At 46.1% G+C, this 57,671-nt stretch carries 55 protein-coding genes (1 of these 55 running past the window's edge); 14 read left to right on the top strand and 41 right to left on the bottom strand.

Features of this window, described 5'->3' with window-relative positions:
• The 8 genes from cobJ to ACQ4M5_RS14685 form a co-directional block, all read right to left on the bottom strand.
• Positions 1-292, bottom strand: the beginning of a protein-coding gene (gene cobJ, locus ACQ4M5_RS14720; protein WP_430676389.1) for a precorrin-3B C(17)-methyltransferase. 1,097 nt of this gene lie to the left of the window's left edge; only the first 292 of its 1,389 coding nucleotides appear in the window; the start codon lies at positions 290-292; its stop codon lies off the left edge, out of view.
• Positions 280-975: a precorrin-2 C(20)-methyltransferase gene (locus ACQ4M5_RS14715; protein ID WP_430676388.1), complete on the bottom strand. Its 696-nt coding sequence runs from the start codon at positions 973-975 to the stop codon at positions 280-282. The genes cobJ and ACQ4M5_RS14715 overlap by 13 nt, the downstream gene beginning before the upstream one ends.
• 2 nt (positions 976-977) lie before the next feature.
• Positions 978-1,607: a precorrin-8X methylmutase gene (locus ACQ4M5_RS14710; protein WP_430676387.1), complete on the bottom strand. Its 630-nt coding sequence runs from the start codon at positions 1,605-1,607 to the stop codon at positions 978-980.
• Positions 1,600-2,892 carry a precorrin-3B synthase gene (gene cobG, locus ACQ4M5_RS14705; protein WP_430676386.1) on the bottom strand — a complete coding sequence of 431 codons (1,293 nt, stop codon included), beginning with the start codon at positions 2,890-2,892 and terminating at the stop codon, positions 1,600-1,602. Before cobG ends, ACQ4M5_RS14710 begins: the two co-directional genes overlap by 8 nt.
• 186 nt (positions 2,893-3,078) lie before the next feature.
• Positions 3,079-4,485, bottom strand: a complete 1,407-nt coding sequence (locus ACQ4M5_RS14700) for an AAA family ATPase (protein ID WP_430676385.1) — start codon at positions 4,483-4,485, stop codon at positions 3,079-3,081.
• A 216-nt stretch (positions 4,486-4,701) separates the two neighbouring features.
• Positions 4,702-5,469: a sulfite exporter TauE/SafE family protein gene (locus tag ACQ4M5_RS14695; RefSeq protein WP_430676384.1), complete on the bottom strand. Its 768-nt coding sequence runs from the start codon at positions 5,467-5,469 to the stop codon at positions 4,702-4,704.
• A 40-nt stretch (positions 5,470-5,509) separates the two neighbouring features.
• Positions 5,510-5,773: a hypothetical protein gene (locus tag ACQ4M5_RS14690; RefSeq protein ID WP_430676383.1), complete on the bottom strand. Its 264-nt coding sequence runs from the start codon at positions 5,771-5,773 to the stop codon at positions 5,510-5,512.
• Between the two features lie 80 nt (positions 5,774-5,853).
• Positions 5,854-7,317 (bottom strand): leucyl aminopeptidase, encoded by a 1,464-nt coding sequence (locus tag ACQ4M5_RS14685; protein ID WP_430676382.1) that lies wholly within the window; start codon positions 7,315-7,317, stop codon positions 5,854-5,856.
• 184 nt (positions 7,318-7,501) lie between these two features.
• Here ACQ4M5_RS14685 and ACQ4M5_RS14680 point away from each other — a divergent pair, with 184 nt between their 5' ends.
• On the top strand, positions 7,502-9,718 hold the full coding sequence (locus tag ACQ4M5_RS14680) for a transglycosylase SLT domain-containing protein (RefSeq protein WP_430676381.1): 2,217 nt from the start codon (positions 7,502-7,504) through the stop codon (positions 9,716-9,718).
• 124 nt (positions 9,719-9,842) lie between these two features.
• Here the strand turns inward: ACQ4M5_RS14680 and ACQ4M5_RS14675 are convergent, their stop codons facing one another.
• Complete coding sequence (locus ACQ4M5_RS14675) at positions 9,843-10,274, bottom strand: hypothetical protein (RefSeq protein ID WP_430676380.1); 432 nt, start codon at positions 10,272-10,274, stop codon at positions 9,843-9,845.
• Positions 10,249-11,085, bottom strand: a complete 837-nt coding sequence (locus ACQ4M5_RS14670) for a PHP domain-containing protein (protein WP_430676379.1) — start codon at positions 11,083-11,085, stop codon at positions 10,249-10,251. Before ACQ4M5_RS14670 ends, ACQ4M5_RS14675 begins: the two co-directional genes overlap by 26 nt.
• A gap of 25 nt (positions 11,086-11,110) precedes the next feature.
• Here ACQ4M5_RS14670 and nei point away from each other — a divergent pair, with 25 nt between their 5' ends.
• Both nei and ACQ4M5_RS14660 read left to right on the top strand, forming a co-directional pair.
• Positions 11,111-11,944 (top strand): endonuclease VIII, encoded by an 834-nt coding sequence (nei, locus tag ACQ4M5_RS14665; RefSeq protein WP_430676378.1) that lies wholly within the window; start codon positions 11,111-11,113, stop codon positions 11,942-11,944.
• 4 nt (positions 11,945-11,948) lie between these two features.
• Positions 11,949-12,722: an Rpn family recombination-promoting nuclease/putative transposase gene (locus ACQ4M5_RS14660; protein ID WP_430676377.1), complete on the top strand. Its 774-nt coding sequence runs from the start codon at positions 11,949-11,951 to the stop codon at positions 12,720-12,722.
• A 13-nt stretch (positions 12,723-12,735) separates the two neighbouring features.
• Here ACQ4M5_RS14660 and ACQ4M5_RS14655 read toward each other — a convergent pair whose 3' ends face one another.
• Both ACQ4M5_RS14655 and ACQ4M5_RS14650 read right to left on the bottom strand, forming a co-directional pair.
• Positions 12,736-12,990: a hypothetical protein gene (locus tag ACQ4M5_RS14655; protein ID WP_430676376.1), complete on the bottom strand. Its 255-nt coding sequence runs from the start codon at positions 12,988-12,990 to the stop codon at positions 12,736-12,738.
• A gap of 135 nt (positions 12,991-13,125) precedes the next feature.
• Complete coding sequence (locus tag ACQ4M5_RS14650; protein ID WP_430676375.1) at positions 13,126-13,389, bottom strand: helix-turn-helix domain-containing protein; 264 nt, start codon at positions 13,387-13,389, stop codon at positions 13,126-13,128.
• 95 nt (positions 13,390-13,484) lie between these two features.
• Here ACQ4M5_RS14650 and ACQ4M5_RS14645 point away from each other — a divergent pair, with 95 nt between their 5' ends.
• Entirely contained in the window at positions 13,485-14,006 is a 522-nt protein-coding gene (locus ACQ4M5_RS14645) for a DUF2721 domain-containing protein (RefSeq protein ID WP_430676374.1), read from the top strand.
• On the opposite strand, the gene ACQ4M5_RS14640 is transcribed toward ACQ4M5_RS14645, so the two are convergent.
• Positions 14,003-14,278 (bottom strand): hypothetical protein, encoded by a 276-nt coding sequence (locus tag ACQ4M5_RS14640; protein ID WP_430676373.1) that lies wholly within the window; start codon positions 14,276-14,278, stop codon positions 14,003-14,005. The genes ACQ4M5_RS14645 and ACQ4M5_RS14640 overlap by 4 nt on opposite strands.
• Before the next feature lie 225 nt (positions 14,279-14,503).
• On the opposite strand from ACQ4M5_RS14640, the gene ACQ4M5_RS14635 reads away from it, so the two are divergent.
• The 3 genes from ACQ4M5_RS14635 to ACQ4M5_RS14625 are packed head-to-tail and all read left to right on the top strand — an operon-like array spanning position 14,504 to position 18,724.
• Positions 14,504-18,019 (top strand): DNA polymerase III subunit alpha, encoded by a 3,516-nt coding sequence (locus ACQ4M5_RS14635; protein ID WP_430676372.1) that lies wholly within the window; start codon positions 14,504-14,506, stop codon positions 18,017-18,019.
• 8 nt (positions 18,020-18,027) lie between these two features.
• Complete coding sequence (locus ACQ4M5_RS14630; RefSeq protein WP_430676371.1) at positions 18,028-18,327, top strand: type II toxin-antitoxin system HigB family toxin; 300 nt, start codon at positions 18,028-18,030, stop codon at positions 18,325-18,327.
• On the top strand, positions 18,311-18,724 hold the full coding sequence (locus ACQ4M5_RS14625; RefSeq protein ID WP_430676370.1) for a helix-turn-helix domain-containing protein: 414 nt from the start codon (positions 18,311-18,313) through the stop codon (positions 18,722-18,724). The genes ACQ4M5_RS14630 and ACQ4M5_RS14625 overlap by 17 nt, the downstream gene beginning before the upstream one ends.
• A gap of 150 nt (positions 18,725-18,874) precedes the next feature.
• Here the strand turns inward: ACQ4M5_RS14625 and ACQ4M5_RS14620 are convergent, their stop codons facing one another.
• Together ACQ4M5_RS14620 and ACQ4M5_RS14615 are read right to left on the bottom strand one after the other, a co-directional pair.
• The gene (locus tag ACQ4M5_RS14620; protein ID WP_430676369.1) at positions 18,875-19,714 is read right to left on the bottom strand and encodes an MBL fold metallo-hydrolase; all 840 of its coding nucleotides are present in this window, start codon (positions 19,712-19,714) and stop codon (positions 18,875-18,877) included.
• 72 nt (positions 19,715-19,786) lie between these two features.
• Complete coding sequence (locus tag ACQ4M5_RS14615) at positions 19,787-20,638, bottom strand: DNA adenine methylase (RefSeq protein ID WP_430676368.1); 852 nt, start codon at positions 20,636-20,638, stop codon at positions 19,787-19,789.
• 135 nt (positions 20,639-20,773) lie between these two features.
• Here ACQ4M5_RS14615 and ACQ4M5_RS14610 point away from each other — a divergent pair, with 135 nt between their 5' ends.
• From ACQ4M5_RS14610 to ACQ4M5_RS14595, 4 genes are all read left to right on the top strand, one after another.
• Positions 20,774-20,974, top strand: a complete 201-nt coding sequence (locus ACQ4M5_RS14610; RefSeq protein WP_430676367.1) for a DUF751 family protein — start codon at positions 20,774-20,776, stop codon at positions 20,972-20,974.
• Between the two features lie 43 nt (positions 20,975-21,017).
• Positions 21,018-21,404, top strand: a complete 387-nt coding sequence (gene rbfA, locus ACQ4M5_RS14605) for a 30S ribosome-binding factor RbfA (RefSeq protein ID WP_430676366.1) — start codon at positions 21,018-21,020, stop codon at positions 21,402-21,404.
• The gene (locus ACQ4M5_RS14600; RefSeq protein ID WP_430676365.1) at positions 21,376-23,010 is read left to right on the top strand and encodes a glycoside hydrolase family 3 protein; all 1,635 of its coding nucleotides are present in this window, start codon (positions 21,376-21,378) and stop codon (positions 23,008-23,010) included. The genes rbfA and ACQ4M5_RS14600 overlap by 29 nt, the downstream gene beginning before the upstream one ends.
• A gap of 128 nt (positions 23,011-23,138) precedes the next feature.
• Complete coding sequence (locus tag ACQ4M5_RS14595; protein ID WP_430676364.1) at positions 23,139-23,615, top strand: TspO/MBR family protein; 477 nt, start codon at positions 23,139-23,141, stop codon at positions 23,613-23,615.
• A gap of 5 nt (positions 23,616-23,620) precedes the next feature.
• On the opposite strand, the gene cpdA is transcribed toward ACQ4M5_RS14595, so the two are convergent.
• The 19 genes from cpdA to ACQ4M5_RS14500 all read right to left on the bottom strand — a co-directional run bounded on the left by cpdA (position 23,621) and on the right by ACQ4M5_RS14500 (position 47,880).
• Complete coding sequence (gene cpdA / locus ACQ4M5_RS14590; RefSeq protein ID WP_430676363.1) at positions 23,621-24,409, bottom strand: 3',5'-cyclic-AMP phosphodiesterase; 789 nt, start codon at positions 24,407-24,409, stop codon at positions 23,621-23,623.
• A gap of 103 nt (positions 24,410-24,512) precedes the next feature.
• Complete coding sequence (locus ACQ4M5_RS14585) at positions 24,513-25,805, bottom strand: O-antigen ligase family protein (protein ID WP_430676362.1); 1,293 nt, start codon at positions 25,803-25,805, stop codon at positions 24,513-24,515.
• On the bottom strand, positions 25,802-26,722 hold the full coding sequence (locus ACQ4M5_RS14580; RefSeq protein ID WP_430676361.1) for a glycosyltransferase family 2 protein: 921 nt from the start codon (positions 26,720-26,722) through the stop codon (positions 25,802-25,804). The genes ACQ4M5_RS14585 and ACQ4M5_RS14580 overlap by 4 nt, the downstream gene beginning before the upstream one ends.
• 5 nt (positions 26,723-26,727) lie before the next feature.
• Positions 26,728-28,113 (bottom strand): oligosaccharide flippase family protein, encoded by a 1,386-nt coding sequence (locus ACQ4M5_RS14575; protein ID WP_430676360.1) that lies wholly within the window; start codon positions 28,111-28,113, stop codon positions 26,728-26,730.
• A 138-nt stretch (positions 28,114-28,251) separates the two neighbouring features.
• Positions 28,252-30,447: a GumC family protein gene (locus ACQ4M5_RS14570; RefSeq protein ID WP_430676359.1), complete on the bottom strand. Its 2,196-nt coding sequence runs from the start codon at positions 30,445-30,447 to the stop codon at positions 28,252-28,254.
• Between the two features lie 293 nt (positions 30,448-30,740).
• Positions 30,741-31,970: a glycosyltransferase family 4 protein gene (locus tag ACQ4M5_RS14565; protein WP_430676358.1), complete on the bottom strand. Its 1,230-nt coding sequence runs from the start codon at positions 31,968-31,970 to the stop codon at positions 30,741-30,743.
• A gap of 2 nt (positions 31,971-31,972) precedes the next feature.
• Complete coding sequence (locus ACQ4M5_RS14560) at positions 31,973-32,635, bottom strand: sugar transferase (protein WP_430676357.1); 663 nt, start codon at positions 32,633-32,635, stop codon at positions 31,973-31,975.
• 84 nt (positions 32,636-32,719) lie between these two features.
• Entirely contained in the window at positions 32,720-32,941 is a 222-nt protein-coding gene (locus tag ACQ4M5_RS14555) for a hypothetical protein (protein ID WP_430676356.1), read from the bottom strand.
• A gap of 1,300 nt (positions 32,942-34,241) precedes the next feature.
• Positions 34,242-35,018: a WecB/TagA/CpsF family glycosyltransferase gene (locus ACQ4M5_RS14550; RefSeq protein WP_430676355.1), complete on the bottom strand. Its 777-nt coding sequence runs from the start codon at positions 35,016-35,018 to the stop codon at positions 34,242-34,244.
• A gap of 356 nt (positions 35,019-35,374) precedes the next feature.
• Positions 35,375-36,355: a polysaccharide deacetylase family protein gene (locus ACQ4M5_RS14545; protein ID WP_430676354.1), complete on the bottom strand. Its 981-nt coding sequence runs from the start codon at positions 36,353-36,355 to the stop codon at positions 35,375-35,377.
• Positions 36,356-36,586: 231 nt separating this feature from the next.
• Positions 36,587-38,500: a hypothetical protein gene (locus tag ACQ4M5_RS14540; protein WP_430676353.1), complete on the bottom strand. Its 1,914-nt coding sequence runs from the start codon at positions 38,498-38,500 to the stop codon at positions 36,587-36,589.
• An 11-nt stretch (positions 38,501-38,511) separates the two neighbouring features.
• Positions 38,512-39,549 (bottom strand): hypothetical protein, encoded by a 1,038-nt coding sequence (locus tag ACQ4M5_RS14535; RefSeq protein ID WP_430676352.1) that lies wholly within the window; start codon positions 39,547-39,549, stop codon positions 38,512-38,514.
• A 14-nt stretch (positions 39,550-39,563) separates the two neighbouring features.
• Positions 39,564-40,922 carry an NAD(P)/FAD-dependent oxidoreductase gene (locus ACQ4M5_RS14530; protein ID WP_430676351.1) on the bottom strand — a complete coding sequence of 453 codons (1,359 nt, stop codon included), beginning with the start codon at positions 40,920-40,922 and terminating at the stop codon, positions 39,564-39,566.
• A gap of 19 nt (positions 40,923-40,941) precedes the next feature.
• The gene (locus tag ACQ4M5_RS14525; RefSeq protein WP_430676350.1) at positions 40,942-41,580 is read right to left on the bottom strand and encodes an acyltransferase; all 639 of its coding nucleotides are present in this window, start codon (positions 41,578-41,580) and stop codon (positions 40,942-40,944) included.
• Between the two features lie 3 nt (positions 41,581-41,583).
• The gene (locus ACQ4M5_RS14520; protein WP_430676349.1) at positions 41,584-42,639 is read right to left on the bottom strand and encodes a Gfo/Idh/MocA family protein; all 1,056 of its coding nucleotides are present in this window, start codon (positions 42,637-42,639) and stop codon (positions 41,584-41,586) included.
• 220 nt (positions 42,640-42,859) lie between these two features.
• The gene (locus ACQ4M5_RS14515; protein ID WP_430676348.1) at positions 42,860-44,077 is read right to left on the bottom strand and encodes a DegT/DnrJ/EryC1/StrS family aminotransferase; all 1,218 of its coding nucleotides are present in this window, start codon (positions 44,075-44,077) and stop codon (positions 42,860-42,862) included.
• A gap of 176 nt (positions 44,078-44,253) precedes the next feature.
• Positions 44,254-45,372: a glycosyltransferase family 2 protein gene (locus ACQ4M5_RS14510; protein WP_430676347.1), complete on the bottom strand. Its 1,119-nt coding sequence runs from the start codon at positions 45,370-45,372 to the stop codon at positions 44,254-44,256.
• Positions 45,373-45,610: 238 nt separating this feature from the next.
• Positions 45,611-46,747: a glycoside hydrolase family 5 protein gene (locus tag ACQ4M5_RS14505; protein ID WP_430676346.1), complete on the bottom strand. Its 1,137-nt coding sequence runs from the start codon at positions 46,745-46,747 to the stop codon at positions 45,611-45,613.
• A 17-nt stretch (positions 46,748-46,764) separates the two neighbouring features.
• Complete coding sequence (locus ACQ4M5_RS14500; RefSeq protein ID WP_430676345.1) at positions 46,765-47,880, bottom strand: glycosyltransferase; 1,116 nt, start codon at positions 47,878-47,880, stop codon at positions 46,765-46,767.
• Between the two features lie 797 nt (positions 47,881-48,677).
• Between ACQ4M5_RS14500 and ACQ4M5_RS14495 the strand changes: the two genes are divergently transcribed.
• Both ACQ4M5_RS14495 and ACQ4M5_RS14490 read left to right on the top strand, forming a co-directional pair.
• A complete protein-coding gene (locus ACQ4M5_RS14495; RefSeq protein WP_430676344.1) occupies positions 48,678-49,394 on the top strand; it encodes a hypothetical protein in 717 nt (238 codons plus the stop codon).
• 25 nt (positions 49,395-49,419) lie between these two features.
• Positions 49,420-50,949 carry a TAXI family TRAP transporter solute-binding subunit gene (locus tag ACQ4M5_RS14490; protein ID WP_430676343.1) on the top strand — a complete coding sequence of 510 codons (1,530 nt, stop codon included), beginning with the start codon at positions 49,420-49,422 and terminating at the stop codon, positions 50,947-50,949.
• Between the two features lie 363 nt (positions 50,950-51,312).
• On the opposite strand, the gene ACQ4M5_RS14485 is transcribed toward ACQ4M5_RS14490, so the two are convergent.
• The 5 genes from ACQ4M5_RS14485 to ACQ4M5_RS14465 form a co-directional block, all read right to left on the bottom strand.
• A complete protein-coding gene (locus ACQ4M5_RS14485; RefSeq protein WP_430676342.1) occupies positions 51,313-52,116 on the bottom strand; it encodes a TPM domain-containing protein in 804 nt (267 codons plus the stop codon).
• 114 nt (positions 52,117-52,230) lie between these two features.
• Positions 52,231-52,803: a DUF948 domain-containing protein gene (locus ACQ4M5_RS14480; protein ID WP_430676341.1), complete on the bottom strand. Its 573-nt coding sequence runs from the start codon at positions 52,801-52,803 to the stop codon at positions 52,231-52,233.
• A 7-nt stretch (positions 52,804-52,810) separates the two neighbouring features.
• Positions 52,811-53,158: a YtxH domain-containing protein gene (locus tag ACQ4M5_RS14475; protein WP_430676340.1), complete on the bottom strand. Its 348-nt coding sequence runs from the start codon at positions 53,156-53,158 to the stop codon at positions 52,811-52,813.
• 76 nt (positions 53,159-53,234) lie between these two features.
• Complete coding sequence (locus ACQ4M5_RS14470; RefSeq protein ID WP_430676339.1) at positions 53,235-53,573, bottom strand: hypothetical protein; 339 nt, start codon at positions 53,571-53,573, stop codon at positions 53,235-53,237.
• Positions 53,574-53,612: 39 nt separating this feature from the next.
• Positions 53,613-55,187: a protein kinase domain-containing protein gene (locus tag ACQ4M5_RS14465; RefSeq protein ID WP_430676338.1), complete on the bottom strand. Its 1,575-nt coding sequence runs from the start codon at positions 55,185-55,187 to the stop codon at positions 53,613-53,615.
• A gap of 113 nt (positions 55,188-55,300) precedes the next feature.
• Between ACQ4M5_RS14465 and tadA the strand changes: the two genes are divergently transcribed.
• The gene (gene tadA, locus ACQ4M5_RS14460) at positions 55,301-55,771 is read left to right on the top strand and encodes a tRNA adenosine(34) deaminase TadA (RefSeq protein ID WP_430676337.1); all 471 of its coding nucleotides are present in this window, start codon (positions 55,301-55,303) and stop codon (positions 55,769-55,771) included.
• A gap of 294 nt (positions 55,772-56,065) precedes the next feature.
• Here tadA and ACQ4M5_RS14455 read toward each other — a convergent pair whose 3' ends face one another.
• Together ACQ4M5_RS14455 and ACQ4M5_RS14450 are read right to left on the bottom strand one after the other, a co-directional pair.
• Positions 56,066-56,575 carry a hypothetical protein gene (locus ACQ4M5_RS14455; protein ID WP_430676336.1) on the bottom strand — a complete coding sequence of 170 codons (510 nt, stop codon included), beginning with the start codon at positions 56,573-56,575 and terminating at the stop codon, positions 56,066-56,068.
• Between the two features lie 107 nt (positions 56,576-56,682).
• Positions 56,683-57,183: a hypothetical protein gene (locus ACQ4M5_RS14450; RefSeq protein ID WP_430676335.1), complete on the bottom strand. Its 501-nt coding sequence runs from the start codon at positions 57,181-57,183 to the stop codon at positions 56,683-56,685.
• Positions 57,184-57,671: the final 488 nt, after the last annotated feature.

Genomic DNA, 57,671 nt, shown 5'->3' with positions numbered 1-57,671 from the left:
CACTCCCATCTTCTGCGATCGCAATTACCGCTGGTTCTTTCCACTTGTTGTTTAACAAAGGCGCAATAGTGCGAATCAAGATTCCCGCAGCACAAATCCCGACGATCGCAGTTCCTTGACTAAACAATTCGCGAACTGTTTCCCCGAACTGAGTAAAAGAGCGATCGACTCCGGTTGTTCGATGCTCTAATCCGTACAATGTTGCATTGGGTAGAGCATCAACAATCCGACGTGCTACAGGAACACTCGCTTGACCTAAAACAATAACAGCGATCGACATTAGGGTTGCCATTGGCTCGGAATTACAATCATTGCAAAATAAGGCACTTCAGCCGGATTCACTTCGCTGATCGGAACAATTCGCTGATCGGGCATTGAAGCGCGTTCGATGTATTTTGCTCGATCGTACAATCCCAACTGTTTTAGTACACCCACTACTTTGTTAAAGTGCTTACCGAGTTTGATAATTGCTGCTGCATCTGCAACCGATAACCGAGCCTCTAACTCTTCGGCAGGAAGAATTGAAGAGACCACCATGAACACATCATTTCGATAGGTTAGAGGCGTTCCTAGAATAGCTGGACTTGCCATCACACAAGACACACCTGGAATCACTTCGGTCGGAAACTGATTAGAGAGTCGATTGTACAAATACATAAACGATCCGTAGAAGAATGGATCACCTTCGCACAAAACAACGACATCCCGTCCAGCTTCTAAATGTTCCGCCAAAGTTTCCGCTGCTTTGTCATAGTAAGGCTGTGATGATTCTTCGAGCTTAAACGGAAAATACATTGGCACTTCGATTTGCTCAGGGCGAAGATATTCCGCCACAATCGATCGAGCTAATTTTCGCCCACTATCCGACATGGGATAGGCAACCACTGGAGACGATCGCAAAACGCGAAATGCTTTCATCGTGAGCAGTTCTGGATCTCCAGGACCAATTCCAATTCCATAAAGTTTACCTGTCATGGTTATATCTCCTCTTGTTTTGCTAAAGCGTTGATTGCTGCGGCTGCGATCGCACTTCCGCCTCGTCGCCCATGCAGCGTTATAAACGGGACACCCCGACTGTTTGCCGCAAGTTCCGCTTTTGATTCTGCGGCTCCGACAAATCCAACCGGAAAACCGAGAATCAGTGCGGGTTTGGGCGCTCCTTCGTCTAACAGTTCCAACAATCGGAACAATGCAGTTGGAGCATTCCCGATCGCAACCACTGATCCGACTAACATCGGTTTCCAAAGTTCGAGTGCTGCTGCCGATCGCGTATTGTCGATCGCTTTTGCAAGCTCTGGAACAGTCGGATCATTCAGTGTACAAACCACAGAATTCTCTGCTGGCAATCGTTTTCGGGTTACACCATTCGCCACCATTTGAGCATCACAGAGAATCACAGCACCGTTTTCAAGGGCTTGTCTTCCGGCTTGGACTGCATTGGGAGAGGCTTCGATATCGTTAGCTAAATCGGTCATGCCGCAAGCGTGGATCAGGCGAACCGTGACATGAGCGAGATCCGCAGGTAAGCGATCGAGGTTTGCTTCTGCGCGAATAATCGAAAATGACTTGCGGTAAATATCGTCACCGTTACGAATGTAGTCAATCATGCAGCGTGTTGATGAGATGTGCGATCGAGGAAAGGTCACTTGCTGGAATTGGACGATCAGTTAATAAGCGATCTCCAGCAAACAAAGAATAAGCTTCAACCCCTTGTATTGTTGTTCCAAGTAGTGTGATCTCTGCGGGACTGGGTTGAGCGCATCCTTTGGAACAACCAGTCATGTGAATGTTAATAGAACGATCGAGCAAGTGCATCAATTCAAGCGCGTGAGATTGGGTGTGTGTTTCTGAAGCTGCACAGCCTGGTTTTCCGGCACAGGCAACAATGGCGGAATCGATCGGATCAGCCGAAAGGTCTAAGGATTTGATTGCGGTGAGAACAGTAGAAGTTTGTACTGTTGAAATGTTGGGAAGCAAAATAGACTGCCAAGGAGTGAGCCGAAGTTCTCCCGATCCGTAGGTTTCAGCAAGTTGGATCAATCCTTTTAATTGGTCGATCGATATCCATCCCAATTTCAATGCAATTCCAACGTATGAATGCTCTGATTGCTTCTGAGAATGAATTCCTAAATGTTGCGATTTTGCTTCCGAAACTGAAGTATTTGAGCTTTGGAATTCAAAATCAACTCGACTCAAAAAGCCTTCAATTCCCCAATCGCGCAACAAATCTCGCATTCGAGGTTTCTTCGGGTTTTGGGACTGTTGAACGTAGTTTAGATACGTTTCCGTTAGAGCTACGATCGCACTTAAACAATCCGAAGTTTCTACATTCGTTTCATAGAACTGTCGATTGCTGCCGAATGTGAGCTTGAATCGATCGCGGCTGACGGCTGAAAGTTGAATTTCATTGTATCGATGCTGCCATTTTGCTTCGGGTCTAGCCCCAATTCCGACTGATCCCCCTCCATCAATCCCGATACTAAACTTCGGAGGCAATCCTGCTAATTCTGGTGTGTTTTGGATGTAATGATCCACTCCCTGAATGATTGATCGAATATCAACCCACTCGCCTGGATCAATTCCTGCGGTGGGACTTGCCATCACATTTCGCAGATGATCCAATTCAGGCTGTTTCGCTGCCAATCCAACCGATTGCAACGTGGTATAAATTTCGGGAGAAGGAATCGATCGCACTGCTCGAAACTGAAGATTTGCCCGATTCGTCACTTGAATCATGGGAGTATTCCAGCGATCAGCAAGATCAAGAATTGCGATCGCTTGATCTCGGTTCAAAATTCCACCCGGAATCCGAATCCGAATCAATGTGCCATCTTGTGCAGAAGTCCCATAAAACAGACCAGGACAAGGATTTGATGCCGCCAACCAACTCATGAATGTGCCCCATCTCCGTGGATCGCAGAGAATTGAATAGACTCTCTAAGATTGGCATTCTGACTCGAACGATCGCCGCTCATCACAGTTGCGCCACAGTACCGGATTCTCACCGAACTTCCCCAATTCTTAGCCCATGCAGCATATCACACTCGATCGACATCCTTTTCGATCGACAAACCTTTCTTAAGAAATCGATCGTTCCGAACCTGCAAATCGGCTTCCCACTTGAGGCGGAATATCTTCGGGCAGAAGTGTTGTTAATGTTTCATCACTCAATGAATTTAGAACCGCGAGTCGATTCGCTTGGCGTTCAATAATTCGTTCAAATAAGTTCCGAACTAATCTTGCATTTCCAAAGGTTTTCTCACGTTTCACGTAGAGATCTTCAAAGACCGATCGTAATTTTTCCCGCGCTTCAGTTGAGAGTTTGAAGTGACTTTTCTCGCACATCTTCTCAAAAATTGCCAGCAATTCCTCGGGCTGATAATGATTGAAATAAAAGTAACGATTAAACCGCGATTCTAAGCCCGGATTCGACTCGATAAAGGTTGCCATTTCATCGGTATATCCTGCCACAATCACCACTAATCGCTCGCGATGATCTTCCATGCGCTTGAGTAAAACGTCGATCGCTTCTTGCCCAAAATCGCGCCCAGATTCTTCTGGAACTAACGCATAAGCTTCATCAATAAACAACACTCCATCAAGTGCAGAATTAACTAACTCATCGACTTTATTCGCAGTCTGTCCGACATATCCTGCCACCATTCCTGAGCGATCGGTTTCAATCAAATGCCCTTTATTCAGAAATTCTAATCCGTGAAAAATTCGGCTCATCAATCGCGCAACCGTTGTTTTTCCGGTTCCTGGAGGTCCACAAAATACGGCATGAAGCGAGACAGAAGTTTTGGCTAAACCGCGATCGACTCGAATCTTTTGCACTTTGAGAAAATTCGCCAGGGTTCGCACTTCTTCTTTGATATTTTCCATCCCAATCAAATCATTTAATTCAGCTAATGCTTGTTCTAAGATTTGCTCAGAATTATCGGAAGGATCGGATTTTGAAATTGCTGCGAATCCTGCTTCATAGTTTTTCAACGGTTGATACTCATGAAGTCGTTGCCAAATTTGTGAAAGCGTTTCTAAATCTTGCAAGCTCACCGTTCCATCTGCTTTTACGATCGCTTGAGCAAATTTGTAAATTGCATTCACTGTCGTACTCAGATGATTCGTCCCTTTCTCTTCATCCAATTGATTCACGATCGAAGGCAACAAAAACGCTTCAGACTGATCCTGAGTCAAATCCAAAATGATTTGCAGCGTCGTTTTTTCATGCTGACTTCGCTCTGAAGTCTCCCAAAGCTGAATTGCTACCTTGAGTTTTTCGGCATCCTGCTTCACGAGTGCATACACCACCAGAAACGCGAGCAATTCAGAAGATTGCACTTTCCCATGTCCCCGTGCACACTGCTGCACCAGTCGAGCCAAATCGCGCACAATCACGTCTGCAAATCGTCGATCGAGCGACAATAGCGGCGAGAGTGCTTTGTAAAGCGTGTTCGCTTCCTGCTTCAGAAATCTAGAATTCATTCAGAACCGTTGCGTGATTTTGTGCGTGAAAGTTTTGTCGATCGCTTCTCCTGATGAATCATAGCTAAATTAGGAGTATAGAGTACTCCATATACGCTAATCGAACGCCGCATCTATCTGGAGACAGTTTTGCATCGTCAAATTTGCCTAACCGAATAGGATCAATGGTTAGATCGTTTAACCTAAGTTAAGCTCTAATTCGGCTGCTACAAAAAATCAATTCTGTACAAAGAAATAGGCTGTCATACTCACCGCAACGAAAATGACAAATCTCCGAACCAATTGAGGATCAAGCTTTCGAGCATAATGAGCACACAAGTATCCACCGAGTGAACCCCCGATCGACATCACAATCACTTGCTGCCATGAGATCACGCCTGCAAAGAGGAAAGGAACGATCGCGATTCCGTTAATGCAGCTACCGAGGAAGGTCTTAAAGGCATTGATGCTGTGAATATTCTTGATGCCCATAAATGTCAGCGTTGCCAGCATCAGAATACCGATTCCTGCACCAAAAAAACCGCCGTAGAGTGCGATCGCGAATTGAATCAACATCAACCGAGAAAGTGGGAGAGTTTCAGAGGAAGTTTTCCCGCGCTGGAACCAAGCTTTAAGTGAGTCTCCAAACACAAAAATAACTGTTGCAAACAGCAACAGGTAAGGAATCAGCTTTTTGAAAACATCAGAGGAAGTGTAGAGCAATGCAATAGAGCCAATCATGCCTCCGATCAAGCTCACACCACATAGCAGCAAGAGTTGTTTTCTTGGAATTCCTAAATCTTTTCGGTAAGCTCCTGCACTCGACAGAGCCGCGACCCAGATTGCAGTATTGTTTGTTGCATTGGCAACCACTGGATTCATCCCAGTGAAGATCAAAGTTGGAAAAGTGATGAAGCTACCGCCACCTGCAACAGAGTTCAGCCCACCTGCAATAAAAGCAGTGCCAAACAGTAGGAAGGCATGAGTTAAAGGAGGTGAAATCACAAGGATCAGTCGTGGATTTGCTGGAAGTAAAACTGCTCAGTTACAGTAGTCCGATCGCTGGGAGTCGAACACTTTCGACCAGTCGAATCAATTCTTGTGGCAAATGTGCCATTTCAAACCACAACTGATTCGGGGTGATCCCAAACAAATACTGCAATCCAAGCACGATCGCCACGATCGTTAGAATTAGTCCTGCGGCATTGTTCAATACTTTAAGTACCAGTTTAAGCAGTAGGAAAGCGACTACAGTAGCACCGATCGCTAATACCGTTTGCGAATCTACAGAATTTAGTAAGTTGTCCATGTCAGTTTTGCCAATCCACTTGAAAAAATGAAGAAATTTGGAGGCGCTTAGATACGCCTCCGATCGCGAGGGCGTGAGCGTTATGCAAGTACCCAATTCACCAAGGTTCTCACTCCGTAACCTGTTGCGCCTGCACCGTTGTAGCCATTTTCCTTGTCCGCCCAAACTGGACCTGCTACATCTAAGTGCGCCCAAGGTGTTTCCTTCACAAATTGTTTGAGAAACAGCGCTGCCGAGATTGCGCCACCTGCACGAGCACCTGTGTTTTTCATGTCAGCAATGCCGGATTTCATACTGTCAAAGTACTTTTCTTCCATTGGCATTCGCCAGAGTTTTTCGCCTGATTGTTCACTAGCTTTGAGCAGTTGATCGGCGAGTTCATCATTCGGACTCCACAAGCCTGCAATGTTATCGCCTAGAGCAACGACACAAGCTCCAGTAAGAGTTGCGAGATCCACGATCGCATCAACTCCCAATTTTTCGGTATACACCAGCGCATCAGCGAGTGTTAATCGTCCTTCTGCATCGGTATTGTTGATCTCGATCGTTTTTCCATTCGAGGCAGTGAGAATATCGCCCGGATGAATCGCTCGACCGCTGATCATGTTCTCGGTTACAGCGCTGATGAAATGCACTTCGACATCGGGTTTTAATTGTGCGATCGCTTTCACCGCTCCAAAAGTTGCACCCGCACCACCCATATCAGTTTTCATCATTTCGATGCCGCTACCCGCACCTTTGATGTTGAGTCCACCCGAATCGAACGTCAGACCCTTGCCGATGATTGCTACTTTCTTGCGGGGAGTGCCTTGTGGTCTGTAAATGATGTGGATGAATTTGGGTGGAAGATCAGAAGCTTGGGCAACTCCTAGAAATGCTCCCATTCCGAGCTTTTCGCAGTCTTCTTTTTCGAGAATTTGAATGTCTAAACCGTATTCGTTCGCGATCGCTAATGCAGTCTCAGCCATCGTGATCGGCGTGACATAGTTTGCAGGAGCCGCGACTAATTCACGAGCAAGGAATACGCCAGAACAGATTTGACGGGCTTTTTCGATCTCAGCCTCTTGACCCGCTAAACCAAGAAGCTCGATCGATTCAATCTTCGCACTGTCATCGGGTTCTGACTTAAAGCGCAGATCTTTGTAGAGAGATAATTCGATGCCTTCGACGATCGCTTGAGTGGTTCCCGCTGGATCGTTTTGATAAACTGGAAAACTCATTCCTACAGTTTTGCAGCGTTCGCGTTTGGCTAATTTTGCCGCAGCAGCACCCGATCGACGTAACGTTTCAAGAGTGAACGCATCCGGCTTACCCAATCCTACGAGGAGAAGTTTACGAATGGGGCTGCCTGCGATCCGAGTGGATGCTGTACTGCCTGATTTTCCTTTGAATTCCGCATCTGCGATTAAATCTGCGATCGCGCCTGACAATTTTTGATCTAAATTCGTGAGATCGCCCGTTAATTCTGCACCTTCAAAGAGTGCGATCGCTAAACCATCGCCTGTCCATTCGAGGAGTGGAGTTCCCGTGACTGTTAAATTCATTCCAATCTTGCCCTTTCTTCGTGGGTTCTAACATCTGATTTCCAGTATCGATCAAAATGTCAGAAACCGTAGACGGATGTGTGGTTTGAAACTGGAATTGTATTAATGTCTCAGAATTATGAAAATTCTGCTATAACTGCTAACAGTTTGCGACAAATTGCCCCTTGTTCTGGACGTTTCTCTGATGCGAAAGCCGCTGTTTAAACAACGAAAGTTTTGGTTGACTCTCGCCGCTGGAGCGGGTGCGATCGGGTTAATCGCGGGTGCGTTATTGCCGATCGAGAAACTGCGAGAAGTGTCGCAAATGCCTTCTAATGCGGTGAATTCGCTTCAGTCGCTCAATAGTCCGCAATCGGGTGGGGTCGGAACTTCTAGCCCGGTGATTAGTCCTTTAGTGACGAAATCTGCCAATGAACGGGGAGCGGCACTCAAACAGGTGACTCAAAGCGCAACTTCGACTTTGGAGCGCGATCGAGCACGATATTTATTGGCAATGGATTTTATTGCTCAAGGTCAAGGCGACAAAGCTCTAGAGCAACTGAAAGATTTAGAGAAAAGCTATCCGGTGTTAGCGGCACAAACTGGAGTCAGACGCGCCCAAGCTTACGAAGTCGCAGGCAAGCAGAAAGAAGCCACACAGACGTTGCAAGAGGTTGTACAAAAATATCCTAAAGAGGCTGCAACTGCTGAAGCTTTGTTTATCTTAGGACGAAAAGATTCTAAGTTCTGGGATCAAGCCCTACAGCAATTTCCCTCGCATCCCCGATCGGTTGAGATTGCCACAACTCGCTTAAAGCAAAATCCGAAACAGTTACCGTTATTGCTTCTGGTTGCTCGATATGGCATGGATTCTAAAGGCTATACCGAACTGCTCGATCGATTAGTTTCACAGTTCGGCAATCAGTTAAAACCGGACGATTGGGAAGCGATCGCATTTGGCTATTGGGAAAATCAAGTCTATGACAAGGGCGCGATCGCATATTCTCGCGCTCCTCAAACTCCGTTAACCGCTTATCGATCGGCTCGTGGATTGCATCTGAGCGGCAAGCCTGGAGCAACTGAGCGCTACCGTCAAATGGTGCAGCAGTTTCCAAAATCTCCAGAAGCAGGATTGGCTCTGACTCGATTGGCAGACATAGCAGAGACACCGCAAACTGCGATCGCGTATCTCGATCAAGTGATTCAGAATTTTCCCGATCGTGCTCCTGCTGCCTTAGTTGAGAAGTCGAAAATGCTCGACAAAATGAACAGCGGCAAAACGGCGGCACAAACGCGGCAGTTAGTTTTGACTCAGTACGCCAATTCGGATGCTGCGGCAGAAATGCGTTGGGAATATGCTCAAAAAAGCGCCAAAGCTGGAAATATCAAACTTGCTCGACAGTGGGCAGAGCCGATTTTAACGAACAATCCCACGAGCGAAATTGCAGCCGAAGCGGGATTCTGGGCGGGCAAATGGGCACAAACGATCGGCAACAATGATCAAGCCGCGAAACTGTTCCAAAAAGTTCTGAGTGATCATCCTGAATCCTATTACGCTTGGCGATCGGCATCGATTCTCGGTTGGAATGTGGGCGATTTCAATAGCGTTCGATCGATGAATCCTCAAGTGCAAAAACCGCTCTCTCGTCCAGAGTTGCCTGCGGGATCTACTGCACTCAAAGAACTATTTCAACTTGGTCAAGATCGCGATGCTTGGTCACATTGGCAAATCGAATTTCAAAATCGAGTGAAACCGTCGATCGCTGAACAGTTTACTGATGGTGTGATGCGATTAGGCGTTGGCGATAATCTCGATGGCATCTTCATGGTGGGAAGTTTACGCGATCGAGACACTGCTGAAGACAAAGCTCAATACCAACAATTGAAAAAGAATATTGGATATTGGCAAGCGCTCTATCCGTTCCCGTATGTTGAACAAATTGAGAATTGGTCACAGCAACGACAGCTTAATCCGATGTTGGTTACAGCATTGATTCGACAAGAATCACGGTTTGAGCCAAATATTCGATCGAGTGTGGGTGCAGTTGGCTTGATGCAAGTCATGCCGGAGACGGGTCAATACATCGCCAACAACATCAAAGTTAAAGAGTTCAAACTGGCTGATCCTGAGACGAACATCAAGTTTGGAACCTGGTATTTGGACTATACCCATGCCCAGTACAGCAATAATTCACTGTTAGCGGTTGCCAGCTATAACGCCGGACCTGGAGCCGTTTCAGGCTGGTTGAGCAAAGCAAAAACGCAAGATCCAGACGAATTTATTGAATCAATTCCGTATTCTGAAACCAGAGGCTACGTGAAATCGGTGTTAGGTAACTATTGGAACTATCTGAGATTGTACAATCCGGAGATTTCTCAGCGGGTCGCCCAAGTCGCGGCGAATCATCCGAGGAGCAACTAATAAAAAACCCCTGACGGATCGCCAGGGGTGAATCATCAGGGTGCATCTACCAATCCCGTATACGAAAATCTCAGTCCTCGTCCGGAAAAATCTGAGAGATTTCTGAAAGATCATGTCAGTTCGCCTAAGCTTGATTTTGTGCGGAGTCATTGAGTTGTTGTTGGAGTTGTTGAACTTCCTCGATCGATAATCCAGTTCCACGGGCAACGAGTTCGATCGAAGCCCCTTCCCGAAGAAGATTGAGCGCAATCTCCTCTGCCTTCTCTTTTTGAATCGCTTGGTAAATCACGGATTCTTGCATAATGTCCCTCCGTAATTGATTAATGATCGTTTGTTCCAATCGTAACCCAGCGAGAATAGCGCTTGCCGCCATCAGATTATTCTGCGTTGTTGGATCTTCGATGCGATCGACAATTTGAGTCGCTTGGCGCAACATTCCAGCGGGACTCTCACTTTGTCCTAATGCTGCAAATGGCAGCAATCCAGGATATTCCAAAAACAGTGAGGCAGGTTGTTTCCAAACGCTTGAACTAGCCGATCGCTGTTTTGAGATCATCCGCAGCTTGTTTAATCGGATCTAAAAGGTCGATCGACACTTTCAAACTATTGAGCGATCGATATTCATCTGGCTTGCTATCTGCTGGAATACCATGAAAATCACTACCACCACTGATCAACAGTCCATAGTGAGCGCACATTTCTTTCAGTCGTTCTGCTTGCCAAAGCGTATGGCTCGGATGATAGACTTCGATTCCCATGAGTCCAGCTTCCACCAGTTCTGGTAAAACCTGTTTCACAGGTGCGCCCCGGAATAGAAATGGATGTGCCCAGATTGGAACGGCTCCACAGTCGCGTAACAATCGAATGCCGTCTGCGGCACTGAATTTTTCGTATTGCACAAAGGCAGGTTTGTCATCTGCAAGAAAGCGATCGAAGGCTTCTCTGGATGATTCCACGTGACCCGCTCTCACCAGTGCCGAAGCAATATGGGGACGACCGGGAGCCATGCCTTCTCCCATCTGTGGCAGTTCGATTTCGTAGCCGAGTGCTGCAAGTTTATCAATCATTTCTTGAGCGCGGCGTTTTCGTCCTTCGAGGCGTTCAGTTAGCGGCGGAATTAAGCGATCGCGATCGGGATAAAAGCCCAAAATATGGAGAGAGCGATCGCGAAAAACAGTACTCAATTCTAAGCCAGGAACAATTTCGAGTTCGGGAGGTGCAGCGGAAATGGCTTCATCCCAACCGGAAACCGTATCGTGATCGGTAATCGCAAGCGCACGAACACCGGACTCGATCGCGGCATTCACGAGTTCGGTCGGACTCAGCATCCCATCTGAGTAAGTTGTGTGGCAATGTAGTTCTAACATGCTTTTAATTTAGCGTATTTGCCCAATGCCTGAAGGTCCTGAAATCCGTCAATCAGCCGATCAAATTGCTGCTGCGTTAGTCGATCGACGAGTGACGGAGATGTTTTTTGCATTCGATCGATTAAAGCCTTATGAATCTGAGTTTGTTGGACATTGTGTGACTGCGGTTCGGACTCGTGGAAAAGGGATGGTGATTTGTTTTAGCAATCAGCTTTATATCTACAGTCACAATCAGCTTTATGGTCGCTGGTATGTTCGCAAAGCACAGTCTTATCCAGAGACAAATCGACAGCTACGATTAGCGATTCACAATGCGAAAAAATCAGCGTTGCTCTACAGTGCATCTGACATTGAAGTGCTACAAGAATCACAGTTAGCAACTCATCCGTTTCTGAGTCGAATTGAATTAGATGTGTTGGATGAAGCGGTGACGGTTGAACAGATTGAAGCTCGGTTTCGAGATAAACGATTCTATCGAAGACAGCTACCGATTCTATTGTTAGATCAACATTTCTTGGGAGGCTTGGGTAACTATCTTCGCAGTGAGATTTTATTTGTAGCGCGGGTGTTTCCAAGCTTGCGCTCGATCGATTGTTCAGACGATCAAATTCATGCACTGGCGCAAGCGGTTTTAACCGTTACCCATCAGTCTTACGTGACGAAAGGAATTACCAATGATTTAGAACTTGCGATGCAACTGAAAGCACAAGGCTACCGGAGAAGTGAATATCGGCACTATGTGTTTAATCGCGAGAATCGTCCTTGTTTTGTGTGTGGAACGTTGATTGTCAAAGAGATTTTAGCTGGACGGCGATTGTACTATTGCCCTCGTTGCCAAGCCAAAATGCCAGTAAAATAAGGCGATGTTTGATACTCTCTCAAAATTTCTTGCTGACGAATACTCTCAAGATATTTCCTCTTGGCTAGTGGGCAAGCCAATCAAGTTAACGGAATTGAAGCCGAAAGAACTTTCGCTAGAACCGATTCGAGCAGATTCAGTTGTACTGTTAAAGTCAAGAAAACTAATTCTTCATGCGGAATTTCAGACTGATCCGGATGACCAAATTGGCTTTCGGATGGCAGATTACAGTCTACGAATTTATCGCAAGTTCCCGAATCGGCGATTGGTGCAAGTGGTGGTCTATCTGCGAGAGACGAATTCGCAACAGGTTTATAAGACCGATTTTCAGGTAAATCGATTGCGGAATGAGTTTGATGTGATTCGCTTGTGGGAGCAACCGACGGAGCAATTTTTACAGCGTCCGGGATTGTTGCCTTATGCGGCACTAACGAGAACGATCGATCGAGCCGCAACGCTCAGAGAAGTAGCGCAACGAATTGAGGCATTAGAAAACCGACAGGAGAAAAGTAATTTAGCGGCGGCTTCTGGTGTGTTAGCTGCTCTATCATTGGATAAGGAAGTGATCAAACGGATTCTACGGAGGGATATCATGCAGCAATCTCCGCTTTATCAAGAATGGCAGCAGGAAGCTGAACAGCGTGGACGGCAAGAGGGGCAGTTAGAAGAACGTCGATCGCTGGCTTTAAAAATGCTTCAAGAAAATCTCCCACTAGAAATGATCGCCCGAATGACCGAATTATCGATCGAACAACTCCAACAACTTCGCCAAACTTAGATCGCAGGTTGCTCTAGGATAGATACGCTTCACATCGTGTTTCTTCTTTCATTTCTTCGATCGAGAATTGCTGCATGGTTGCGAATCTTTGAGGAGCAAACAGAATTGTTTTAGTCGGGGAAATGCGATCGTGAAAGAAATTCTCGCAGGACGAAGATTGTACTACTGCCCACACTGCCAATCGAAGATTGTCATTTGAATTGTGACTAGATTTCTTTAGATTCTGAATGTTTGCCGATGAAATTCGTTTGTTTAGTCGCGAATTCATTCGATAAATCATTTATTCAGGAAGTGAATTATGTTTTCACGTCTAATTTTGTTCAGAATTGCCTAAAACATAAGTGAAATCGCTTGCAATGATTAGAAAAATAAATGTCATAAGCATTTTTGCGTCTAATTTTCTCTAATTTCGCTTGTGATTCATCGAATCAAGCAACTCAAATGGAAATTGATCGATCTCACCTTGAAGTAAAGCCTCAATTTGCTCTTTTGATGTTCCGAATTGTTGGGCAGCTTGCTCGATCGTCCAATTTTGCGCTTCAATCAAATTTCTCAAGCTCAACATTAAGTCTGCTCGAACTTTGAGATCCTCAGCTTCGGCGGGAGAAAAGCCCAAATCCGCAAAAATATTTTCATTTGCTTGAGTAATTCGGTGTTCGTTCGTCATTGTTTCTACCTGTTTCAAAGATTTTTCCTAATTTAGTACGCTGGTACTAAAATTCTGTGTTATCCTCTTTTTCGTTAGAGAGTATCAGAGGCGGCATGAGTATAAACGACCCGACACAACTGATTCAACTCATTCTCAATTCGGTGCTGATGTTACTTGCCTGTGCATTTGTGCTCGGTGGGCTACTGCTGCGACGAAGCGTGATTGAGAATCGCCTGCAAATTACCAACGTCGAATATTTTCAAATTCTAGACAGATTTGATCAATCGAACCGATCGCTAATGCTACAAAAACAGATTCGCCATCTTCAACAGCGGGTGAAGTCTGCAAACAACGGCATCTTAGTGATGTATTACGCACTGGGATTGTTTGTTTCAAGCACATTCATTTTATCGATTCGCACTGTGTTGAGTGTGGAATGGCTTGTCACTGGCTCAATGGCGCTATTTGTGGCGGGCACTGCGATTTTGCTGTTTAGTGTCGCGATCGTACTCGTTGATTTACATCACAGCGATCGACCCTTCTGGCAAGAAATGAGAGACATTCTTGCATCGGATCTGCCTAAAAAACGCCGGATCAAAAAGATTCGGACACGTCGAAAAGTCGTAATTCGTTAGGATTCGGGGGCGATGACTCTGGCTTGTTTCCCGGAAGCATCGACCACGATCCAACCTGTCTTGGTATCGCTTGGATCAGATTGTGTGACTCGGAACGCGACCTTTTCGCCTTTTGTCGTAATGGCAAAATCGGCATTTTGGGCAGATTGCACCATAAACCCTCGATCGCGTAAACAAAACATCGCCCAACCCTTCAAAGTCTGATTAGCGGGATTGTATGGGACAGGAGGACGATCGAAAACACTTTGCATCACTTGAATTAATTGCGACATATTGCCCGATTGATCTCACTCTGTTTCAGCGTAAACCGAATGTGTGACAGACCGTCGGTTTTTGGCTGAATTTGGTACATTGGTATTGGGGTGTGGAATTGGAGTGCGAATTTTAGCTGACTCTATATCTGGGGACGATTGGGAAAAATCTTTCAAAAAATTTGTAGATATAGCGCTCAGGATCGGTTACTCTTAGACTCATTCCTTCGCGTGAGTTGAGTGATTATGTCTTTCGTCGGTCTGCATATTCACAGTGATTACAGTTTGTTAGACGGTGCGGGGCAGTTATCGAAATTAGTCGATCGTGCCGTTGAACTCGAAATGCCCGCGATCGCACTCACGGATCACGGGGTAATGTATGGCGCGATCGAATTAATCAAAACCTGCCAAGGGAAAGGAATTAAGCCGATCATCGGGAATGAGATGTATGTGATCAACGGCGATATCACAAAGCAGGAACGCCGCCCGAAGTATCACCAGGTTGTTTTGGCGAAGAACAATCAGGGCTATAAGAATTTAGTTAAGCTGACAACGATTTCACACCTTCAAGGCGTTCAGGGAAAAGGAATTTTCTCGCGTCCTTGCATTAACAAGGATCTATTAGCCGAATATCATGAAGGCTTGATTGTGACGAGTGCTTGTCTCGGTGGAGAAGTGCCGCAAGCAATTCTGCAAGGAAAGCCCGAAATTGCTCGGAGAATTGCAGCTTGGTACAAAGAACTCTTTGGCGATGATTACTATCTTGAGATTCAGGATCACGGATTGTTAGAAGAACGATTTGTGAATCCTGAGATCATCAAAATTGCAAAAGAGTTCGACATTAAAATCATTGCAACGAATGATTCACACTATGTTTCCTGCTTTGATGTAGAAGCGCATGACGCTTTGTTGTGTATTCAAACTGGAAAGCTGATTGTTGAAGAAAAACGGCTGCGATACACCGGAACTGAGTATTTGAAGTCAGCGGATGAAATGCGATCGCTTTTCCGAGATCATTTGCCGCAAGACATTGTTGAAAGCGCGATCGCGAACACAGTCGAAGTTGCAAACAAAGTCGGAGAATATAGTCTGCTTGGGGGCGAATCTCGATTGCCAGACTATCCGATTCCACCTGGATTTACAGCAGATAGTTACATTGAAAAGATTGCTTGGGAAGGACTGATTCAGCGTCAGAAGCGGAATTCGCGGGATGAGATTACTCAGGAATATTGCGATCGCTTAGTCTACGAGCTAAACATGCTTAAACAGATGGGATTCTCGACTTACTTTTTGGTGGTTTGGGACTACATCAAATACGCACGAGACAATAAGATTCCAGTTGGACCTGGACGCGGTTCGGCTGCCGGATCATTGGTTGCTTATGCACTGGGAATTACCAACATTGATCCAGTGCATCATGGATTATTGTTTGAGCGATTTTTGAATCCTGAGCGGAAATCGATGCCGGATGTGGATACTGATTTTTGTATCGATCGACGGGATGAAGTGATTAAATACGTAACTCAGAAGTACGGCAAAGAGCGAGTTGCACAGATCATTACCTACAACCGAATGAACTCGAAAGCAATCCTTCGAGATGTGGCGCGAGTGTTGAACATTCCCTTGAGTGAAGCGAACTCAATGGCGAAGCAAATTCCCGTGTTTCGTGGTAAGTCTACTAAGCTGATAAAAATGGTGTCTCCGACTGAAACGCCATCGAAAGAATTTAGTCAAAAATACCAGCAAGATCAAGTCATTCCAGGTACAAATCCGCAGATTACTTATCGTCGCTGGCTTGATATGGCGATGCGAATCGAAGGAACCAACAAAGCCGTTGGGGTTCATGCTGCGGGTGTGGTGATTGCAGCAGAACCTTTAGATGAGATTGTGCCATTGGAAGTGACCAAAGATGGCGGCATTGTGACTCAGTACGCAATGGAAGACATTGAAGCACTGGGATTGTTGAAGATGGACTTCTTGGGATTGAAGAATCTCACAATGATCGAAAAGACGATCGAGCTAATTGAACAAAGCCGCAAAGTGAAGCTTGATCTCGATAGCTTGCCGCTTGATGATCCAGAAGTCTACAAGCTCTTATCAAAAGGTGAACTCGAAGGCATCTTCCAGCTTGAATCGTCTGGAATGCGTCAGATCGTGCGCGATCTGAAACCCGATGGAATTGATGATATTTCTTCAGTTCTCGCGCTGTATCGTCCGGGTCCATTGGATGCAAAACTGATTCCGAAGTTCATCAATCGCAAACACGGGCGCGAAAAGATTGACTATGCTCATGAAATTCTGAAACCGATTCTGAAAGAGACTTACGGAATCATGGTTTTCCAGGAGCAGATCATGAAAATTGCTCAGGATATGGCAGGCTATTCACTTGGACAAGCGGATCTGTTGCGTCGAGCAATGGGTAAGAAGAAAAAGTCTGAGATGGAAAAGCACCAAGCAATGTTTGTGAAAGGTGCAAAAGAACGAGGTGTCTCTACCAAAGTTGCAGAAGAACTATTCGAGCAGATGGTTTTGTTTGCAGAGTATTGCTTCAACAAGTCACATTCAATGGCTTATGGCTATGTCACATTCCAAACTGCTTATCTAAAAGCGAACTATCCCGTCGAGTACATGGCAGCGATCTTGACGATCAACAGTGGTGAGCAAGATAAGATTCAGCGTTACATTGCAACCTGTCATAATCTTGGCATTAAAGTCTTGCCACCCGATATCAATCGATCGGGAATTGACTTTACGCCGATCGGGGATGCGATCTTATTCGGATTGTCTGCGGTTCGCAATGTGGGAATGAGCGCGATCGAGGCAGTTCTCGAAGCTCGGAACGAAGGCGGTAAGTTCACATCAATGGCGGATTTATGCGATCGGGTCGATTCTCGTGCAGTGAATAAACGAGCATTAGAAGCATTAATTCACTGTGGAGCATTTGATTCGATCGAGCCAAATCGTCATCAATTAGCACACAATCTCGAACTGCTAATCGACTGGGCACAATCAAGAGCACGCGATCGAGCCAGTGGACAAGGCAATTTATTCGATTTGTTTGGAGGTGCAACTCAGAAAAATAGCTTTGAAACGGCTCCAAAAGGTACGATCGTTGCTGATTATCCGTCTCAAGAAAAGCTCCGTCTCGAAAAAGAAGTGCTCGGTTTCTACATTTCCGATCATCCGCTGAAACAACTACAAGATTCTGCGAGAGTACTAGCTCCGATTAGCTTAGGAAGTTTAGCAACCTGTCGAGAAGGATCAACGGTTAGCGCCATTATTATGATTACTGCGGTGAAACGAGTTACAACCAAAAAAGGCGATCCGATGGCAGTGATTCAGATCGAAGATTTAACAGGTCGATCGGAAGCAGTTGTCTTTCCGAAATCATTCGATCGTATTGGTAGCTTGATTGAACCGGATGCGCGGTTAATGGTCTGGGGCAAGATTGATAAACGCGATGAGGATCAGTTCCAATTCATCATTGATGATGCAGAACCGATCGACGATGTGAAAATGGTGATGGTTGAACTAGAGGTGAAAGTTGCGGATGATGCAGTTCAGCGGCATCGACTGAAAACAGTCTTGCAGGAAAATGGCGATCGAGATCATGCGAAAGTTCCAGTGATTGCGATCGTTGGCACATCTGTTCGGAGTCAGATTGTTCGATTCGGCTCACAGTTCCGCGTTCAAGATGAACAGGCAACCGTAACGGCTTTAGAAAAGGCAGGATTCAAGGCAAGAGTGTCATCACTGGTTTAAAGGATAGAATGCGTGTTATCAGTCGAAAAATCCTTCGGGAGTTCTGCAAGAGCCATGCTAATTCTTGTGATGCTTTATACGATTGGTATCGAGTTGCGACAAAGGCGGACTGGCAGAATTTGCTAGAAGTTCAGCAAATTTATTCAAGTGCTGAAGCGGTGGGAAACTTCACTGTCTTCAACATTAAAGGAAATCAGTATCGCCTGATTGTCGATCTCGTTTATCCGGCTCAAAGGATCTACATTAAATATGTTCTGACTCACGCTGAGCATGACAAGGACGAATGGAAAAATGACCCATACTTTTGATGCAAAGTCCTATACTGATTTGCTTGTGCGTTACCAGCCCAAACCGATTTTGACTGAAGCAGAAAACGAGGCTGCGATCGCGCTTGCACAGGAACTAGAGCACCGTCCGCAAAGATCGACTGAAGAAGAAGTTTTTCTTGATCTTTTGATTACCCTAATCGAGAAGTTTGAGTCTGAGCATTATCCAATTCCAGAAGGAAATGGAAGCTCGATCATGCAACATCTAATCGAGGCAAGAGAGCTAACAGAGACTGATCTAATTCCAGTTTTAGGAACACAAACGGCTGTGACAGAGATTTTGGCGCGGCAAAGAGCAATCAAGCCAGATGAAGCGGCGAAATTAGCAGAGTTTTTTCACGTTGATGCAACTTTGTTTACCTATAGCAATCCGATTTGAGCTGTAAGATTCGGGAAAGCCCCCAAACCCCCAATTCTGGGGGCTAAGAGTCTTGTCCCCCCAAACTTGGGGGCTAGGGGGCACAATCAACCCCGTATCTTACGACTAATTTATGATTGTTATAGATCTAGCAGCAAAGAGCAAGTATAACTATGCAATCTCAAGCGATCGCTCTTTCGCCAAGGTTTTATATTCGATCGCATCATGACTACAAAACAATCGAACTTCGTTTGAATGATTGAGTGCAAGTTTTCGCAGTCGATCTTGATTGAGCAATCGTGCTTTACGATCGACTTCCATCATCCATTGATACGCTTTCAATCCAGGAGTGCAATTTGGATCAGGCTTCATTTCATCTCGATAGAAGTAAGCATCGCCCGCATGAAGTAGCCAGCCTTCAGAAGTCTCGATCGCGACTCCCGCATGACCTCGTGTATGTCCCGCCAGCGGAATAAACAAAATCTCTGGCGGCAGTCCTTCTAGTTCTCGAACAGCTTCAAATCCAAACCACGGTTCACCATTTGGATTGTAAAACTTCCAAGACTTCACTTCGTCCCACTGCTCCGGACGATAGCGGCTTCGAGTAATGAATCCTTCTCTGTCTCGGACTGCTTCCCATTCACTCTGCATTACATGAACGGTTGCATTCGGAAAATCTTCTAAGCCTCCCGCATGATCAAAATCAAGATGTGTGAGAACAATGTGGCGAACATCTTGCGGCGAGAATCCAAGAGCTTGAATTTGGTCGATCGCGCTATATTTACGATCGAATTGAATATTATTAAATGCGATGAAAAACGGACTGAGCCGATTCAGCGGTGCTTGAATATCTCGCAATCCAAAGCCTGTATCGACTAGAACTAATCCTTGATTTGTTTCAATCAACAAACAATGGCATACAAGATTCGATGTGATACCGCGACTGAAGCCATCAAACAGAGCTCCACCGACCGGACACATACAGCCACAGTTTAGATGATGAATTCGCATAACAGTCTTCTAAGTCACGACTGCTTGAATCCTAGAGAGAACGCGATCGGTTTCCGTCTTTCTTATGAGAGATCAATAGTTCGTGACGAGAACTTCTGTGATCTTGCCGCGTTTTTCTGCATTGCAGTTAATGTTGCGTGTGGCGTAAATGGTATGAACGTTAAACTCCTTGTACAACTCTTGTATGAACGGGCAATCCGAGTTCGAGAGCATGACTTTTACACCCCGATCGCTTAATTCCTTCACAGCATCCCGCAACTGAAACTGTTGAGCTTCGCTAAATGAATAGCGATTGTAAGCTGTAAAATTGCTAGTTGGACTAATCGGATAGTAAGGTGGATCGAAGTAAACAAAGTCTTCTGAACTTTGAGCGTGTTGTAGGACTTGATCAAATGATCCAGGTTCAATGATTGCAGACTGAAGCGCGATCGCATCTGCTCTTAGAATTTCTGGATCATAAATCGCGGGCTTTTTGTAGCTCCCGATCGGGACATTGAAATGCCCTTTAGAATTCTCGCGGTACAATCCGTTAAAGCAAGTTTTATTTAGATAAATTAGTCTCGCTGCTCGATCGACATTATTTCCTTCACTAAACCAATCATCATTTAGCGCAAGCTGTCCGCGAACTTGATAGTAATGATCGGGACTATGTTGCTGATGATGTTGCTCTAATCGATCGATTAATTCCTCAACGCGATCGCGCACACAACGATAGACATTTACTAGCTCAAGATTAATATCAATTAATAGCGACTGTTTAGGCTGGAGGTGAAAAAAAATCGCCCCACCGCCCACAAACGGCTCATAGTAATTCTGATACTGTTTCGGAAAATAAGAAACGTACTGCGAAATTAGCTGACTTTTTCCACCCGCCCACTTAATAAACGGACGGGGCAACACCGGGGACTGTACTTGAGTAATCATGTTTTTTATTAAACACCTAAAATACATTTGATCTGATCAGTTTAAGTATTACAGAAATTACAGTTTGATCAGGTTTTGTAATTGATCGGCTCCCGCTTCTCGATATGATGGAATTGAGTTTAGAAAATAACCCTTATGATTCAAGACCTTTGGAACACCGTCTCTAAATATCCCAAATTTGTCATCGGTGTCATATTAGGCGTGATTTTGAATGCGTTTGCGCCGATTGTCCCGCTGTTCAAGCGTCCCGTCACCGCGATCGCGCTTGTGGGAATTCTCCTTGGCAGCTTTGCATTTCTTTCTTTTACCTTAAGAGCAATGCTGGGCTTGAATTAGCACTTGCTAGAATGAATCATTTGTATCGATAGGAATAAATTGTATGGCGACAGATCGAAGACAAGCTCGTGTCTCAGAATCCATCCGGCGCGAAGTCAGTCTGATGTTACTCAATGGCATCAAAGACGATCGCGTTGGAACTGGAATGGTGAGCGTCACGGATGTGGATGTTTCAGGCGATTTGCAGCACGCCAAAATCTTTGTCAGCATCTACGGGGATGCCGAAGCCAAAGCCGAAACGATGGCAGGTTTGAAATCTGCAACAGGATACGTTCGGAGTGAACTCGGTCAACGGATTCGACTGCGGAGAACGCCTGAAGTGATCTTTATCGAAGATAATTCGCTGGAGCGAGGTGATAAAGTTCTAGGGTTGATTAATCGCCTCAGTCAAGAGCGTAAAGATGATGAAGACGTTTCTCCCGAATCTTGATGAGTTGACACTACAGCAGCAAGTGGCTCAAATGGTGGTTGTGAGAGCTTCGGGCTTTCTGTTCGACCACGAGATTCAGTATCCAGTCTGGGAGCCACCTGCGGCAACGTTGGAGCGTTGGATTAGGGAGTGGGGAGTGGGGGGTGTGATTCTCCTGGGTGCAAGTGCGGGAGAGATTGCGCTTAGAACTCAGCAGCTTCAATCTTGGGCAGCAGTTCCTTTATTAATTTGTGCGGATGTTGAAGAAGGAGTCGGGCAGCGATTTTCGGGAGCGACTTGGTTTCCGCCACCCATGTCGATCGCGGAAATTGCAAAACGCGATTTACCTCTCGCCTGTCACTACGCCGAACAGATGGGACGAATTACAGCCGAGGAAAGTTTAGCGATCGGCTTAAATTGGCTCTTATCTCCTACGGTCGATGTCAACAACAATCCAGACAATCCGGTGATCAACGTCCGGGCATTTGGCGAAACTCCAGAGATTGTCGGTGAACTTGCAAAAGCCTTTATTCGCGGGGCACATCAGCATTCAATTTTAACCACTGCAAAACATTTTCCCGGACACGGAGATACCGCGATCGATTCTCACCTCGAACTCCCTGTAATTCTGCACGATCGCGATCGCTTAGAACAAATCGAATTTCCCCCTTTCAAAGCTGCCATTTCCGCAGGTGTCGATGCGGTCATGAGCGCTCACCTGCAAATTCCTGCACTCGATCCGAACTATCCTGGAACATTATCACCAAAAGTTCTCACCGATGAATTGAGAACGAATCTTGGCTTTGAAGGATTAGTAACTACGGATGCTCTAGTCATGGGCGCGATCGCAAACCGCTACGGAACTGAAGAAGCTTGTGTACTAGCAATCGAAGCGGGAACCGATATTCTACTCATGCCACTGGAGCCAGAGAAAGCAATCACAGCAGTTTGCGAAGCCGTAGAAAGTGGACGAATTCAGCGCGATCGCATTCAAGCTTCAGTTGAAAGAATTTGGAGAGCAAAACAGAAAGCTTGTGCAATTACACTTCCATCCGAAGAAGGTCACGCTTGGGAAAATCCACCTGAACCCGTTTTGCAGACTGATCACTTAACTGAAAAGATTGCTCAATCGGAAACCTTATCTATCAATGTTGAATTGCTGCGTCATTCAATGAGATCGCATCATCCAAGCCCCTCTCGATTAGCTTCTTTGAATGGTGTAGGTCGCAATTTAGTGATTGTTGATAGCATTCTCGATTGTGATTTTCTTGGTCGAACTGCTCCCGCGATCGCACTTCCCACCCAGTTCGGATTTACTCAGGTCGAGATCGTCGATCGACATACTCCACACATTGATCTAAACGATCGCGCTTCGAGTCCTACTCTGTTGCAATTGTTCATTCGAGGGAATCCTTTTCGTGGCATTGCAGGATTAACTCAAGCTGCACAGGATTGGTTTACGCATTTATTGAATACCAATCAGCTTTATGCGATCGCGCTTTACGGCAGTCCTTATGTTCTCGATCGATTTCTTCCCAGTTTGCCTTCTGATGTTCCCTACGTCTTCAGCTATGGACAAATGCGAGAGGCACAAGCGATCGCATTAGAAACCCTGTTCAAAGAATAAGAGATGATCTGCCCTAGTCAATGATTTCGACTTAGCAAATGCTTAACTTTGGATAGCTCCACCTACAGGTACAAGCTGAGATTCTGCAACCTTCGCTATGGTCAAGGCGCAGAGTTAGGAATCGAGTCTTGAACGCTGGAATCGTCATTGCGATCATTACTTTTACAATTTCGCTGGGGAGTTTTCTGATTCGCCCGAAAGCAGATATTCGCTGGGTGAAACGGTTGAATTTGCCGCGCTGGTTAGCGATCGTTGAACCTTTGATCCCGGTGATTTGGACAGTGGCTTTTACTTGTGGTGCGTTTTCTGCGTGGCTTGTGTGGAAAGCAGATCCAGGCAGTCTCAAAACTTGGTTAATCATGGGCTTCTATCTGCTGGTAGAAGTTGTGACGGTCGCTTATGTTCCAGTCACACTAAGGCTTCAGAGCTTAGCCATTGGAACGGTAATTGGTGGATTTGGCGCGGTGCTGGGATATATTTTAGCGATCGCAGTGTTTCCGATCTCTCCACTAGCAGCGGTGTTATTGTTGCCGTATCTACTGTGGAGTCCGGTTGGAACATATGCAACTCGTGAACTGATTGAGTTTAATCCAGAAGCAATCTAATCCTTCTAGTATCCTGTTGCTGCTAAATCTAAAGCATGACTAAACTTCACTCGTTGTATTTGAGATGTCCAAGTTCCATTTGGATAAAGCTGGATTAATCGGAATCCAGGCTGCTCCTGTCCTAGAGCAAATTCGTCGCTTTCTTTCGCAAACTGAATACAGGTCGAAGGCGTTCCCAAAAACGTAACTGTCTTTCGCTGGTGCTGGAATTCTTGATGAATGTGTCCAAACACAACGAGTTTTACTTGCGGATAGCGATCGAGCACCTCTAACAATTCTTCTGGGTTCTGCAACGTACTGGTATCGAGCCAAGTCGAATTTACGGTGAAGGGCGGATGATGAAGCGCAACCAAAGTCGGAACATTCGGATGCTTGGATAACTGTCGATCGAGCCAGTTCAAACTCTCGATCGACAATCGCCCATGTACACAGCCTGGATCTTGAGAGTTCAAGAGCAAAAATCTCCAGCCGCCTTGCTCGAACGCTTTTTCTGGACAAAGCTGTGTTAGCGATCGCTCCATTGCTTCTATACGGTCATGATTTCCCGGCAGCCAATAGGTTGGGACTTCCAAAGGACTGAGCAGGGTTTGTAAGCGATCGTATGATTCGATCGTTCCGTCTTGTGACAAATCGCCTGTTAGCAATAACAAATCAGGCTTTGGACGAAGCTGTTGGAGTTGCTCGATTAGTGCCTTCAGCGATCGTAGTGTAGGCATTCCTAAAAGACACTGATCTGACTTGGCAAATAGATGCAAATCAGTAACTTGAGCAATCCGAAGAGGTGACGAAATCATACCCACGAGCCGTTGACACAGATAGAGCAGAACTATTTTCTTAGCTTACTTTGTGTGTTGGCTAACTGTTTGCGATCTCTTCCTGCAAATGCTGTGATCTTGATCACATACTGGTGAGCGGTTGTGGTTCGAGCCGCGTCTCTGAAGCGCTCATCACTGGAAAGGTCTGGATCAGGATTGATGTACTCATAAGCACATAGAGAAACCAGTTAATTCCATTCGGGGTAAACAGTAACGAACTCTCCGTGAGGTTGTACATGATCACATAGCAAAAAGAGATCAGCGGCAAAGTTCCGGTCGCATTTGGATTGAGTTTGTACCAAGCGATCGCTCTTTTAAAGGCAACCAATAAACTAATCGCAAAGGCGACAAATCCAACAGCTCCAAGCTCAACTAAGAGATCCAAAAATCCATTGTGACCGTGAGCAGGTTGCCAACTCATTCGGTAGAGAACTTCTAAAGAATTGCCTTGATCCGGTATCCAAAACGACTGATAGCCATAGCCAAACCACGGACGTTCCGCCCAGCGTTCTAGTGCAACTTCCCAAATCGTAGTCCGTCCCGTCAGCGTGGCATCTCGCCCCATCGAAGTCAAGATTCGCTCATAGTTATCGACCACCAACACGATCGTGGCTGCAATCGTTAAGAAACCCGCTAGGAAAGCAGGTAGCGCAAACGTTGATTTCGATCGCAGCAGTTGAAAGGCGTAGGTCAACCCCATGAGCAGAACCATCACAGACAGTCCAGTGCGAGAAGTCGAAAGGATCACCAACAGCACAGAAAGTGCTAATCCGCCGACTGTAGCGAGAGTGCGTTCCCGTTTATCAATGACGATCGAGAAGAAGATCACCGCACCTAATACCATCAATCCCGCCAAACCATTTTTGTGTAGTGTGATTCCCATCCAGGCTCCAGCGTGAGCCATTCGGTTGATCCCCTGACTGGGAAATGCCAATGTGAATAGGAAATTTGAAACTGCGAGAATTCCAAAGGTTTGTGCCAGCATGTGAAGCTGTTGCTGTAAGGGGAATCGCATCGCAAAATACAGCGAGAGTAGTGTACTAAATAGCAGTAGATTGCCGCGTCGAAAGGTAAGATCTGGAACTTCAGACCACATGACTGATGCGATCGCAATTCCCACAACGACCCACAGCATTTTTCTCTTCGCCACCACAGGCAAAAAATGTTTGATTCGCAGTGCAATTAAGCCAAAGAGAATCAGAAACAATAGATTTTGGAAGGCTGAAACGATCGGACTTGAGATGACGTTAATCTCCGGAGTCGATTCTTGGGGAAGCAGGATCGAACCGTTCATGATGTTGGTCAAACAGCCTGAAAAATAAAGCATCACGAGGAGCGCATACCCTCGTTCAAATCGATCGAGCCAAGGATTCATGGTTTGAGATAGTAGTAAAGTGCTCTGGTCTGAAGTTTGATGCGATCGAGCAGGGGCACACCCGCGCAGTATTTTTCTGGAAGGTCTTGATACTTAGGGTCGATGCCGCCTGTTTTCCAGGACAGTCCCAACCCAGTCGCGAATAATTTATCGGTGTAGCAATGAACTTCTGGAAAATTTGCTCTGAGCCAATAGCCAGTCAGGAGATGGATTCTCGCTCTCAGTTTGACTTTGGCGAGATCGTGTCTCAGCGTGAATGAATTGTTGCCATGTATTCGCTGTTGATGCAATTGAGCGGTGAGGGCAATGCCTTTAGAAAGCGCAAAACTCGCATATTGCAAATACGAATCATTCAGCGAAACGCCTTCTCCTTCGGGCATGGGAAGAATTCGCTGTAAATGCGATCGACGATAGAAGTATCCATCGGTTCCAGGCATCGGTAGCGGAATTTGCCTGAGTGTTCCTTGCTGCATTTCTTGTCGCAGATCGAACTTGTAAATCGCTTCGGGGAGCGGTGCTGGAGAGTTTTCTAAAGGTTGTCCATTTTGATCAATAAAGCTTAATTGATGATACGACCAGTTTGCCTCTGGATGATCGAGTAAGGCTTGAAGCTCGATCGAAACGCGATCGCGAACGAGCAAATCATCGGAATCGAGAAAACAAATAAAATCTCCCCCACTCGCTGCAAATCCAGCATTGAATGCGGAAGCTTGACCCCCATTTGATTGAAAGATCGGAAGAATGCGATCGCCGTATTGTTTGATTATCGATCGAGACTGATCGGTGGAGCCATCATCGACAACGATTACTTCAACCTGCGGATAGGACTGCGAAAGAGCGCTCTCGATCGCTGCTCCAAGGTAGTCCGCATAGTTATAGTTATTAATAATGATGCTAACGAGTGGGAGTTGTTCCATCTGTTCTACCCCGTCTTGAGAGCGCGAAAATGCTTGAGATAGATCATTAGGCGACTGCGGGTTTCGGGTAGTAAAAATACAAGTCCTAACACTCCAGCGACCCACCAACCCAGTTGATGACTAAACATTGCTAGTGTAAAACCTGCCCACCAGATTGCAGCAATTTGATAGTTCGGACTACCAATCAAGCGATGAATATACAAATGCGCTACTACATAGGTCACGATCGATAACACTTCCGCCCAAGCGTATCCAGAAATTCCAAGCGGGGGCACTAAGAAGAATGCGAGAATGCCAAATAGGATCACATACGCAGCATGAAACGCAGTCACTTCCCAGTTTCGCCGTAGCACATACAGAGTAGAACAATGTAAGTTAAATGCGGCATTGGTCAGATAGGTAACACCGAGCAGCGGGAAGATTGACATTGCAGGTATCCATTCCTCTCCGAACAACAGCGGAAAGACGATCGGACCGATCCAGCTTGCCAAAATTAAAATCGGTCCCAAGGCTAAGAGTTGAAGTTCCATACCTTCAGAAATCGCTTTTTTCAGTCGATTTCCGTCGCTTTGAAGTTGAGCCAGTGCCGCGATCGAGATTCGATACGTCGCTGCTTTGGCAAAGCTCAGCACATCTAACATCCGAATTGCTAGAGCAATCTGTCCGACAGCGGTTTCACCTGCGAATCGTCCCACAATCAAGGGATTGATCAAGGTCTTGAGATACCAAACCCATCCTGAAGCCGAAACGCCCAATCCATAGGACATCATTTCTTTGATTCGATGCGTGTCCCAGCACAATTTCGGACGCAATCGAGACACAGCCCAAAGCAAGATACAGGTCTGTGTCTGATGAGCGCACCATGCGATCGTAGGTGCCCAAGCTCCAAATCCCTTCAGTGCTAAAGTCAGCGAAACAATAAACAATAACAATTGTCCTAACAGTTCAACCCAAGCAACACGCTTAAATTCTAAATCGCGTTCTAACTTTGCTAGAGGGGCTTGATCAATGATGGTTAAAAATGAGAAAAAGATGAGCAGTTGAAAGATTGGTGCGAATCCATCAATGTTCAACCATGACTGAAGCAATGGAACAGAGAGCCATGCGATCGAGCCAAATACGAGACCTAAAATCAGCAAGAGTGTGAACGCCTGATGATAGTCTCTGGGCGATTGTTCTCCTTCTTGGCGAATCAGATACACTCCCACGCCTAAGTGTCCAAAAGTCTGAAGAAACTGGCTGAGCCCAAATGCAGTCGCGAACAATCCGTACTGAGTGGGTCCGATCGTTCGAGTTACGAGTAGAACATTCCCGATACTGATTAACATCCCTAGACCTTCTCGGAAGACTAGGTAGGCACTCCCACGCATCACTTTCGATCGCAAACTCATAGTTGCCCCTGCCACGACTTAGTATCAGATTATAAATGGATGAACAGAAAAGTAGTAAATAGAACAAGCTAAGTGCGAAGGTGATGAATTCAACAATCTAAATGAATTAAAGCAAAATCACCCTGCCAAATTTTCGGGTTACAGCGCTTCTGCCGCAGATGTTTCAATGTAATCATCGTGATCGTAGTAGGATTTTTGCACCTCATTTTCAGATACCGCACCATTGATCACCATACCGAGAACATTCTGCGAGGATTGCGCCAACAGTTCTTTTGCAGTGACCGCACTGACATGATCAACCACACCCGGTCGAGCTACTAGCAATACGCCATCGGCAATCTTTCCAAGCGTCAATGCTTCCGCTGCTACGATCAAGGGTGGCGCATCCACAATCACAAAGTCATACTGCTGCTCGAACGATTCGATTAGAGAAGCCATTCGCTTAGAATCTAACAGTGCTAGAGGATTCGGCGGAATGACTCCACAAGTGAGCACATCAAGATTGTCCAGAACAGGCACGATCGAGTCTCGTCCTCGATTGGATTCTACAACCATGTGGCTCAACCCAGACACATTCGTGAGATGCCAAATGTGATGCTGTGAGGGATGATGCAAGTCGGCATCAATCAACAATGTTCTGCGTCCTAAAGCTGCCATTGTTGCCGCGAGATTTGCTGCAACCGTAGACTTTCCTTCACGCGGGACAGAACTGGTGATCACAATACTCTTCAGGTTCTCATCCAGGCTCAAGAATTTAAGATTAGCTTGCAGCATTCGATATGATGCACTGACAGTCGATCGGGGTGCATCCCGTACAGGCAGCTCTGGGATCGACCATTCGAGTTTGTTCGATCGAACCATTGCAGGTTTGCCAAAGGAGGGAATTGTTCCGAGCCAAGTGTAACCAAAGAGTTCACGAGCTTCTTTGAGCGTCTTGATTGATTTATCGCGCAGTTCGAGGAAGGTGATCGTTGCGAGTGAAATCAGCACAGCAATTACCGCGCCCATGAGAATGATCAGATTGGAAGCCGATCGAGCTGGGGACTGAGGGACGGCAGCCTGTTCAATAATCCGCGCTGTACCGACATTTTGCTTCTCTGTGAGTTCAACTTCTTGCAGCTTTTTCAGCAAGGATTCGTAAGTCGATTGTGCAGCATCTAAACGTCGCTGGAGTTCTCGCTGCGATTGTTCGAGTCGCGGAACTTGACGAATTCGTTCGCGGTAAGCATTACGAGTCGTTGTCAAGGCGGATAACCGACTCGCTGTGCTGAGTCGCTGAACTTCTGCGTTGACATAATCTTTCATCAAGCCTTGTCGAATGTCTCCGGGCGACAGGTCATCGTCTGAGACTGATCCTCCCATCGTTTGAGCAATTCGCGTTTCAAGCAATCTTTGGAGCGTAGCAACTCGGTCTTCGAGATTCACGATCGCGGGATGATCGTCAGTAAATCGAGTGCGTTCGAGTTCTAGCTGGGTCTGTCCTTCCTGAAACTGCTTGGACAATTGCTGAACTTCATCATCCTGGCTCAGCGCATTGATGTCGATCGCACGTTCGGCGCTCATATTTAATGTGCTTGCCAAGGTGCTATACCGTGTATTCAGTTCGCTCAAGTCTGTGTTCGCTGCGGCAATTTGCTTTTCGATTTCCCCGATCGTCTCAGTCAGTCGATCTTCTTCACCTTTGATATCCGCAATTCCATTGTTCTCCTTGAACTGTCGGAGAGCCGTTTCTGCTTGGCTAACCGTTTCTTCGGTTTTGGGAAGTTGCTCTGCGATGAATTTTCGGGCGGCTGCCGCTTCAGAACGATTCGCGAGCACATTGCTCGCGAGGTATGCACTCAGCACTTGATTGAGCACTGCTGCCGCAATTTCGGGATTCTGATTTTCGTAGGTGATTTCGAGGACATCAGTTCCTGAGATATCTTTAACTTTAATTGTTCGAGCTAAGGCATCAGGATTAAGCGGCTTACCGGACTCATCCATCAGGTTAAGCGCATCGATCGCTTTCTGTAAAATCGGTCGCGATAGTAACGTTTGTGCTTCAGTTCGGACGGGATTGCTCTGCATTGTCAAGTTCGAGATGCGTCCAGCGGATTCGCCCCCCAATCCAGTCAGTGAGGGAATGCTGTTCGATCTTAGTAGGATCTTACCATCTGCAACATAAGTAGGTTTTTGCAGGGAAGCCATCACACTCGAAGCTGCTAACGCGATCACAAAAATCACAGCAGTGGGTTTCCAGCGGCGTTTTGCAATTAGCCAGTAATTTTGAAAATCAATCTGCTCTAGGGCGTTGAGAGACATCGCACCAGAGTCACTATTGTTCTTGGATCTCATTGCTTGGATCGGATGAAGTTGAACAATTCTCTAAACCATTCCAGGACAGTTCCTGATGGTATCTACAACCCTGTTATTGAATGATCGCTCGGTACAGAGTCGCGATCTATTTTGTGCAACCTAAGCTTACATCATCTGAATCCAGATTTAACATCGTTGTGATGGTTAAAGTGGCACAGTTGACATTTGCTTTATGTTGCTTTTGCTACCTAGAATTTGTTCAGAATGAGGCTGTCTGATGTGGATTATCTTAGATTGCGGTCTCAATCATGCCTGTGACAATTGTGCGAAAGTTAAGTATACGATCGCGCTTGCGATAAAACGACTCGCTTATGCGATCGCACTTCCCATCGTGTCATCATTTCTCGGTAGACTTGGCTAATGATGACTCGCGCTGCATAGGGCTGAACCACGCGAACACAAGCTTCTGAAGGAAAGTCATCAGGATTGAATAAGACTCGATCGAGAGCATTCGCGATCGTGCTTGGAGTCCGATCAGCGCAAACAATTCCGCTTTGGGAAGACAACAATCTGGGGGTATCTCCACAATCGGTAGTGACGATCGGCGTTCCTGATCCTAATGCTTCGAGCACAGAAACAGGTAATCCTTCAAATCGACTGCTCAAGACAAAGACATTGGCAATCTGGTAAAGATGTGCCATTTCGGACTGGGTTTGAGCACCCAACAAGGTAATGCGATCGCGAATGTTCAACCGAGTTGCTTCAGCTTGAATTTCGGGCGCTAACTCGCCATCGCCTGCAATCAATAGATGAGCGTTTGGATGAGTCAGAGCCGCGATCGCTTGAATCAGTAACACCGGATCTTTCTGAGGTTGAAGTCTTCCAGCAAATAGGATGAACTGTGTATTTTCTGAAAGTCCGAGTGTTTGAGCAAACAATCGACGTTGAATGATCCGATCAGAGGAAGGCTGGAACACCTCATCATCGAATGAATTGTTGATGTATGAAATGCGATCGCTTAACTCTGGATAGCGCTCTCGATAGAGTTCTAATGATCCTGTGTGACAGGACAGGACGTGATCGAACTGTGTCACTAGAGAGCGTTCTAACATCGAATAAACAGCGGGAAAATTGCGCCAAAGGCTTGCTCGTTTATCTGTCTTGGCAGTTTGTTGGCGAATGTCATTGTGAACAAACAATGTTTTCTCACCCCGCCACGATCGAGTTGCTAAAGCTGGCTCGATCCGGTGAAAGTGCATAAAGTCCGACTCCAGACAAGCTCGGAACAATGCCGCAGTGTACCCAACTGAAATGGGAATGCGTTTACGATGATTGTCGCCTTGCAGCGTGAACAGCGGCATGAATTGAATCATTTTGCCTGCATATTCGCGCTCCTGCCATTGAAGCGGCTTTTCTGAAGGATCAGCACCCGTACCGACAAAGCGAATCTCAAACTCATCAGGCGCATATTTTACAAACGATCGAATAATCGTCTGGATGCCGCCAATGCTACTCCGCCAAGGATTGAACTGATAGAAAATCGTTAGAACAGGTTTTCGCATTGTTAGTATGCTCCCCGTCGAGCGAAGACTACTTGGAGCGTTTTGACGATCAGCAATAGATCATAGGACACACTCCAGCGCTCTTGATACCGGAGATCAAGATTCACAACTTGCTCAAAATCCTTGATTTCAGATCGTCCGTTCACCTGCCATTCTCCAGTCAGTCCAGGCTTCACTTCCAATCGTTTCCAATGTCGATCGTTGTAATGTTCGACTTCATCTAGTGTGGGGGGACGAGTCCCAACTAGGCTCATATCTCCGACTAGAACATTCCAGAACTGGGGTAGTTCATCTAAGCTAGTCCGACGTAAGAACTGTCCAATTTTAGTAATTCGGGGATCATTGGTGTTCTTGAACAAAAGCTTACTTCCTTCGTTTTTCACCAGCGATTTTAATTGTTCGGCATCATTCACCATCGATCGGAACTTTCGCAACTGGAACGTTCGTCCTCTCAGTCCACAGCGCGTTTGGATGTAAAACACGGGACCTGGACTATCCAGCTTGATTGCAATGACGATCGGGAGAAACACAACGGCTAAAAATAAGAGACCTACCAAGCTTCCTGCAATATCAATGCTGCGTTTAAGCAAAGATTGAGTCGAAGGATGGATGGGTTGCTCGATCGAGAGTCGGAACGTTTGTAACTTTGCTTCGGGGTAATTCATCACTGCCTCTCCTACTTCAACGGGTCAGCCCATCACAAGCAATTGAAATGAGAACCTTTGGTTGCAATGGGCTGGTTCTGCGGACTATGCGGCATAGCTGGAGATGCGATCGGATACGGGAATGGTTTGGATCTGAGTTCGGATGTAACTCGCGCCCTGAGTCAAACACGTCGGACAGAGATCGCCTTGCGCTTCGTCGTCAATGTAGAGAACGACTCTTGCCAGATTCGGTTGAAAGAGTTGAGAACAGATCACGCAGGATTGTGCTACGGACTGGGAACACACATGTTCGATTTGCAGTTGCATAAGAAAGGTGACAAGTCATTGAGAGAGTTGCTGGGGTAGGAGCGTTTCAAGCCTGAACTCACTGTAAAAATCACGATATGGAAATCACGGAACATTGCTGTTACCGAAGAGATCGGAACCGTTGAATTACTCAGAAATGAGCAAGACTGTTAGGCTGTTGACCCTCTCCAGATGAGTGATTTTACGGTAGAGCTGGTCGAAAGCAAGTTTTCGCAAATTTGTCCAGTGGAATAATGCGGAAGATTTGCGTTTACCCTTCATGTTTATCATAACCATTCATATAGGGCAATACTTTGGATAGCGAATTTATAATCAAAATAGAAATTTGTTGAATCGGGCAAAATTTCATGAAGTCGAATGGTGGAATGAATAGATAAAAGCGATTGCATCATTGATGACTGCTCATTTCAAGAGTGATACTGAGTGACATCAAACGATCGAGCTACAAAAGACCAGCATGATTGAGATAGATTAAATTTTGGTTGGTATTGTCCGGATGAGTGAAACTTCGATTGAATGTGCTTTTTCGTCTCGTAGTGTGGGGATCGCGCCCCTGAAATCGCTAGGGTTTAGGCAATGTTGAACTGTGAAATAGTGCGCCCTTTATTCAAGCTGCAATTGCTACAAGGTCGAATGAAGAACACTATTTAGTCATGTTCAAATAACGTTCTGATGCAAAATCTTCGCCTTTCGTTTTGGTTTGTAGATCTTCGTGAATTAGTCCGTTGGGCTAAGCACGAGTCAGCATAGCCGTACTTACTTCAGTTAGGACACTTCTAGAAAGCCCTCCAGCCGCCAAGTTTCTACTGTGTATACACAAGTCGTTCTTGCTGCGGTTGAATCGGCTTCAGCCCCCTAAATCCCCCAAATTTGGGGGACTTTGAAGATAGAAAACGCTTTGGAACTCTAGAAATTTCTCTGGCTCAAAGTCCCCCAGAATGGGGGATTTAGGGGGCACGATCTGATCACAATGAAGTGCAAGAGACTTCTGTATACACAGTAGCTCCCAAGTTTGGGGAAGCAAGCGTCTTAAGCTCCCAGAATTGGGGGTTTGGGGGCGACTCCGAGGATGTCCTAATCTAAACTTCTACTGCTATATTCTTGGAAGCTGCGATCGAACAAATTCATGATCGCTCGATAGATGTTCAAGCTATCTCACAATCTCTATTCTTGCGATCGCGAACTTGATCGCCAATCGAGATGCCATTTTAGTCGATCGAGCCGATGATGTGAGAGTCAGCAATAACACTGCACCTGGGTCGCAGGTTCAGCTTCATCCTGGGGTGATTGTCTATAACAATTAGCTCTCTGGAATATCCTGTGAAGGGCTGAGCAATTGTTTGATCGCCAACCACACAAAGATCGGAATCGTATCAAAGTAGCGCCCCCACAACCGTCGAGGCTCTTGTGCTAATCGATAGAGCCATTCCAGTCCTATCGATCGCATCATTCGAGGAGCACGTTTGTGAACTCCCGCATAGACCGGAAAGGCTCCGCCTAATCCAATCATCACCGCATGAATGCGATCGCGGTGTTGAGCAATCCAAGTCTCTTGCTTCGGACAGCCCAGAGCAACCAGAACCAGTCCGGCACCGCTTTCGTTGATCCGTTGCACCAAAGCTTCATCTTCATCACCCGTGAGAGGACGAAACGGCAGAGGTTCAATTCCAGCAATCTTTAGGTTCGGAAACTCGTGAGCTAGTCTTTGCTTCATTTGATTGAGAATGGAGTCATGGCATCCGAGAAAAAAGATGCTGACATCTTGTTGAGGAGCTTGCTCACATAGTGCGACCAAAATATCTAGTCCAGCAATGCGATCTTGGTTTGCAACTCCCAAGCAGCGGAGCATCCACACCAAAGGCATCCCATCGGGTGTGACAATATCAGACTGTCGGAGAACAGTAGCAAACCCCGCATTGCGATACGCCTCAACTAGCATGTGAACATTCGCAACACAGACTGTTTTACTGAGACGCTGTTGTGCCCAAGTCAACATCAGCGAAATTTGCACGTCAAAAGGCAGCGCCGTGACGGGACAACCAATCACGCGCCGGATCGGAGGACTTTCATTCTGCATGATTTACGAGTATCTATTCAGTGTCTGAATTGTTCTGGTATCAGCACGATCGCGCTTAAGCTAGAGCAGGATTCTACTCTGTGATAGAAACTGCTGTAAGAAGCGCTGTTCCATTGGTGACGAACCACGCGAGACTTCGCGCAGACTCTGGACGATTGCTATGGCTCAGTCAATTTAAAAAAACCTAGTATTGTTCTGATGTGAACAGCGTAGCCAAACGAGAAACAGAAACCAGAGTGAAAGTTCTACTCATTACCCATACAGCACAATTGATCATGCTGTTTTTCTCTAGTCATTACAAAGACTATCACGATCGCAATAATCGAAAACAGTTATGTCCGGAAAATAGAGTGCTATTAAAGTGCGATCGCACTAGGGTGCACCAATGGCATCTTATCGACTCGTGCCACTTGATGAGCATGTTGCGAGATGGTGAGCACAGTATAGTTATCGGTTAAAACAGCGATGATCTTGCTCATCATAGCTACCTTTCTGTAGCTCGGTAGGTTCATGGCAGGGAAGAAAGCGAGTTCTGGCAAGTCATCGCAACCCATAAAATCTAAGGGATGTAGCAGAATCGAGGGTTGGACTCGGAACAATCGACAAAGCGCGATCGCAGTTCGGAAGTACAACATTGCTAACATCGGCGAAAACACACCGAGATAGAGAATGTAGCTGGCATGGATTGGAATTTTGAACACAGGCATGGTCGTGACGGGGAGTTCGACTAAGTTCCCAGAATCCAATCGCAATCGGTACGGCTTCAGAGGGCGAAATCCATCCTTGAAGCGACCAAATAGCGCTTTGCGTTGTTCGAGTTCTTCTTTGCTGAGCTTGCTGGTCATGAAGTAGTAAGCACGAGCCAACGGACCTAAGAAGGTCGGGAATGTGGAAGCATCGCAGAGATAACCTCGTCTTGCAAGCACTTTGAGAACAGATCGAGACAAGCTAAATCCAGGACCTCGGAAACAGACGGGGCGAACTCCGGTTGCTTTTTCGATGTATTTTTCTGCGATCGCTAATTCGGTATCAATCTCTTCCTCGGAGTACAAGTGCAGCCAAGGTTCGTGTAGAAAAGAATGATTGCCAACTTCATGTCCAGCATCCGCGATCGATTTCAGGACTGCTTTGTTTTTATCTAAAGCTGCATCTTGTCCCACAATAAAAAACGTGATTCTGAGGTCGCGCTCTTTCAGAAAGTTCAACACACGCGGGATCAATACATTGAGATAAGACGGGAAGAGTTCCCAGCCTTCATCTCCGTGGGTTTTCATGTATGACCATTGATTGTCGAGATCCAGCGATAAGCTTGCAATGGGTTTCTTACGATGTTTCATGATTGTGATTAGTTGAGAGTTGCAGCAAGGTGGCGCATCTTTGCAGTGGTACGCCAGTAGATGTCCTCCATCAGCAAATGAGCGAATTCGCCGTTTCGCCCGATGCTATGCCAGTCGGAGATGAAAGCCATCTCCACAGCCAACATCAATGATTCGAGCATCTGCACCTAAGCCTTTACAGGCAGACAATAAGCGCTTTGCAAGGTAATCAGAAAGATTGTTCATAAGCTGTTATTTGATCGAGGTGAATGAGCGGAGCGGAAAACTGAAAGGCTTTGCAAACCCAGACTGAGAACATAGAAGCGCAGACAATAAAATACTGGAAATTGCACTAAGCCAAACGCCGATCTGCTCTTGGAGTAAGGGTTTTAGTTCAACCGCGATCGCTAAATTTCCTGCGGGTACTTTGATTTGTAACAGTCCTTCGGGCGAAGCTTGAACAGGAAGAGTCGAACTGTCGATCGTGGCTGTCCAACCTGGATAGTAGACCTGTTTGAGGGTTAACCATTGCTCGGTGTTCAGATTTGTCTGTAGACCGAGTTTTCGAGGTTGCCACTGCAAGATTTTGACTTGATCCTGAGCTTCGATCGTGAAGTTAGAACCAAACTTCTCAGCGGTAAATTCTCTCAGAGCTTCGGTCGTATAAAGCGAAGGGGGAATCCATTTCGGACGATGAAGAACTGCATCTCTTTGGATTTCAAGTTCTGCGTCTAGTCCCGTCACCGGATATAAGCTTCGCTTCATTAGCAAACCACTGGAAAGCATCAGCGCGATCGCGAGTAGAACAGTGATTGCGATGACTCGATGATTTATGAGCCGGACTGAGTATAAAACAAATGAAACCGCGATCGCGATCCCCATAACTGAAAGAGTTAACCAGGCTTTATTGGGAACTGTCCAAGTCAGCCAAGCATCTCGAACAGGTAACAATAGTAACATTGCTAGTCCAGTTCCCAGTACAAGCAGGACACCGGAGGTCAGGAAGAATTTTTGAGTGAATCGAATGGGTTGCACTGCAAACGCAACTAACGCGGTTAGCGCCAGGGTCAATACCAAATTAAATCTAGAAGGTAGCTCGATCGTTTGTAAAGGCTGTAAAACTTGCCAAACTGGATTACTAATCGAGAACATCATGGCTCCAGAGGAAAGCGCGATCGCAATCCAAAACAGGCTTAACTTCTGCGGAGTCGTTCTTCGTCCGATCAGAAAGCTCAGAACTGCCAGAACAATCGTGAGAACTGTAGAAATCTCAAGAAAGGCAATGTAAGTTCCGAGATTTTCACGAAACACACCTGAGAATAAGAAGTTATCTTCGTAGTGAAAAAATTTGTACTGTGTTGGATCAGCTTTGAGCACAATAAATTCTTTAGTGGTCATTGCTGGAAACCAATAGATTGCTGCAAGTCCTACTGCAAGTAGAAACGCCAAACTATAAGCGATCGCATTTCTCCATCTTCTCTTTCTATCCGAGAACCACAATACATAGAGCAATGGAACAGGCGTAAAAATCAGAAAGCTTGGAAGATGCGTCATGATCAGGAACGTTTGCGCGATCGCAATTCCCACAATAGATCTAACAGGTCTAACGGCTTGAATGGCTTTCTTCCGACCTTCGATCAATTGCTGAGTAAAATACAGAATCAATGGAAACCAAACAAAGCTCCAAAATTCTGCATAAGCAAATCGAGCATAAAGATCGATCGCTAAATGGTACGGTGCAACTAGATAGAAGAGCGACGCGAACAAGGCAGCAGTTGGAGAAACGATCGATCGCAGCCACAGGTAAGCAGTGATCCCCGAAGCGATTAATGCGAGTGCTGCTCCAAGACTCAATTGATGCCATCCGTAAGGATCAGGAATCCACACCAACAGACGCATTAAGCTCGTGAAATAGTAGGGCATGGGACTATAGAAAAAGAAAGTCGGGCTTCCCATCCCTGCATTCATCTTTAAGAGCCAGCGGGGGTACAAATCTCCTGCCCAGAACTGATCCGAAAATTGTTTCGCCCAGCGCAAGTGATAGTCCGGCAAATCATGAGCATCATACACACCATACGCAAACATTGGGATCATCACCAAAACGGCAACAATCGCGATCGCAAAAAGATGAATCCGAGTCATAGAGTTCGATCGAGTGGTGAGCATTGCTATTTTCCTCAGTTCATCTGTTGCCAAAATTTGAGCCAACCCCGTCTCACACTGGGACGCAGCCAAGTCACTGTATTAATCGACTCTTGGCGGAAGCACTGAAAATCAGCGTGATGAGAAGGATGATTCGAGATTTTCAAAGCTTGAAGAGCGTTGCTTGCCCAAGCATTTGCGTATTCAGTGTCATTCGCTGCATAGAACAATGCACTCCGATAAGCTAGGAGTGCTCGACGATAGTTATTATTCCAATGTTTTAAATATGACAGTGCAGTGAGAATACGATCGCGCTTTCTGACTTTCGGATAGATTCCTTGGAATGGCGGGATTTGATTTAGTAAAAGCTCTGCGTTGCCTTGCTCTAGCGCTTTCGCGATTTTTACACGAATAAAGTCTTTTTGTGCTCCCCAATAGTGTTGAATCACATCCGGGCAAGTCGAGATAACAGTCTTTTGTGCGAGTGCGGCTCCGACTGCGAACTGCTCGATGTTGAACACGGGAAAAATCTCATACAGTCGATCGAGAATTTCAAATGCTTCTTCTAACAATGCGCGGTTACTGGGATGAACACCAATCACGCCAGAGTTATACATGGGAGATCCAGGTACAACAGCAATTTCGTCAATCTTAATTTGCTTCTCTAAAATTGGCTTCCATCCGGGTTCTGGTGATTCGAGCAGTGTGGATTCGTACTGGTGCATCAACGATCGAGTGCGTGAAATACGATCGAACAATTTTGCTGGATGATCCGTGAAAAAAGTATCCGTATCTAGCAAGATCACCGGACATTGGTAATGATCGATCGCTTTCAACGCTGCACCAATCTTTGCACGAAATGGATAAGTGCGATCGCGTGTCCAAGTGGCGAATTCTTTGGGAGAAAACACAAGTCTTTCGATCGGCAAATCGATCTGATCAGAATCACAGATCAATCGAACTACAATTTCGTCCTGGTTTTGGAGAAATCGCATTGCTGAAACAATACTAAATTGAAGCTCTTGAAGATATTCTCGATCGTTGCCGTACAAGAAATAGGCTAAGACTTTCATGTGTTTCTCCCCGATCACACATTGACCAGATTCGAGTTCCGCGATCGCGTCATCAATTCCGCTGCCGATCGCTCTGCTAACAACACGGTTTCATTCACGTTCAATGTTCCATTTGGAATATGAGCTGAATTGATGATATGAACTCCTGGAATTGAGGTGTGCATCGACGGTAACTTTTCGGAATAGTTCAAAGTCGAAATCGCGAACACCTGTCGCACTCGTGACACTCGGAATGCAAGAACATCACTCCGATCGAACTTCGGATACATCAATACTAGAGTTTGAAGGAACTCTTCTTTGATTTGTTCATCGGTCATCTGAAACGCCGAATCATGCGTAGACACATACTTTGGCAGATAAACCAGCGATCGCTGATCAAACTCTGATTGATCTACCAATGCCGACATTTCAATCACGCCTGTAAACGGAATCCAAGTATCCGTAATGTTCGTCACATAGTAGTCTGCTAAAGGCTTTTTCAGGAGCAACGAGGCACAAATGATGCCTTGATACTCAATATCACAATGTCGATCGTATTCCGATTGAGTCAATCCTTGACACACTTGAGCCGCGATCGGAGATGCCATTGTTAACACCACTTGATCAAAGTACTCGATGTGTCCATTGGTGAACTCAAGCTTGACTTTGTTATTTCTTTGACTGACTTGGCTCACTCGGTGTCCGACTTTCATCTCGACATTGTGTTCAGATAACATCTCAACAAAGCGAGACAACAATCGCGCATACCCACCCGGAAGATACCCGAACATCTCTTTTTTCAAGCCCGTTCGCCGCGCCGCATACATTCGAGCAATAATCGCCCAGATGAATGAAGCAGAAGCAATCCGATAGTTCTCACCGAGCTTCGATCGCAGTAAGGGCAACCAAATTTTTTCAAAAGTTCGATCGCCCGATAGCTTTCTCAACCAAGTAGACACCGAAATTTGTTCAAGCTTGCGCCAGTTTTTCACTTTCGAGGCATACCAGATCGTGAAACCTAACCGCAGCTTATCAATCGATCCCAATGCTGGAAATCTGAGAAATTCCAAAGTATTAGACATCGAATACAGCTTGCCATCCGTGAAGAACCCCGTCTTAGTTTCCACCCACTTCATATCCTGGTCTAAGCCCATTTCAGTGAGCAGCGATCGGAGATGAGTATCAGACAGCAACGTAACGTGATAGTGCCGATCCCAAAGAATATTTCCCAGTCTCCAAGCACTCGCCAGCCCACCAAATTGATGAGCGCTTTCAAACAATGTCACTGAGTTACCTTGCTGAGCGAGCCTGAGCGCCAGTGTCATTCCAAGAATTCCACCGCCAACAATGGCATAGCGTTGAGTTGATCCTGCTGTGGAGTGTTTTACTAACATAACAATAGGTGAATAAAAATTATGGCGGAGTTAACTCGGTAACAATCCCTCCACGGACTGCATATTGCAAGCCGCAAGCAGGACAATCAAACTCAGCACTAAAGCTTTCTAGATCAGCGGGAAATCGGGTGAGCAATTGACCACAACGACACACACAACCCACAGATCTCGCTGGATGCCCGATCGCTAAATGAAAGTCCGGAATCGATTTTGTCACGAGCGATCCCATGCCAATCATGGCAAAGCGCCCGATCGATAAATCATTCCCGATCGTGCAGTTTGCTCCGATCGTGGCTCCTTCTCGAACTAAGGTCGGCAAGGTATGTTCATCGGGATCAGAAGGACGCAACTGTTTCAAGTCAACGGTTGTCGCTCTGGGAAAGCGATCGTTGGTGAACACAGTTCCAGCGCTAATCATTACGCCATCTCCGATCGTGACCGCATTGCAAATGTAGACAAAGGCGTTGATCTTAACGCGATCGCCAATTTGTACACCATAAGCAATGTAAGTCTTCTCACCGATAATGCACTCTTCGCCGATCTGCGTGGAAAAGCGAATGTGAACATTGTCCCAAACCGAAGTGCGATCGCCGATCAACACATCCGATTCGATGATAGCTGTGGGATGAACTTTGATGTTCATTACGGGTAGATTCATCGCTTACTTTCCAACTGTGACAAAAGCTCGATCGCCATTCGTTGCTGAAGTTGCAAACCCAAGCAGTTTCAGAGATTCGTAGGAAACACCCATCCACTGTGTTTGGTTCATCGATTTGTAAGCCGCTTCGATTACTTCCACGGATGCAATGCTGTCTTGAGGTGTGATCAACAAAGTCTCTTGTCCTAAAATTGCTTTTGAAAAGTTCTCAAGCTGGCTCGTAAAGGCTTGAACTTTGTTGTATCCGTTTCCGAACTTGATCCATTCTGGGCTGGAGGATTGACGATACTTCGACTCTTTCCAACCGACTGAAATCGTTCCTTGCGATCCGTAGATCCGAATATAGCTATCTAGCTCTTTGTTAATCGTCCAAGAGAGATCCACATTGCCAACCACACCGCTGGCACTCTTCGCAAAGATTCGCACAGTGTCTTCAACTGCTAAGCTCTGAATTCGCTTGCCTTCGATGACTTGGACTTCTGCAAGTGCGCCAAGGAAATAGCGCATAATGTCGATCGAGTGTGTGCCGTTATCAATCAACACACCACCACCACTCACCGCCGGGTTCGAGTTCCATCTGGAAGCCATGTCTACTCGCGAAGTAAACGCATTCTCAAACAGAACAATCTCACCCAGAATTCCAGACATCACCAAGCTCTTCGCTTTGATCACATCTTCGACATAGCGGAACTTGGAAGCCATTGTAAGAATGACCCCATTTTTGGCAGCGCAATCCACCATCTCGATCGCGCTTTTGACATCGACGCTCAAAGGCTTCTCACACAGCACATTCACGCGCCGTTCGAGAAAGTAGACTGCGATATCGCGATGTGTGACCGGAGGTGTACAAACGATCACAGCATCCAAATCAATGCTTTCTGCCATTCTTTGATAGTTGTCGAAACTCTGACAGTTCAGCCGTTCTGCTAATGCTTGCGCTGCTTCAACGCGAACATCGACGACTGCAACCAATTTCGCAGATTGGCATTGCTCGAATGCTTGTACATACGATTGAGCAATTCCGCCTGCTCCGATCAATCCGAATTTGAGCTTGTTCATTACTTTTACTTTCACCTATTTCACAGCTAAAATCTTCGTTTCGGTCGGCTTCTGCCCCCTAAATCCCCCAAAATTGGGGGACTAAGAGCTAAGAAAAATTCTCAGAATTCTAGAAATTCTTTGGTCTTCAAAGTCCCCCAGAATGGGGGATTTAGGGGGCAAACACCCTTAGCAATGACCAACCAATCAAGTCGTATCTCTAGAACAAATCACTTGACTGTTAAGCCAACACTTCCCGAATCGCATCTGCGATGTAATCGATGTGTTCATCCGTGTACGCCTCATTCCAAGGCAACACCAACACCGCTTCTAGTCCTGCAAACGTGCCAGGAAACTTCGAGGGCGTGTAATCCACGGCTTCAGGACGCGCCAGCGTGAACGGAAAACGAGAATTTCCAAAGGTTCGCTGCTGCTCAAAAATCATGCACTGGAATGCAGGCTTTTGAATGTAGCGCGGAGCCGAAAAAATACCTCTCTCCTTCAGTTTCTTTGCCAAGCCCACCGCACCATCCGGCACGATCGAGCTATCCACCCGCAGACAATACTTCCAATACACGTGTGTATTGCGATCGTCATGATACGGAGTCTCAATTCCCGCAATGCCTCGCAGTTTTTGAGTCATCTTTTTCGCCGCAATCCGGCGATGTTCTACACAACCCCACAGCTTCGACAATTGCGCCACTGCAACTGCACCTTGAAGCTCACACATCCGCCCGTTCAATGCAATGAAATAGTGATCCGGATTCGGATCGCCGTAGCCAAACGCTTTATTGATAAACAAGAACATTCGACGCGCCAACGCTTCATCATTGGTCGTGACAATGCCACCTTCGCCCGTCGTAATGTGCTTGCCTTGCTGCAAACTAAAGCATCCGACCGATCCGATCGTTCCGACAGGTTCCCCTTTGTGGGTTGCTAAAAAGGCTTGAGCACAATCCTCGATCACTGGAATGCCACGAGAATTCGCCAACTCCATGATCTCAGTCATGTTGCAAGGATTTCCAAACAAATGCGTCACAATGATTGCTTTTGTGCGATCGCTGATACAGTTCTCGATCGTCTCAGCGGTAACATTCCAGGTTTTCGGATCAACATCAGCAAACACCGGAATTGCACCTTGGTACAAAATTGGAGTTAATGCGCCCATGTCGGTGATCGAAGTAGTGATAATTTCGTCACCAGGTTCCGGATCGATTGCTGCGATCGCAGTATGAACTGCTCCCGATCCAGACGAACAGGCGTATGCATACTTCACACCGAGCATGTCTGCGAATCGCTGCTCCAAGGTTTTCACAAAGGTTCCCTTGGTGCTGGTCAAGGTTCCACTCCGAATCGCTTCTGCGACCAGGGTGATCTCCTCTTCTCCGAGTGTCCGACCACTCGCATTTTGATCCGAAGGCAATTCCAACCGGGCTGTCTGTTTTGGTGCTTGTACCATCATTTTCTCCTAACACTATTAGCAATTCCACGAACACAGAACAATCTGAGAAGGTCATTCAACCTTGGAACTGTGTTCAAAGCACGATCGTCTAATGTGAGACAAACTAGGTCTCACGTTCAAAGTTCCCCAGCATGGGGGATTTAGGGGGCAGAAGCCGACCGAAACGAAGTGATCTAACGGTCTTTATCGCGTTTGTAAATTGAGGTTCCTAAATAGAAAAGTTCTTCAAAATAGCTTTTGTTTTGAGCAGATAACACACCCAAACTAAAAAGCTGAATTGCTAATACTAAAGTCGTTCCCCCAATAAAAAAGGTATGTGGAGCTTGCTGGAATGCCAGGGCTACTGCTTCTGTTGCATCTGGAAAACGAACTTGTTGAGCAAGTCTCTGATAGTTCGTCCAGCAATGAATCAACACCCAGGCATTGGCATAGAGCGACAACACAAAAAACATCAAGCTTGGAAGAATGAAAAACATTACCGGACGCAGCAGAAAGCCTGAGAAAAAAATGTCCCAAGTATGGCGCATCAGTTTCGCAGTCGAACTGAGGCTCGATCGACGTTGTTTCTGCTTCGGCTGGCTTTTCTGTGTTCTCCAGTTGAGATGGGCTGGCACTTCCTCCACTCGCGTTCTGAGCAAAAACGCTTTGTGAATCACCTCTGGGTTGATCTCCATTCCATCCGATCGCAGATTCAGCGATCGTAAGAATTCGGCATCATAGACCCGAACCATTCCCGTCAGTGTAGAAAGACTGCGCTTTGCAGCGATCGACAAAAAGCGATTTGCCCAAACGCTTAAAACGCGCCGCAACCAGGGAACATTCGAGACTGCTCCACCCGTCATGTAAGGTGAAGCCACCACGACACCCGCCTGCGTCTCCTGGATCTTCTTCAGCAATTGCCCGATATGATCGGGGTCGTAGCTTAAATCCAGATCGACCACGACAATGTAATCGCCCTGAGCACCACTAAATCCGGTTCTGAGCGCTCGTCCCAGTCCCCGATTGACGCGATGATGCAGCACCCGAACATTTGGGCGAGATTGAGCAAATTCCTGAGCTAACCATCCTGTTTCGTCGCGGCTGCCATCATTGACAATCACAATCTCCCAGTCATACTCCGACTCTAGCGATCGCATATAGTCGCACAACAGTGAAAGATTGTCTTGCAAGATCAGTGCTTCATTGAATGCAGGTGCGATCAAAGACACTAATGGCTTGCAATCGGAAGATGAACCCGGCACGATCGAGGAAATTTGCCAAGTCGATCGCACAGGTGAAATTCGTTCTTGCATGGGAACACACCTTTTGGCAAAGAACTGATACAGACTCAATACAGTCTGAGACTATCAGTCAAAATTTTTTGAAAACCGATGAGACCGTTTCTGGAAAAGCAATTTAGAAACCCAACAAACCGAAACCCAATACTCAGTGCCTAGCTTTTCCGTCTCTGTTTCTTCCTTCCGTATTTTCTATCCTAAGCCGTATAAGTTGACATAGGTTCACTATTTCTTAACATTACTATGTTCAGCTTCATCGAAACCTAATCGCGTCCAACTTTGCAGGATCAATCTTAGTCGAATCAAAAGACATTAATCCGAAGCTCCCTCGATATTCCCAGAACGCATACTCAAATCGGTAGCGCTGCAATAGGTCCACGACATCACGGTTCCAGTTCGCCCAGTCTGGCATTGGTGCATCTCGATTCGCACCAAACTCCCCACAATAGATGGGAACGTTGTAGCGCGATCGGAATTTCAAGACCGGACGTAGCTTTTCTTCGACTTTCTGCTTGTTAAATCGCTCTGCTTGATAGCGATTTAACAATCGAACGGTTTCAGGATCTTTCGTCGATCGAGCTTTCGCGGCTGCAAATCGTTGGGGATCAAATGGGTAAGGAACATCTCGCAAATTCGCAAGTGTTCCAATCCAACCAGAGCGTTGATGTGTGAACTGAATCGGCTCGTAGAAATGAAACGTGTAAATTAGTTTGTCACCTTTGATGGGTTTCATCTTTACATAGTCATACGCTCCTGCATGATGTCCAGAAACAATGATGTGATGTGTAGTATCGATGGCGCGAATCTGATTGACCAAACCTTGAGCAATGCTTCTCCAGGTTTCGACCTGCTCCATTTGCGGCTCGTTTAGTAGTTCATAAAACACTTGATCGGATTGAGTTCGATAGCGGTTTGCTAGAGCAATCCAAAGCTGCTTTAAGCGATCGTAGTCATCTGATTTGATCCCCGCTTTCAGATCCATCGGCAACAATGGATGAATATCGAGAATGATCGCAAGATTGTGTTTCTTTGACCATTCGATTGCTCGATCGACATAAGCAATATGGTCTGCTATCAATTCCGATCGCGCATTTTTGGACTGAAGAAACTCAGGCTCGATCGGGAGTCGAACATGAGTTAATCTCCAATCTGCGAATCGTTTAAAGTCTTTTTCCGTGACCCAACTATCCAGATGCTTTTTAGAAAAATCTCGATCGGGGGGCATCGATAACCAACAGGACAATCCAATTCCACGCGCCAAGGCTGGAATCGATCGCACCGCTGCATTTGCAGGATCGTTCAATCCAGATTGATAGAATCCCCAACCTAGCGAGATCACAAAAGCAAGAACAATCAGAATCCGGAATAGAACTCTTTTGCTAAAGTTCATCTTTAAACCCTAAGTCACTAAGCAATCTGCTTTTCATGGTGAGAGAGCGCAAACAGTTCTGCATAGTCTTGCAATGATTTCTCTAGCGAGTACTCTTTAGCACGTTGCTGTAATAGAGTTGAATCCGTGGGATGATCCAAAATTTCTACGATCGCTTTCGCCAATCCATCAGTCTCTCCAACCTGTGTCAGCTTCCCGTATTTTCCATTGTCCAAAATTTCCATTGGACCACTCTTACAATCTGTTGCGACAACTGAAGTTCCAACTGCCATCGCTTCGATCAACACGGTTGGTAAGCCTTCAAACAATGAAGACAACACAAACACGGCTGACTTGGATAGATAAGCAAATGGATTAGACACAAAGCCTGGAAGCGCGACAGAATCAGCAATGTCCAGTTTTTGAACTAAGGCTTCTAACACGGCTCGATCGTCTCCCTCACCTAAAATCATCAGTCTCGCTTCTCGTACCTTTCGGACTTGGGCGAATGCCTTTAGCAATGTTGGAAAGTCTTTCTGCTTCGTCAATCGTCCCACTGCAATGATGACTGGAGGTTCACCTTTAGCAAACCAAGGATGATCGACGGATTCTTGCGATCGCACAATCAATTCCGGAGTCACCACCGGATTATGAATCACTCGAATCTTCGACTCTGACAATCCAATCTGCCGCAAATCGTCAGCGACTCCTTTGGAAACAGTCACGATCGCATCTGCCCAAGGAAAAAACCACTGAATCAATCGCGGCATCAATCGCGCTGCTAATCCTGTTCCATTTTGCGTTTCCTGAGAAGTATTGTTCTGAACATTCACCACCACACGAGTGGGAACTCCAGAGAGCAATCTTGTCCAAACCGCTGCAATTCCAGGTTCAGGCAACGTTGAAAGCAAGACTTGAGGACGTTCACGCTGTAAGTACCGCGCTAAATCAAACAAGCTTGCTAACACTCGTTGATGATTCAAATTCACCACACGAACATTCGGCGGCACCTGACCGAGGTAAGCGCCTTCCGCCTTCACCAACACTAAATCCACTGACACGCCTTGTTCCGAGAAACCACGTGCCAAATTCACCATCGCCCGCTCCGCACCGCCACCATGCAGATTCGGTGCAAAAATCGCCAAAGTTGACATACTGTAAAACTCACGTCAGATCAAAGCAACAAACACACGACAAGACCGAATTCAACTATGCACGATCGCAAGAATACCTAATTACCTAACCGGATTCATTTTCTAAAGTCAAGTCAGCCCTTTTTCCAGTCTGGTTCAATTTTCAACAAATATTCCGGACTAAAAAGAAACATTTTGTATCTAGAATGCTACGCTTGGGAATTTACTAAGAATTACAATCTCGTTGTATTGGTATTACACATTTATCCAAGTATCAAAAAAACGAGAATTTCACTCTCAATTCTAAAATTCAGATTGATAGACAAGATTGCAGAGTATAGCTAGAATGCCTATTCTTGCCCACGATCGTCTTTCTGCTTAGGAGATTTCTACGAAAGAGCTTACCGCTTGAAAGACTGCCCTTCGGCTTCGCTCAGGGCGCGATCTCTAGCTGACTGAGCGAAGCCGAAGACAGCGGGTAATTTGTTTTCGATAAATCTCCTTAAAACTACATTTAGCGAAAAATGCTCAACTCAAAGAACAAATACGAGTATTTCAATGATACCTTTGCTCTCGTCCGTATATGACAATTCAAGTAACAGTCACTCCGTACAGAGAAAAGTAAATTTTGCATATTTACGGTTCATTTTCTGCTTTTCATTCATTAATTAAATTAATAGATTCGTCAAAACTAAGTCAAATTTTGTAACTTCGTAAAGACAAGAATCAAAGACTAAGAAAATGAAAAATATCAGCAATTTCGCGATTTGGCGTGGGCACTCTGAAGCAGGACTCGCCTGATTGCTTAGGTTACGGTTATGGCACTTTCTCCGATCGCTCAATACTGTATTCGCAAACTTCTGAAACAGAACTTTGAAAACCTTGATTCTCTTTTCTTAGCTGCCCCCAATCCATCAGGATTAAGTGATGACCAAATCGATCGCATCTTGCAGCAGTTCGCATTTACCAATCAAAGCTTTCAACTCCAAGAACTTGAACTCTTAACCAAGCTTTATCAGCAGCTAGAACCCAATCCTGCTAACTCAAGCGCGATCGCAGAAATCAAACGTCGGATTTTTCAAACTCTGGGCTTTCAACTCAACGCGATTCCATCCACTCAGCTACCGCAAGTTATTCAGGAATCTACGATCGAGGTTTTCCGCTTTTTTCACGATAACCAAATTCGCGAGGGTATTCGATTCGGTAATACCCTATATGCTGCGGTGTATCAGTTCGACATTCACTATCGACTTCAGGCATATCAGATGGCTTGGGCGCTCTCAGAAGCCAAAGTTCCACTCGTGGTTAGCCTCTCACCCGCTCGATTCGTAATTTGGGTGAACTTACAATCTCCCAGTTATCCAGTTCTGCTTTGTCAAGATTCTCGACTATTAAGAACGCTTCTAACGCTCAATCTTGCTTTACGGAAAGCCAAAGTGACCGGAAAACGAGCGACAAAACATCTACATCCGGACTTTTTCGGTAAAAAAGTTGTCACAGTCTTTCCTAAAATCACGAATTCCAGAGATCATTAGAAGAACTCTGTCTGTGATGATCACGATGCTGAAATTGCGTCTGCCTCTATTCAAATTGGCATTTGGTTGCGTGGTAGGTGTTGCACTCTTGAGCAGTGGATGTAGTCGATCGCCAAAATCGATCACGCTCTCTAGTGGAACACCACAAGGATATTACAGTCGCTTAGCAGGGCAGATCAGTTCGACTGCCTCTCGCACAGGCAATTTAACTGTCGAAAATCGCGCCTCTCAAGGTTCGATCGAGAACTTAAAACGATTGCTCGATCGTCAAGTGGATTTCGCACTGGTGCAACTGGATGTCGTCAATGATGCTATGCGAGAAGGGAAAGTGCAAGCAGTGGCAATTCTCGCAAACGAACCGATTCACATCATTGCAACCAGAGAAGCAAAAGTTCGATCGCTCTCGGATCTCAACCGCAAACGAGTTGGAGTTGGTGCGCCTGGGAGCGGCATTCGGTTCACCTCGGAATATCTCAGCAAAGCGTTTGATCTCAAATTCCAAGAAGATAGTTCCACTTTTCAAGAAACGTTCCGCAGATTGAGTACTCGTCAACTTGATGCCACAATTTATGTCGGAACTACGGGCGCGAGTGAACTGCTCCGGCAGCAACTCATCGCCAATCCCTCTCTACAATTTGTGCCGATCGAGCCTGAGTTGATCAACTATCTGATCAATCGTGATCCAGGCGCATATCAATCGGTAACCATTCCGCAGGGTATCTACAATCCGCGTCCGACGATTCCCGATCGAGATATTTCTACATTGGCAACTGCAACGGTTCTCGTCACTCGTCCGGATGTGAATGATGAAACGGTCGGTTTAGTAACTTGGTCAATTTTGTACAATTCTCGGCAGTTTTCGCTCTTTTATCCCGAACTACAAACCGGAGAAGCGAGATCGCTTTTACAAAAAAACTTGCTCTACATTCATCCTGGTGCTCAGGATGTTTACGCTCAAAATGCTGATCCGCGTAATGCTTGGTTACGTTACATCGAATCGAACAATGATTTGCAAGCCGGGATCGTAATTTTATTGGGCACAAGTACGATCGGTTTAGTGATTCAGCGCTGGAAACGCGATCGTTGTAAAAAACTTTTAGCAGCAACCGTGACCCGCATTAATGAACTCAGGCAACTTCTTCCACACAACGCCCAACAAGCGCTACTCGGTATTGAAGATCTCAGCCAAGAACATCGCCTTATGTTCATCGAAGGTTCGATTACGTCTGATGTGTATGAGCAAGTCCAGCACAAAACCCAAACTTTTGCAGAACAATGCCGTAATATTTTGGAGCAACAGCGTAAACAGTTTGTTCTAGATACGCTTCTAGTTTTGGATGATTGGCAAGCCTCGCTTCAGACTGATCCACAAGCTGCACTAGAAAAATTGACTTATCTAAAGCAGCAATATCGCGAAATGCTAATTGCCGATCAAGTTGAAATTCAGGCATACATCGAATTGATGGAGTTAACGCTCCTTTCGGTGATGACCTTAGCGGGAACGGCTCCGAAATCGCGATCGACTGAGTCGGAACAATCCTCGATCGCTTCTTAGATATTGATTGTATGTCAGAACATTTCTGTGGAATTTACGGTTTGAAATTCAGGATTCTTACCCCTTAGAGCGCGTCTTAAGTTACGAATATCACCAACTGTTTGCAATTTAACTAATACTGTCCGTGAAAACTATGAACATAAAACTCACTAAATTGTGTGATAGCCATTTTTAGAAAAATCTGTTTCAATATAAAAAGACTTGCTTCGGAGCGTTTTCGGCAGCCTTGAAAATAGGCTGTTTTTTTTATGCCTTATCTGGATACAGTGCACAGTTAACACATTCTTCAAACAGTTTAGATCCAAAATAAAAGCGCCCAGTTTGGACGCTCATTAGAATTCAAAAGAATTCAAATTGAATCTCTTAGGTTTCAGAAGTAGACGATCGCGCAAACGACGGAACTAAGAACGCAGCTAAAGCCCCGATCGCAAATCCCGCCACATTCCGAAACAGCGGCAACCATTCAGAAGTGCGTGTCACCACCGGACCAATTCCAAACGCCAAAAACAAAATCCCCCACAGCGGCGAGAAAATCAACGCCCACTGCCAAGCAAAGATTTGTCCTTCTTTCCGAGGTTGCGCCGCAAATCCAAACACCAGTCCGCCAACCGTCGAAGTAATCAGCGTTAGTAACCACTGCTCACGCGGCAATCCAGGAACCACACTACATCCGCCTCGCCGCAAACAGCCTTTCACCGATTCCAACGCTTGAATAATGGCTTGATCTCCGCCGTTTTCTCTCACAAAAAACTGATTTCCAAATCGAGTTTGAAGTTCGATCCAGAATGTCCGAGACAGCAACGGATAAAATTGATCTCCCACACTGAAATTCAGCAGATTTCCACCACGGGGATCAGCCACCAGCAGAACGCTCTTATCATCCAATCCCCAAAACCCTTTTACCGCTGTTCCAGGAGTGCGATCGTTCTGAGTCAGCACCCGCAATTTCCAACCTGTTTCTTCCTCAAACTTCCCTAAGTCCTCTGAAAGTTTATCTTCCTGAATGGTCGTTAACTCGTTGGCAAGATCAATCACGTTCGTGGGGTGATCAGGCAAGAGATCAGGATTGTTATAAGCCTGAGCCGCAGGCGCGATCGTCCAAACCGAAACGACAACAATCAGAGCCATCAACCCTCTCAGTAGACGGCGTACTCGAAGAGTCTGCATGGGTGGTTTCCTAAAGAACATAAAAGCGATCGTAGATGAAACGCTAAATGATTAACGTTCATTTTTGTTTACATTTGTTTAACTAATTCTAATATAGTTCGGAGATCCGCGCTGCTATTCTTGGTCGCTCCGGACACTTTGACGCGGCGATTCAGGCGGTTTCACGATCCGTTCGTCAATCACTTCCCGCTCATAATGCACTTCTAAAATAGATTCAGTCTCATCATGATGATCACCGTTGCGATCGACAGCATACACATCATCACGAAAAAAGGTTTGTTTCTCAGGATTTGAAGCAAGGCGCGTCGATCGACGCGATCGATTCGGCTGTGAAAAGGTTCTCCATGCGGCTTTCATTCCCGCAAACACGCTTTTACTCGTCGTTTGAGCCTTCTGAACTTGTTGTTTCACGCCTGTAATACTTTGATCCACCTGCTTCACGACCTGCGTTGCGCTCTGAACGCCCTGAGTCATGTCATCGGTCAGATCCGTAACTTCCAATCCAGTTAACCGCAAGGCTTCTAAAGTCGGTGGCAACTCGCGATTGAGCGTATCAAACAATTTTTCCGCACTGCGAGCCGCTCGCCCCATCTCATTAAACGCCGGGATCGCCACAGTCAACAGCGCGGTCAAACTGATCGCCACTAATAGAATCGATAACCCTAGCCAGAAAATTGGATCAGCCACACTTCACCTATCGCAAACGATCGCGGACGGGAGATTTTGGATCAGCCCCAGATTCGGAGTCTCGGCTCAAAAGTTGATGTTCGCGTTGAGTTGCTTCAAGCCCAGCGGAAATTGCTTCTTTGAGTCGTCCGAGTGTTCCTTCCCAGTTTCGCAGAGCCGACTCGGAGAAGCGATCTGCCTGAAGTTGGACACTGGTGGATAAATCTTCCGCAAGTTCAGGTAGGGCATCCGCCGATTTTTTGATTAACTGTCGCGTTTCCTTGCCTGCTCGTGGTGCAATCAGCAATCCCGCGATCGTGCCCATCGCCGCTCCGACAATCATGCCGCCTAAAAATGATCCGGATCGATTAGACATAATGTTCGGTATTTTCTCAACAATAGTAGCTCGACTGTGCGAACCGTATCCCCATTCTGCCAGACGAAAGACTCATCTAGCGGTTCATTCGTTTTGTAGCAGATTTTCTTAAGCCTTGGCTCAATCGAGGGTTCAACATGAGCGATCGTCCCATTCCAATCAGGGCGAGTGCTTTCTGAGCTTGCTGCAATTTCGGCTCTAGGGCGCGATAGTTTCGATGAAATTGCCGAATTCCAGTTCCTCTACGATCGATTTCTTCGGGTGCGCCATTCAACACGTTGTGAGTATTTTGTTCAGCCAAAATCAAAGCATCTGCGGCTTGAGAAAACGTCCGTCTCAGGTTCCACATTTGCCAGGTGAGGTAGAACACATAAGAAGCAATAGCAAGATTAAGAACGATGACGGCGATTAACATAAGGAGCGATCGAGAATTTTCCTAATCATAGCGACCTAACTACAAAATTCCGCGTTTTCCGTTCGGTTTCACCGTTAACCAATTTGTTTTTGCGGTCGATAATTGCTCTTCAGTCAGTTTTGCCCCAGTCAGATTTGCCCCACAAAGATTCGCTCCGCGCAAGTTTGCATTTAATAGATAAGCCTGTGTTAGATCTGCTCCGCGTAAATCTGCCCCTTCTAAGTCCGCGTTACTTAGATACGCCTGAGCCAAATTCGTATCGCGTAAATTTGCTCGATTCAAACTCGCCCGTCCGAAATCTGCATTAAATAAATTGGCTCCTTGTAGATTAATCTGCTTCAGATTCGATTGATGAAACACTGCACCCGACAGATTAATTTTTGGAGCGACTAAGGCGGAGAGATCGTGAGACGCAAAATCACGTTTTCCCTTGGTATAAAGATTCACCAACGTAACCGCATCTAATTTTGGCTCATTCTGAGATTTGCTCCCGGTTGTCTCGCTCGTCCGTCCTCCAGAATCACGCGGTTTCGCTGCCATGACTCGACTCCGAGCCACTCCAGTTTGTAAATTGGTCGATTCCGATCGCGTATTTCTTGCCCGAATTGCCATTGCTGCACGAGCGGCAGGAGAACTCGGCTGAGAATCCGGTTCACGTTTTGCGGGAGTCGATCGTGAATTCACACTATTCATGCTGTTCGCCAAACTATCGAGATACGGCTCTAAATCAAGCGCCCGTAAAATTTCATTCGCAGACTGAAAGCGATGTCTAACTGAGACCTCCAGCATTTTCTTCAGCACACCTGCAAAATGGTCACTGATATGAACCTGTTTTTGCCAAAGGAGTTCACCCGTTGCGGGATCATAATCGAGGTCTTTCGGAGACTTCCCAGTTAAAAGATAAATACAAGTGACACCCAGGGCATATAAATCACTGGCATAGACGGGACGCATCGCCATTTGTTCAGGCGGTGCAAATCCTGGAGTCCCGATCGCGTAAGCCGTCAAAGCAGTCTGATCAGATAAACTTGCCGCACTCGCATTCACCTGATTTTTCACCGCTCCAAAATCGATCAGGACTAACTTACAATCTTGCGATCGACGAATCAAATTCGCAGGCTTAAGATCCCGGTGAATCACCTGATGACTATGAACGTACTGCATGATTGGCAGGATCTCGCTGAGAAACTGTTTCACCCCTGCCTCACTAAATGCGCCCGATCGTTTCACTTCCTGTTGCAGGGTCGAACCGCTGACATATTCCTGAACAAGATAAAACTCTTGATTTGCCTCAAAATAATCGAGTAATCGTGGGATTTGCGGATGATTGCCAATTCTGCCCAGCGTTTGTGCCTCTCGTTCAAACAAATCCCGCGCCATTTGCATCACATGAGGAGCCGTTGCTGTCGGACGCAATTGCTTAATCACACAATAAGGCTGTCCCGGTAGCGATTCATCTTTCGATAAAAATGTGGCTCCGAATCCTCCCTGTCCCAGTGCATGAAGCACTCGATAGCGATCGCGCAACAGAAGGGAAGCACCACAAGCCTGACAGCGCTCCGTATTTGCGAGATTTTCGGGGTTCGGGCAAACGGGATTAAGGCAATAGCTCATGAGGGCATCGACGCAATACAGAACAGTTGATCCTGATTTGCCTCAAAATAGACATTCAAGGCAATTGACCTCAGTATTCCCTTAAAGCTGCGATGAAGTTCACAGCGTTTTCAATGAATCACTCGGACTATCTCAAACACTGCGATCGCATGCGTCGATCGATGGAACTGGCTCAACAAGCGGGTGATGCGGGAGAAGTTCCAGTCGGTGCGATCGTGGTGCGAGATGAAGAAATTATTGCGGAAGCGGAAAATCGAAGAGAACGCGATCGTGATCCAACGGCTCATGCGGAAGTTCTCGCACTTCGGCAAGCGGGACAAGTGTTACAAAGCTGGCATTTGAATGATTGTATTTTGTATGTGACGCTTGAACCTTGTCCGATGTGTGCGGGTGCGATCGTGTTAGCACGACTCGGAATGCTGATTTATGGAGCCGATGATCCGAAAGCGGGAGCGGTTCGGACTGTGTTGAATCTTCCAGATAGTCCCGCCTCGAATCATCGCTTGACTGTGTTTGGTGGAATTTTGGAAGCGCCTTGCCGAGAACAATTACAGGAGTGGTTTCGACAACGGCGCGATCGTTGATTCATTCTTGGTAGCCTTTGGTAGATTTGCGATTAACGTGCCTTTTTACTATTGGCTTTAGAGGGTGTTTGAGAAGTAATCGGTTGTCACATTCGCCCGCCCGGAAATGAATCTCCGGGCTGATCGGAGTTCTTAGCCCAGTTTAGTGGGCTAAGAACTCCGAATTGCCCTCCCAGTCCGCTTCAGCGGGGTTTTCTCCATTAGCCCGGAGATTCATTTCCGGGCGGACTCGCAACGCAGCAAAGCCGCTTTTTATCCTTCTCAAACACCCTCTTAGACTGGGTTCAGGAGAGTCTATCGATCCGCGATCGAGGATTGTTCGTCATCCATGTTACTAAGCGAGGCATAAGCTTCATAGCAAAGTTGCATTAATTGTTGAGGATGCCCAGCACTGGTTTTAACTAGGTGGAGCACCTCTTCCTCTGAAAAGGGTTCTAAGCTGTGTTTTAGACGATCGTACACAAATGCTCGTGCGATCGCTGGAGTCCAAGGCAAAACAATCTCAGATTGACACACACCTGCCAAGGGCGAAGTTTTTCCATCCATTTGACTATCTTGAAACAAGCTATCTAAAGGTTCACTCGCTGCTAGAACTAGACGCAATGGGGCATCGCTTCCTTCTGCTAATCCGCGTAGTTGATCTCGCACTTGGCGGGTGAATTCGTCGTGCATGATCTTGCCTACGTTGTCGATCGCGAGCAGAATCCGATGATTTCTCAGGTATCGAGTTAGCGAGTAACCTTTACTTTCAGGGATTCCAATCTCGTGGCACAAGGCACTATAAAACTCATCTTCATTTTGCACCCAGTTTAAGTCGAGATAGACCGATCGGCGCGGGATGTGCAGAAATTGGTGTGATTGTTGTCAGACTGCCCAAAGCAGAGAAGATTTACCAATCCCTTCTTCGCCGATCAATGCAATGCAATGCTACTGCCACTATTCAATATTTCAAAAATTCGTTTAATTTCTGCTTCTCGCCCAAAAAACAATCGCGCATCGTCAACTCGTCCAGTTAGAGGTACGAACGGATTGTTCGTGGTACTGAATTGATTAGATACAGTACTGTTTGGTAAAGCTTCACGAGTATTCGCTTGCCAACTGCTGTACCTTTGCTTCAACCACGTTTGGAACTGGAGGTCTTTTGCTCGTCTGCCTTTCTGGTCATAGTCGGGAAAGTAATCATCATTAGCTTTCGGGGAAAAGCGATCGTGGTAGATCGTCCAGAGTTGCCGACGCACTGTTTCTGCATCAATGGGAAGTTGATCATCATCAATCGCCTGTTGAGCGATTTGCTGATCCGATCGTACCGTTTCCTCATTTGGAAATTTTGCCAGCAGAATTGCTTGCTCTTTTTTACTAAGGTTGTATTTGCGACAGACCTCTGAGAATAAAAAAAGCTGCCAGCTTTGCACAGTGTACCTACGCTTTACTTCCTGCACTACTGTACCGCAAGCTGAACCCGAACTGCGAATCGGTGAGTGCCGATCCGGAAAAACTTTTCCGGTGTTTTTTCCGCCATTCGGAAAGCTCTTTCTGGGTTTCGCTCAAACATTGTTCGTAAGATATGAGCAGAAAGTTAATTCATGTACACCTTCGGATTAGCGAACCTACTGCTCTACAAATAGAGCTTCTGATGTTCTTAATTGAGGAAGTTAGTATGAACTTCAATCTTTTTTCATCTCCCTTGTTCAGCAGTTCAGCTACGCCGTTAACTACTCAACCGACAAGCGCTTTTAGTCCAGCACTCGATCTTTCAAGTCTGAGCAATTTCCCCTGGTTGACTGACAAAACTACAAAAACCTTTAACCTAAGCAGCTTTCGGAGATTTGGCACGACTCATTAAAGGAACAGTCGTACCTGGAGCATAAAATTGGAAAGTTGGAGCAGAGTGGGATCGAGA

It is taken from the genome of Leptolyngbya sp. AN10, from assembly GCF_050565645.1.
GTDB lineage: Bacteria > Cyanobacteriota > Cyanobacteriia > Leptolyngbyales > Leptolyngbyaceae > Leptolyngbya.
The sequence above is the reverse complement of the archived record's forward strand: the minus strand, read 5'-3'. Positions and strand labels throughout refer to the sequence as shown.

Excerpts from the sequence above, each read along its gene's own strand:
- ACQ4M5_RS14635 (WP_430676372.1), top strand. The coding sequence starts at position 14,504 with ATGTCTTTCGTCGGTCTGCATATTCACAGTGATTACAGTTTGTTAGAC.
- ACQ4M5_RS14660 (WP_430676377.1), top strand. The coding sequence starts at position 11,949 with ATGTTTGATACTCTCTCAAAATTTCTTGCTGACGAATACTCTCAAGAT.
- ACQ4M5_RS14505 (WP_430676346.1), bottom strand. The coding sequence starts at position 46,747 with ATGAACTTTAGCAAAAGAGTTCTATTCCGGATTCTGATTGTTCTTGCT.
- ACQ4M5_RS14675 (WP_430676380.1), bottom strand. The coding sequence starts at position 10,274 with ATGATCTCAAAACAGCGATCGGCTAGTTCAAGCGTTTGGAAACAACCT.
- ACQ4M5_RS14640 (WP_430676373.1), bottom strand. The coding sequence starts at position 14,278 with ATGTCGCAATTAATTCAAGTGATGCAAAGTGTTTTCGATCGTCCTCCT.
- ACQ4M5_RS14500 (WP_430676345.1), bottom strand. The coding sequence starts at position 47,880 with ATGTCAACTTTGGCGATTTTTGCACCGAATCTGCATGGTGGCGGTGCG.
- ACQ4M5_RS14495 (WP_430676344.1), top strand. The coding sequence starts at position 48,678 with ATGGCACTTTCTCCGATCGCTCAATACTGTATTCGCAAACTTCTGAAA.
- ACQ4M5_RS14630 (WP_430676371.1), top strand. The coding sequence starts at position 18,028 with ATGCGTGTTATCAGTCGAAAAATCCTTCGGGAGTTCTGCAAGAGCCAT.
- ACQ4M5_RS14550 (WP_430676355.1), bottom strand. The coding sequence starts at position 35,018 with ATGCAGAATGAAAGTCCTCCGATCCGGCGCGTGATTGGTTGTCCCGTC.
- ACQ4M5_RS14475 (WP_430676340.1), bottom strand. The coding sequence starts at position 53,158 with ATGTCTAATCGATCCGGATCATTTTTAGGCGGCATGATTGTCGGAGCG.
- ACQ4M5_RS14470 (WP_430676339.1), bottom strand. The coding sequence starts at position 53,573 with ATGTTAATCGCCGTCATCGTTCTTAATCTTGCTATTGCTTCTTATGTG.
- ACQ4M5_RS14570 (WP_430676359.1), bottom strand. The coding sequence starts at position 30,447 with ATGAGATCCAAGAACAATAGTGACTCTGGTGCGATGTCTCTCAACGCC.
- ACQ4M5_RS14625 (WP_430676370.1), top strand. The coding sequence starts at position 18,311 with ATGACCCATACTTTTGATGCAAAGTCCTATACTGATTTGCTTGTGCGT.
- nei (WP_430676378.1), top strand. The coding sequence starts at position 11,111 with ATGCCTGAAGGTCCTGAAATCCGTCAATCAGCCGATCAAATTGCTGCT.
- ACQ4M5_RS14515 (WP_430676348.1), bottom strand. The coding sequence starts at position 44,077 with ATGGTACAAGCACCAAAACAGACAGCCCGGTTGGAATTGCCTTCGGAT.
- ACQ4M5_RS14540 (WP_430676353.1), bottom strand. The coding sequence starts at position 38,500 with ATGCTCACCACTCGATCGAACTCTATGACTCGGATTCATCTTTTTGCG.
- ACQ4M5_RS14620 (WP_430676369.1), bottom strand. The coding sequence starts at position 19,714 with ATGCGAATTCATCATCTAAACTGTGGCTGTATGTGTCCGGTCGGTGGA.
- ACQ4M5_RS14490 (WP_430676343.1), top strand. The coding sequence starts at position 49,420 with ATGCTGAAATTGCGTCTGCCTCTATTCAAATTGGCATTTGGTTGCGTG.
- ACQ4M5_RS14510 (WP_430676347.1), bottom strand. The coding sequence starts at position 45,372 with ATGCAAGAACGAATTTCACCTGTGCGATCGACTTGGCAAATTTCCTCG.
- ACQ4M5_RS14680 (WP_430676381.1), top strand. The coding sequence starts at position 7,502 with ATGCGAAAGCCGCTGTTTAAACAACGAAAGTTTTGGTTGACTCTCGCC.
- ACQ4M5_RS14485 (WP_430676342.1), bottom strand. The coding sequence starts at position 52,116 with ATGCAGACTCTTCGAGTACGCCGTCTACTGAGAGGGTTGATGGCTCTG.
- ACQ4M5_RS14700 (WP_430676385.1), bottom strand. The coding sequence starts at position 4,485 with ATGAATTCTAGATTTCTGAAGCAGGAAGCGAACACGCTTTACAAAGCA.
- cpdA (WP_430676363.1), bottom strand. The coding sequence starts at position 24,409 with ATGATTTCGTCACCTCTTCGGATTGCTCAAGTTACTGATTTGCATCTA.
- ACQ4M5_RS14645 (WP_430676374.1), top strand. The coding sequence starts at position 13,485 with ATGAGTATAAACGACCCGACACAACTGATTCAACTCATTCTCAATTCG.
- rbfA (WP_430676366.1), top strand. The coding sequence starts at position 21,018 with ATGGCGACAGATCGAAGACAAGCTCGTGTCTCAGAATCCATCCGGCGC.
- ACQ4M5_RS14650 (WP_430676375.1), bottom strand. The coding sequence starts at position 13,389 with ATGACGAACGAACACCGAATTACTCAAGCAAATGAAAATATTTTTGCG.
- tadA (WP_430676337.1), top strand. The coding sequence starts at position 55,301 with ATGAATCACTCGGACTATCTCAAACACTGCGATCGCATGCGTCGATCG.
- ACQ4M5_RS14655 (WP_430676376.1), bottom strand. The coding sequence starts at position 12,990 with ATGAATTCGCGACTAAACAAACGAATTTCATCGGCAAACATTCAGAAT.
- ACQ4M5_RS14690 (WP_430676383.1), bottom strand. The coding sequence starts at position 5,773 with ATGGACAACTTACTAAATTCTGTAGATTCGCAAACGGTATTAGCGATC.
- cobG (WP_430676386.1), bottom strand. The coding sequence starts at position 2,892 with ATGAGTTGGTTGGCGGCATCAAATCCTTGTCCTGGTCTGTTTTATGGG.
- ACQ4M5_RS14575 (WP_430676360.1), bottom strand. The coding sequence starts at position 28,113 with ATGAGTTTGCGATCGAAAGTGATGCGTGGGAGTGCCTACCTAGTCTTC.
- ACQ4M5_RS14555 (WP_430676356.1), bottom strand. The coding sequence starts at position 32,941 with ATGCAACTGCAAATCGAACATGTGTGTTCCCAGTCCGTAGCACAATCC.
- ACQ4M5_RS14545 (WP_430676354.1), bottom strand. The coding sequence starts at position 36,355 with ATGAAACATCGTAAGAAACCCATTGCAAGCTTATCGCTGGATCTCGAC.
- ACQ4M5_RS14710 (WP_430676387.1), bottom strand. The coding sequence starts at position 1,607 with ATGATTGACTACATTCGTAACGGTGACGATATTTACCGCAAGTCATTT.
- ACQ4M5_RS14535 (WP_430676352.1), bottom strand. The coding sequence starts at position 39,549 with ATGAAAGTCTTAGCCTATTTCTTGTACGGCAACGATCGAGAATATCTT.
- ACQ4M5_RS14715 (WP_430676388.1), bottom strand. The coding sequence starts at position 975 with ATGACAGGTAAACTTTATGGAATTGGAATTGGTCCTGGAGATCCAGAA.
- ACQ4M5_RS14615 (WP_430676368.1), bottom strand. The coding sequence starts at position 20,638 with ATGATTACTCAAGTACAGTCCCCGGTGTTGCCCCGTCCGTTTATTAAG.
- ACQ4M5_RS14520 (WP_430676349.1), bottom strand. The coding sequence starts at position 42,639 with ATGAACAAGCTCAAATTCGGATTGATCGGAGCAGGCGGAATTGCTCAA.
- ACQ4M5_RS14560 (WP_430676357.1), bottom strand. The coding sequence starts at position 32,635 with ATGAATTACCCCGAAGCAAAGTTACAAACGTTCCGACTCTCGATCGAG.
- ACQ4M5_RS14685 (WP_430676382.1), bottom strand. The coding sequence starts at position 7,317 with ATGAATTTAACAGTCACGGGAACTCCACTCCTCGAATGGACAGGCGAT.
- ACQ4M5_RS14530 (WP_430676351.1), bottom strand. The coding sequence starts at position 40,922 with ATGTTAGTAAAACACTCCACAGCAGGATCAACTCAACGCTATGCCATT.
- ACQ4M5_RS14465 (WP_430676338.1), bottom strand. The coding sequence starts at position 55,187 with ATGAGCTATTGCCTTAATCCCGTTTGCCCGAACCCCGAAAATCTCGCA.
- ACQ4M5_RS14670 (WP_430676379.1), bottom strand. The coding sequence starts at position 11,085 with ATGTTAGAACTACATTGCCACACAACTTACTCAGATGGGATGCTGAGT.
- ACQ4M5_RS14600 (WP_430676365.1), top strand. The coding sequence starts at position 21,376 with ATGATGAAGACGTTTCTCCCGAATCTTGATGAGTTGACACTACAGCAG.
- ACQ4M5_RS14585 (WP_430676362.1), bottom strand. The coding sequence starts at position 25,805 with ATGAATCCTTGGCTCGATCGATTTGAACGAGGGTATGCGCTCCTCGTG.
- ACQ4M5_RS14580 (WP_430676361.1), bottom strand. The coding sequence starts at position 26,722 with ATGGAACAACTCCCACTCGTTAGCATCATTATTAATAACTATAACTAT.
- ACQ4M5_RS14610 (WP_430676367.1), top strand. The coding sequence starts at position 20,774 with ATGATTCAAGACCTTTGGAACACCGTCTCTAAATATCCCAAATTTGTC.
- ACQ4M5_RS14565 (WP_430676358.1), bottom strand. The coding sequence starts at position 31,970 with ATGCGAAAACCTGTTCTAACGATTTTCTATCAGTTCAATCCTTGGCGG.
- ACQ4M5_RS14525 (WP_430676350.1), bottom strand. The coding sequence starts at position 41,580 with ATGAATCTACCCGTAATGAACATCAAAGTTCATCCCACAGCTATCATC.